Annotated in this window: 59 protein-coding genes and 1 pseudogene (1 of these 60 running past the window's edge); 29 read left to right on the forward strand and 31 right to left on the reverse strand. The window is 68.6% G+C overall.

Annotated elements, in window-relative coordinates:
- Both CFP71_RS44270 and CFP71_RS24380 read left to right on the forward strand, forming a co-directional pair.
- Window positions 1-322: pseudogene (locus tag CFP71_RS44270) on the forward strand (hypothetical protein); the annotation flags it as partial.
- A 38-nt stretch (window positions 323-360) separates the two neighbouring features.
- Window positions 361-1,152 carry an ESX secretion-associated protein EspG gene (locus tag CFP71_RS24380; RefSeq protein WP_093936266.1) on the forward strand — a complete coding sequence of 264 codons (792 nt, stop codon included), beginning with the start codon at window positions 361-363 and terminating at the stop codon, window positions 1,150-1,152.
- A gap of 66 nt (window positions 1,153-1,218) precedes the next feature.
- On the opposite strand, the gene CFP71_RS24385 is transcribed toward CFP71_RS24380, so the two are convergent.
- The 6 genes from CFP71_RS24385 to CFP71_RS24410 are packed head-to-tail and all read right to left on the reverse strand — an operon-like array spanning window position 1,219 to window position 6,372.
- A complete protein-coding gene (locus CFP71_RS24385) occupies window positions 1,219-2,325 on the reverse strand; it encodes a cytochrome P450 family protein (protein ID WP_093936331.1) in 1,107 nt (368 codons plus the stop codon).
- A complete protein-coding gene (locus CFP71_RS24390) occupies window positions 2,307-3,686 on the reverse strand; it encodes a cytochrome P450 (RefSeq protein WP_093936267.1) in 1,380 nt (459 codons plus the stop codon). The genes CFP71_RS24385 and CFP71_RS24390 overlap by 19 nt, the downstream gene beginning before the upstream one ends.
- The gene (locus CFP71_RS24395; RefSeq protein WP_093936268.1) at window positions 3,683-4,279 is read right to left on the reverse strand and encodes a GTP-binding protein; all 597 of its coding nucleotides are present in this window, start codon (window positions 4,277-4,279) and stop codon (window positions 3,683-3,685) included. The genes CFP71_RS24390 and CFP71_RS24395 overlap by 4 nt, the downstream gene beginning before the upstream one ends.
- Window positions 4,257-4,610 (reverse strand): DUF742 domain-containing protein, encoded by a 354-nt coding sequence (locus tag CFP71_RS24400; RefSeq protein WP_093936269.1) that lies wholly within the window; start codon window positions 4,608-4,610, stop codon window positions 4,257-4,259. The genes CFP71_RS24395 and CFP71_RS24400 overlap by 23 nt, the downstream gene beginning before the upstream one ends.
- Window positions 4,607-5,035, reverse strand: coding sequence for a roadblock/LC7 domain-containing protein (locus tag CFP71_RS24405; RefSeq protein ID WP_093936270.1), 429 nt, complete (start codon window positions 5,033-5,035; stop codon window positions 4,607-4,609). The genes CFP71_RS24400 and CFP71_RS24405 overlap by 4 nt, the downstream gene beginning before the upstream one ends.
- A complete protein-coding gene (locus CFP71_RS24410; protein WP_093936271.1) occupies window positions 5,032-6,372 on the reverse strand; it encodes an ATP-binding protein in 1,341 nt (446 codons plus the stop codon). Before CFP71_RS24410 ends, CFP71_RS24405 begins: the two co-directional genes overlap by 4 nt.
- A gap of 158 nt (window positions 6,373-6,530) precedes the next feature.
- On the opposite strand from CFP71_RS24410, the gene CFP71_RS24415 reads away from it, so the two are divergent.
- From CFP71_RS24415 to CFP71_RS24425, 3 genes are all read left to right on the forward strand, one after another.
- On the forward strand, window positions 6,531-6,941 hold the full coding sequence (locus tag CFP71_RS24415) for a hypothetical protein (RefSeq protein ID WP_244199810.1): 411 nt from the start codon (window positions 6,531-6,533) through the stop codon (window positions 6,939-6,941).
- A 423-nt stretch (window positions 6,942-7,364) separates the two neighbouring features.
- Window positions 7,365-8,186, forward strand: a complete 822-nt coding sequence (locus CFP71_RS24420) for a S1 family peptidase (protein WP_093936272.1) — start codon at window positions 7,365-7,367, stop codon at window positions 8,184-8,186.
- Window positions 8,187-8,568: 382 nt separating this feature from the next.
- Window positions 8,569-8,976 (forward strand): hypothetical protein, encoded by a 408-nt coding sequence (locus tag CFP71_RS24425; RefSeq protein WP_093936273.1) that lies wholly within the window; start codon window positions 8,569-8,571, stop codon window positions 8,974-8,976.
- A 70-nt stretch (window positions 8,977-9,046) separates the two neighbouring features.
- Here CFP71_RS24425 and CFP71_RS24430 read toward each other — a convergent pair whose 3' ends face one another.
- Window positions 9,047-9,796: a trypsin-like serine protease gene (locus CFP71_RS24430; RefSeq protein ID WP_093936274.1), complete on the reverse strand. Its 750-nt coding sequence runs from the start codon at window positions 9,794-9,796 to the stop codon at window positions 9,047-9,049.
- A 273-nt stretch (window positions 9,797-10,069) separates the two neighbouring features.
- Between CFP71_RS24430 and CFP71_RS24435 the strand changes: the two genes are divergently transcribed.
- A complete protein-coding gene (locus tag CFP71_RS24435) occupies window positions 10,070-16,711 on the forward strand; it encodes a LamG domain-containing protein (RefSeq protein ID WP_167406257.1) in 6,642 nt (2,213 codons plus the stop codon).
- Between the two features lie 51 nt (window positions 16,712-16,762).
- Here CFP71_RS24435 and CFP71_RS24440 read toward each other — a convergent pair whose 3' ends face one another.
- Entirely contained in the window at window positions 16,763-17,131 is a 369-nt protein-coding gene (locus CFP71_RS24440) for an HPF/RaiA family ribosome-associated protein (RefSeq protein ID WP_093936332.1), read from the reverse strand.
- Between the two features lie 212 nt (window positions 17,132-17,343).
- Between CFP71_RS24440 and CFP71_RS44275 the strand changes: the two genes are divergently transcribed.
- Together CFP71_RS44275 and CFP71_RS24445 are read left to right on the forward strand one after the other, a co-directional pair.
- A complete protein-coding gene (locus tag CFP71_RS44275) occupies window positions 17,344-17,499 on the forward strand; it encodes a hypothetical protein (protein ID WP_167406258.1) in 156 nt (51 codons plus the stop codon).
- A 107-nt stretch (window positions 17,500-17,606) separates the two neighbouring features.
- Window positions 17,607-18,002 (forward strand): STAS domain-containing protein, encoded by a 396-nt coding sequence (locus tag CFP71_RS24445; RefSeq protein WP_167406259.1) that lies wholly within the window; start codon window positions 17,607-17,609, stop codon window positions 18,000-18,002.
- Here CFP71_RS24445 and CFP71_RS24450 read toward each other — a convergent pair.
- The 3 genes from CFP71_RS24450 to CFP71_RS24460 all read right to left on the reverse strand — a co-directional run bounded on the left by CFP71_RS24450 (window position 17,983) and on the right by CFP71_RS24460 (window position 19,890).
- Window positions 17,983-18,705 (reverse strand): anti-sigma factor, encoded by a 723-nt coding sequence (locus CFP71_RS24450; protein WP_093936277.1) that lies wholly within the window; start codon window positions 18,703-18,705, stop codon window positions 17,983-17,985. The two genes, CFP71_RS24445 and CFP71_RS24450, sit on opposite strands and share 20 nt — an antisense overlap.
- Entirely contained in the window at window positions 18,702-19,298 is a 597-nt protein-coding gene (gene sigK / locus CFP71_RS24455) for an ECF RNA polymerase sigma factor SigK (protein ID WP_093936278.1), read from the reverse strand. The genes CFP71_RS24450 and sigK overlap by 4 nt, the downstream gene beginning before the upstream one ends.
- A 124-nt stretch (window positions 19,299-19,422) precedes the next feature.
- On the reverse strand, window positions 19,423-19,890 hold the full coding sequence (locus CFP71_RS24460; RefSeq protein WP_093936279.1) for a MarR family winged helix-turn-helix transcriptional regulator: 468 nt from the start codon (window positions 19,888-19,890) through the stop codon (window positions 19,423-19,425).
- Between the two features lie 86 nt (window positions 19,891-19,976).
- On the opposite strand from CFP71_RS24460, the gene CFP71_RS24465 reads away from it, so the two are divergent.
- Window positions 19,977-21,089 carry a cytochrome P450 family protein gene (locus CFP71_RS24465; protein WP_093936280.1) on the forward strand — a complete coding sequence of 371 codons (1,113 nt, stop codon included), beginning with the start codon at window positions 19,977-19,979 and terminating at the stop codon, window positions 21,087-21,089.
- 48 nt (window positions 21,090-21,137) lie between these two features.
- Here the strand turns inward: CFP71_RS24465 and CFP71_RS24470 are convergent, their stop codons facing one another.
- The 4 genes from CFP71_RS24470 to CFP71_RS24485 all read right to left on the reverse strand — a co-directional run bounded on the left by CFP71_RS24470 (window position 21,138) and on the right by CFP71_RS24485 (window position 23,292).
- A complete protein-coding gene (locus CFP71_RS24470; RefSeq protein WP_005155015.1) occupies window positions 21,138-21,344 on the reverse strand; it encodes a CsbD family protein in 207 nt (68 codons plus the stop codon).
- Window positions 21,345-21,441: 97 nt separating this feature from the next.
- Entirely contained in the window at window positions 21,442-21,858 is a 417-nt protein-coding gene (locus CFP71_RS24475) for a VOC family protein (RefSeq protein WP_093936281.1), read from the reverse strand.
- A gap of 27 nt (window positions 21,859-21,885) precedes the next feature.
- Window positions 21,886-22,770: an alpha/beta fold hydrolase gene (locus tag CFP71_RS24480; RefSeq protein WP_093936282.1), complete on the reverse strand. Its 885-nt coding sequence runs from the start codon at window positions 22,768-22,770 to the stop codon at window positions 21,886-21,888.
- A gap of 21 nt (window positions 22,771-22,791) precedes the next feature.
- Window positions 22,792-23,292 carry a histidine kinase gene (locus CFP71_RS24485; protein ID WP_093936333.1) on the reverse strand — a complete coding sequence of 167 codons (501 nt, stop codon included), beginning with the start codon at window positions 23,290-23,292 and terminating at the stop codon, window positions 22,792-22,794.
- 149 nt (window positions 23,293-23,441) lie between these two features.
- On the opposite strand from CFP71_RS24485, the gene CFP71_RS24490 reads away from it, so the two are divergent.
- Entirely contained in the window at window positions 23,442-24,053 is a 612-nt protein-coding gene (locus CFP71_RS24490; protein ID WP_093936334.1) for a LysE family translocator, read from the forward strand.
- 11 nt (window positions 24,054-24,064) lie between these two features.
- Entirely contained in the window at window positions 24,065-24,694 is a 630-nt protein-coding gene (locus CFP71_RS24495) for a B3/B4 domain-containing protein (RefSeq protein ID WP_093936283.1), read from the forward strand.
- Here the strand turns inward: CFP71_RS24495 and ku are convergent.
- Entirely contained in the window at window positions 24,681-25,625 is a 945-nt protein-coding gene (gene ku, locus CFP71_RS24500; RefSeq protein WP_093936284.1) for a non-homologous end joining protein Ku, read from the reverse strand. The two genes, CFP71_RS24495 and ku, sit on opposite strands and share 14 nt — an antisense overlap.
- A gap of 57 nt (window positions 25,626-25,682) precedes the next feature.
- Entirely contained in the window at window positions 25,683-25,961 is a 279-nt protein-coding gene (locus CFP71_RS24505; RefSeq protein ID WP_093936285.1) for a YggT family protein, read from the reverse strand.
- Between the two features lie 432 nt (window positions 25,962-26,393).
- Between CFP71_RS24505 and CFP71_RS24510 the strand changes: the two genes are divergently transcribed.
- The 3 genes from CFP71_RS24510 (at window position 26,394) to CFP71_RS24515 (ending at window position 30,655) form a co-directional block, all read left to right on the forward strand.
- Complete coding sequence (locus CFP71_RS24510; RefSeq protein WP_093936286.1) at window positions 26,394-29,324, forward strand: AfsR/SARP family transcriptional regulator; 2,931 nt, start codon at window positions 26,394-26,396, stop codon at window positions 29,322-29,324.
- 81 nt (window positions 29,325-29,405) lie between these two features.
- Window positions 29,406-29,528, forward strand: coding sequence for a hypothetical protein (locus CFP71_RS45400; protein WP_279629237.1), 123 nt, complete (start codon window positions 29,406-29,408; stop codon window positions 29,526-29,528).
- A gap of 416 nt (window positions 29,529-29,944) precedes the next feature.
- Window positions 29,945-30,655: a SagB/ThcOx family dehydrogenase gene (locus CFP71_RS24515; RefSeq protein WP_244199811.1), complete on the forward strand. Its 711-nt coding sequence runs from the start codon at window positions 29,945-29,947 to the stop codon at window positions 30,653-30,655.
- A 41-nt stretch (window positions 30,656-30,696) separates the two neighbouring features.
- Here CFP71_RS24515 and CFP71_RS24520 read toward each other — a convergent pair whose 3' ends face one another.
- Window positions 30,697-31,920: an HNH endonuclease signature motif containing protein gene (locus tag CFP71_RS24520; protein WP_093936288.1), complete on the reverse strand. Its 1,224-nt coding sequence runs from the start codon at window positions 31,918-31,920 to the stop codon at window positions 30,697-30,699.
- Window positions 31,921-32,062: 142 nt separating this feature from the next.
- Window positions 32,063-32,686 (reverse strand): methyltransferase domain-containing protein, encoded by a 624-nt coding sequence (locus CFP71_RS24525; protein ID WP_244199812.1) that lies wholly within the window; start codon window positions 32,684-32,686, stop codon window positions 32,063-32,065.
- Between the two features lie 43 nt (window positions 32,687-32,729).
- On the opposite strand from CFP71_RS24525, the gene CFP71_RS24530 reads away from it, so the two are divergent.
- Window positions 32,730-33,095 carry a MerR family transcriptional regulator gene (locus tag CFP71_RS24530; RefSeq protein WP_244199813.1) on the forward strand — a complete coding sequence of 122 codons (366 nt, stop codon included), beginning with the start codon at window positions 32,730-32,732 and terminating at the stop codon, window positions 33,093-33,095.
- A gap of 24 nt (window positions 33,096-33,119) precedes the next feature.
- Here CFP71_RS24530 and CFP71_RS24535 read toward each other — a convergent pair whose 3' ends face one another.
- The 3 genes from CFP71_RS24535 to CFP71_RS24545 are packed head-to-tail and all read right to left on the reverse strand — an operon-like array spanning window position 33,120 to window position 34,523.
- Window positions 33,120-33,707 carry a DUF305 domain-containing protein gene (locus CFP71_RS24535; RefSeq protein ID WP_093936290.1) on the reverse strand — a complete coding sequence of 196 codons (588 nt, stop codon included), beginning with the start codon at window positions 33,705-33,707 and terminating at the stop codon, window positions 33,120-33,122.
- Between the two features lie 47 nt (window positions 33,708-33,754).
- Window positions 33,755-34,132: a DUF6153 family protein gene (locus CFP71_RS24540; RefSeq protein WP_093936291.1), complete on the reverse strand. Its 378-nt coding sequence runs from the start codon at window positions 34,130-34,132 to the stop codon at window positions 33,755-33,757.
- 19 nt (window positions 34,133-34,151) lie between these two features.
- Complete coding sequence (locus tag CFP71_RS24545; RefSeq protein ID WP_093936292.1) at window positions 34,152-34,523, reverse strand: ArsR/SmtB family transcription factor; 372 nt, start codon at window positions 34,521-34,523, stop codon at window positions 34,152-34,154.
- A 75-nt stretch (window positions 34,524-34,598) separates the two neighbouring features.
- Here CFP71_RS24545 and CFP71_RS24550 point away from each other — a divergent pair, with 75 nt between their 5' ends.
- Together CFP71_RS24550 and CFP71_RS24555 are read left to right on the forward strand one after the other, a co-directional pair.
- Window positions 34,599-35,591, forward strand: a complete 993-nt coding sequence (locus CFP71_RS24550; protein ID WP_208636029.1) for a cation diffusion facilitator family transporter — start codon at window positions 34,599-34,601, stop codon at window positions 35,589-35,591.
- The gene (locus tag CFP71_RS24555; RefSeq protein WP_093936293.1) at window positions 35,588-36,634 is read left to right on the forward strand and encodes a winged helix DNA-binding domain-containing protein; all 1,047 of its coding nucleotides are present in this window, start codon (window positions 35,588-35,590) and stop codon (window positions 36,632-36,634) included. Before CFP71_RS24550 ends, CFP71_RS24555 begins: the two co-directional genes overlap by 4 nt.
- Here CFP71_RS24555 and CFP71_RS24560 read toward each other — a convergent pair.
- Window positions 36,627-37,784, reverse strand: coding sequence for an epoxide hydrolase family protein (locus CFP71_RS24560; RefSeq protein WP_093936294.1), 1,158 nt, complete (start codon window positions 37,782-37,784; stop codon window positions 36,627-36,629). The two genes, CFP71_RS24555 and CFP71_RS24560, sit on opposite strands and share 8 nt — an antisense overlap.
- A gap of 78 nt (window positions 37,785-37,862) precedes the next feature.
- Here CFP71_RS24560 and CFP71_RS24565 point away from each other — a divergent pair, with 78 nt between their 5' ends.
- Entirely contained in the window at window positions 37,863-38,255 is a 393-nt protein-coding gene (locus CFP71_RS24565) for an NUDIX hydrolase (protein WP_093936295.1), read from the forward strand.
- 41 nt (window positions 38,256-38,296) lie between these two features.
- Window positions 38,297-38,704: a hypothetical protein gene (locus CFP71_RS24570; protein ID WP_093936296.1), complete on the forward strand. Its 408-nt coding sequence runs from the start codon at window positions 38,297-38,299 to the stop codon at window positions 38,702-38,704.
- Here the strand turns inward: CFP71_RS24570 and CFP71_RS24575 are convergent.
- A complete protein-coding gene (locus tag CFP71_RS24575; protein ID WP_093936297.1) occupies window positions 38,609-39,877 on the reverse strand; it encodes an MFS transporter in 1,269 nt (422 codons plus the stop codon). The two genes, CFP71_RS24570 and CFP71_RS24575, sit on opposite strands and share 96 nt — an antisense overlap.
- A gap of 80 nt (window positions 39,878-39,957) precedes the next feature.
- Between CFP71_RS24575 and pdxR the strand changes: the two genes are divergently transcribed.
- The 4 genes from pdxR to CFP71_RS24595 all read left to right on the forward strand — a co-directional run bounded on the left by pdxR (window position 39,958) and on the right by CFP71_RS24595 (window position 43,046).
- Window positions 39,958-41,385, forward strand: a complete 1,428-nt coding sequence (pdxR, locus tag CFP71_RS24580) for a MocR-like pyridoxine biosynthesis transcription factor PdxR (RefSeq protein ID WP_093936298.1) — start codon at window positions 39,958-39,960, stop codon at window positions 41,383-41,385.
- 152 nt (window positions 41,386-41,537) lie between these two features.
- Window positions 41,538-41,981: a single-stranded DNA-binding protein gene (locus tag CFP71_RS24585; protein WP_093936299.1), complete on the forward strand. Its 444-nt coding sequence runs from the start codon at window positions 41,538-41,540 to the stop codon at window positions 41,979-41,981.
- A gap of 36 nt (window positions 41,982-42,017) precedes the next feature.
- A complete protein-coding gene (locus CFP71_RS24590; RefSeq protein ID WP_093936300.1) occupies window positions 42,018-42,326 on the forward strand; it encodes a cupin domain-containing protein in 309 nt (102 codons plus the stop codon).
- A 93-nt stretch (window positions 42,327-42,419) separates the two neighbouring features.
- Window positions 42,420-43,046, forward strand: coding sequence for a TetR/AcrR family transcriptional regulator (locus CFP71_RS24595; protein ID WP_093936301.1), 627 nt, complete (start codon window positions 42,420-42,422; stop codon window positions 43,044-43,046).
- On the opposite strand, the gene CFP71_RS24600 is transcribed toward CFP71_RS24595, so the two are convergent.
- Window positions 43,036-43,986 carry a hypothetical protein gene (locus CFP71_RS24600; RefSeq protein ID WP_093936302.1) on the reverse strand — a complete coding sequence of 317 codons (951 nt, stop codon included), beginning with the start codon at window positions 43,984-43,986 and terminating at the stop codon, window positions 43,036-43,038. The genes CFP71_RS24595 and CFP71_RS24600 overlap by 11 nt on opposite strands.
- 1,144 nt (window positions 43,987-45,130) lie before the next feature.
- Between CFP71_RS24600 and CFP71_RS24610 the strand changes: the two genes are divergently transcribed.
- The gene (locus CFP71_RS24610) at window positions 45,131-46,003 is read left to right on the forward strand and encodes a hypothetical protein (protein ID WP_093936303.1); all 873 of its coding nucleotides are present in this window, start codon (window positions 45,131-45,133) and stop codon (window positions 46,001-46,003) included.
- Here CFP71_RS24610 and CFP71_RS24615 read toward each other — a convergent pair.
- Window positions 46,000-46,563, reverse strand: coding sequence for a hypothetical protein (locus tag CFP71_RS24615; RefSeq protein WP_244199814.1), 564 nt, complete (start codon window positions 46,561-46,563; stop codon window positions 46,000-46,002). The genes CFP71_RS24610 and CFP71_RS24615 overlap by 4 nt on opposite strands.
- A 57-nt stretch (window positions 46,564-46,620) precedes the next feature.
- Complete coding sequence (locus CFP71_RS24620) at window positions 46,621-47,133, reverse strand: mycothiol transferase (RefSeq protein ID WP_093936304.1); 513 nt, start codon at window positions 47,131-47,133, stop codon at window positions 46,621-46,623.
- 99 nt (window positions 47,134-47,232) lie between these two features.
- Between CFP71_RS24620 and CFP71_RS24625 the strand changes: the two genes are divergently transcribed.
- The 3 genes from CFP71_RS24625 to recQ are packed head-to-tail and all read left to right on the forward strand — an operon-like array spanning window position 47,233 to window position 50,310.
- Window positions 47,233-47,589, forward strand: coding sequence for an ArsR/SmtB family transcription factor (locus CFP71_RS24625; RefSeq protein WP_093936305.1), 357 nt, complete (start codon window positions 47,233-47,235; stop codon window positions 47,587-47,589).
- Window positions 47,590-47,598: 9 nt separating this feature from the next.
- On the forward strand, window positions 47,599-48,429 hold the full coding sequence (locus CFP71_RS24630) for an SMI1/KNR4 family protein (RefSeq protein WP_093936306.1): 831 nt from the start codon (window positions 47,599-47,601) through the stop codon (window positions 48,427-48,429).
- Between the two features lie 48 nt (window positions 48,430-48,477).
- Window positions 48,478-50,310 (forward strand): DNA helicase RecQ, encoded by a 1,833-nt coding sequence (recQ, locus tag CFP71_RS24635; protein ID WP_093936307.1) that lies wholly within the window; start codon window positions 48,478-48,480, stop codon window positions 50,308-50,310.
- A 12-nt stretch (window positions 50,311-50,322) separates the two neighbouring features.
- On the opposite strand, the gene CFP71_RS24640 is transcribed toward recQ, so the two are convergent.
- Window positions 50,323-50,541, reverse strand: a complete 219-nt coding sequence (locus tag CFP71_RS24640; RefSeq protein ID WP_093936308.1) for an antitoxin — start codon at window positions 50,539-50,541, stop codon at window positions 50,323-50,325.
- 152 nt (window positions 50,542-50,693) lie between these two features.
- Here CFP71_RS24640 and add point away from each other — a divergent pair, with 152 nt between their 5' ends.
- Together add and CFP71_RS24650 are read left to right on the forward strand one after the other, a co-directional pair.
- Window positions 50,694-51,668, forward strand: coding sequence for an adenosine deaminase (gene add / locus CFP71_RS24645; protein WP_093936309.1), 975 nt, complete (start codon window positions 50,694-50,696; stop codon window positions 51,666-51,668).
- Window positions 51,669-51,800: 132 nt separating this feature from the next.
- On the forward strand, window positions 51,801-52,646 hold the full coding sequence (locus CFP71_RS24650) for a lytic transglycosylase domain-containing protein (protein WP_093936310.1): 846 nt from the start codon (window positions 51,801-51,803) through the stop codon (window positions 52,644-52,646).
- A 19-nt stretch (window positions 52,647-52,665) separates the two neighbouring features.
- On the opposite strand, the gene CFP71_RS24655 is transcribed toward CFP71_RS24650, so the two are convergent.
- The 3 genes in view from CFP71_RS24655 to CFP71_RS24665 are tightly spaced (at most 21 nt apart) and all read right to left on the reverse strand, a layout consistent with a single transcriptional unit that may run on beyond the window.
- Entirely contained in the window at window positions 52,666-54,015 is a 1,350-nt protein-coding gene (locus CFP71_RS24655; RefSeq protein WP_093936311.1) for a vWA domain-containing protein, read from the reverse strand.
- Window positions 54,012-54,893 (reverse strand): AAA family ATPase, encoded by an 882-nt coding sequence (locus CFP71_RS24660; protein WP_005155088.1) that lies wholly within the window; start codon window positions 54,891-54,893, stop codon window positions 54,012-54,014. The genes CFP71_RS24655 and CFP71_RS24660 overlap by 4 nt, the downstream gene beginning before the upstream one ends.
- Window positions 54,894-54,914: 21 nt before the next feature.
- Window positions 54,915-55,214 carry the end of an MFS transporter gene (locus CFP71_RS24665; RefSeq protein ID WP_093936312.1) on the reverse strand. Its footprint extends 1,146 nt past the window's final position, so 300 of the gene's 1,446 nt are visible here — the last part of the coding sequence; its start codon lies beyond the right edge, outside the window; its stop codon occupies window positions 54,915-54,917.

Raw genomic sequence — 55,214 nt, forward strand, 5'->3', positions numbered from 1 at the left:
GGTCTTTCGCGGCGCGCCCGGTTCCGCGGGGGGTGGGCCTGGTGGAGGCGCGGGCGGGGGTGTGCCGGGTGCGGGTCGGGGCAGCGGCGCGGGCGTCCTTGGCGGCCCGAGCGCGGGCGAGACCGGTCGGGCGGGTTCCCGGTTGGCCGGGGCGGGTGCCCCGGGCGCGCCCGGTGGCGCGATGGCACCCGGCGCGCGCGGCAACAAGAGCGAGGACAGCGAGCACGCCCGTAAGTACGGGGTGGATGAGGAACCGATCACCATCGCCGATATCGATCCCGAGACCGGATATCCGGTCGTGCCGCCGACCATCGGCACGTAACCACTTTCCCTTGACACGGCAAGGAAAACACACGCGCTATGGCTCTCATCGACGCGCCGCTGGTGCTACCCAAACTCGCACTCTTGACCGTGTGGCAGTGGCACGCGAACGACCTTGGAGATCTCCACCCGGTCTTGGGCACGAACGGCGCGTACTACATGCCCGAGGGGGCTACGGAGCGGATCGAAGCGGGCACCTGGGAACTACTCGGGCAGCATCGGTTGGCGCGGGGGCAGCGGGTGAACCCGCTCCTCCTCGACACGTTGCGCGTGTTGGGTTCAGCTGATCGGGAGTTTTACGGGTGGACCGCCTATCCCAGCACGAGCGACCGTGCCGGGGACGGGGGCGGGTTCTTCACTGGTGCCCGTGACCGTGACGCGGTGCGGGTGTTGGTCGATGACGACGCGGTGATCCTGCAACCCCTCCCAGACCACCGGTACCTGGCGGCTGATCTGGTGGAGGTGCTGCCCCCGGTCGAGTCGGCAGAGATACGGGATCTCGCCGTGCCACGCACACCACCCGCACGGCCGGTGACGGTCGCGGCGGGCCGTAGCCCGCTCGCCCATCCTGGCCCCGAGCCCGGCGACCCGGACCGGGATCTGATCACCGATCTCATGCACGCCCCACGCGACGCCACCCACCAGCTGTATACGGCGGTCACCGGGCCGCGCGGACGCTCGCGAAGTGTGCCGATCACCGCTGTGGACCTGAGCGAGCACGGCCGGGTGATCACCTATACCAACATTGACGAGGACGGCACCGACTACCTCCACTTGGCCGGGAGCGGTGGGCTGGTGTGGCTGCTGGAAAACACCAACCGCACCCTCTAACCCCGATGAATCCGGTGGGTGTGGCTTTCACCGCGGATCCGCGGTGAAAGCCACACCTCACCGGATTCACTTGAGGCGTACCGGAAGACTCGTGTGCCCGTTCGAAATGAACGACGGCATCTTCTCCAGTTCGGCAACCTCCGCCGCCAGGGCCAGATCGGGGAACCGTTCGAACAGCGCCGGCAGCGCGAGTTCCGCTTCCAGTCGCGCCAAGGGCGCACCGAGGCAGTAGTGCACCCCGTGCCCGAACGACAGGTGCTGACTCTTCGACTCCCGCGAAAGCCGGAACTCGTCCGCGTCGGAACCGTGTGTCTCGGGCGAGCGGCCCGCTGCCGCGTACGAAGCCAGGATCGCTTCGCCCGCCTTGATGTGCAGCCCGTCGATCTCGATGTCTTCCACCGCGTACCGCAGCGGAAGGTTCGCGATCGGCGCCTGCCACCGCATGGTCTCGTCGATCACCTCGGCCCAGGTGTGCTCACCGGAGCGCACCTTCGCCAGCTCCTCCGGATGCGTCAGCAGCGCCAGGATCGCGTGGTGCAGCAGATTCACCGTGGTCTCGTGCCCGGCCGAGATCATCAGGATCAGCGTGTCGATCAGCTCGGCCTCCTCCAGCACCGAACCGTCCTCGTCCCGCGCGGCGATCAGGCCGCTGGCGAGGTCGTCTCCGGGGTTCTCCCGCCCGTTCGCCACCAGCTGCCCGAGAATCCCGTACATCAGCACGCCGTTCGCCTGCGCCTCCTCGGCGCTGAGCGAGGTGTTGAACACCCCGTCCACCGCGCGCCGCAGCTCCGGCCGGTGCTCCTCGGGCACGCCGAACAGCTGGCAGATCACCTCGATCGGCAACGGATAGGCGAAATTCTCCCTCAGGTCCACCGAGTCCGGCCCGGCGGCGAGCCGGTCCAGCAGGCCTGTGGTCAGCTGCTCGACCCACGGCCGTAGCGCTTCCACGCGGCGCGGGGTGAACGCCTTCGACACCAGCGAACGCAGCCGCCGGTGGTCGCCACCGTAGGCGGTGAACATGTTCTGCACCGAGACCCAGATCCGCAGCGGCCAGTCCTCGGGGATCTCACCGTCGCGGTAGGCCGCCCAGTGCAGGTTCGGGTTCTTCGACACCCGCGGGTCGGACAGCAGTTTCCGCAGCAGCTCCGGCTGGGTTACTGACCACGCCACCACTTCGCCAGGGAGTTCCACCAGCGTCGCGGCTCCCCGGGCGCGGAGTTCGGCGCCTTCGGTGTGGATGTCACGGCCGTTGGGATCGAGGACGAACGGGCGGGCTGGTGCCATGGGTGCTCTCCTGTCAGGTCGGGAACGGGGGTGACCGGTGCGACGACGGGGGTGAACAGGACCGGGAGACCGGCCAGCGCGCGGTGGAACGGGCCCGGCCGCCAGCGCAATTCGGCGTCCGGCACAGCCAGGCGCAGATCCGGCAGCGCGTCGAGCAGGGTCTCGATGGCGGTGGTCGCGATCAGCCGCGCCGGGCCCTGCGCCGGGCAGGAGTGCACCCCGGCGCTCCAGGCGATGTGCGCCCGGTTACCGGCCCGCTGGGCCTCGCCCAGCTCGGGATCGGTGTTGGCGGCGGCGAAACTGATCACCACGGGCTCGTCGGCCGGCAGCCGCGTGCCCATCAGGTCGGCCGCCGGATAGGGGTAACCGGCGGAATAGTTGGCCATCGGCGGGTCGCTCCAGAGGATCTCCTCCAGCGCGTCCTCCACGTGCATGCTGCCGCCGGCCAGGTCCCCGGCGAAGCGCTCGTCCACCAGTAGCAGCCGCAACCCGTTGGCGATCAGGTTCTGCTGCGGTTCGGTGCCCGCGCCCATCAGCAGCACCAGCTGGTGCAGCATCTCCTCGTCGGTCAGCCTCGAGGGATGCGCCATCATCCACGAAGGCACGTCCTGGCCCGGCTGCCGCCGCTTGAGCGCCAGCAGGTCCAGCATGGCCGCGGTCAGCTCGGCGTTGGCGCGCTCCGGGTCCACCATGTCGAAGATCCCGCGCATCCCCGCGGTGAGCCGGTCACCCAGTTCCGGCGGGCAGCCGAAGAGGTGGTTGAACACCTGGAGGGAAAGGGTTCCGGCGTACTCGGTGAGCAGGTCCGCCCGGCCGTTCGAGGAGAACTTCGCGATCAGCTCCCGCGCGGCCTTCTCCACGTAGCCCAGAAGGGCGTGCGGGTTCACTCGCGAGATGCTGTCGGTGACCGCGCTGCGGTAGCGCGCGTGCACCGCGCCGTCGGTGAACAGGCAGTTCGGCCGGTAGCCCATCATCGGCATCACCGGGTTGTCCGCCGGCTGACCGGCCTGCCAGCGGCGCGGGTCCCGCGGGTAGGTCTGCGGGGAGCGCAGCACGTCCAGCGCGGCCTCGTAGCTCAGCACCAGGCTCGCGTTCACCCCCGGCGCCAGCTCGACCGGCGCGACGTGGCCGTGTTCCTTGCGCATCCGCGCGTAGACCCCCGCCGGGTTCGCGGCGAACTCCTCGTCGTAGAGCGAGGTGCGCGTGGCGTGAACGGGACAACCGGGGGGCGGGGTGGTGGGAACGGTCACGAATGCTCCTGGCGGACGGGAGTGAACAGGTAGTCGACCAGGCTGATCAGCGCCGAGGCGGCGGACGCGCGATCTCGGGCGTCACAGGTGACGAGCCGGGTCTGGGGTAGCAGATCGAGCGCCTCGCGCAGCTCGGCCTCGGGGAAACGCGGCGCGCCGTCGAACTGGTTGACCGCCACCGCGTAGGGCAGGTCCAGTTCCTCCAGCAGTCCCATCACGTCGAAGGAGTCCTGCAGGCGGCTGGGATCGACCAGCACCAGCGCGCCGAGCGCACCGTGGGCCAGGTCCTTCCACATCTGCGTGAACCGCTGCTGCCCCGGGGCGCCGAAGAGGTAGAGCACCACCTCGTCGCTCAGTGTCAGGCGTCCGAAGTCCATGGCCACCGTGGTGGTGTCCTTGCCCCGCACGCCGGACAGGTCGTCGACCAGCGCGCCCGCCTGGGTCATCCGCTCCTCGGTGCGCAGCGGGCGGATCTCCGAGAGTGTGCCGACAAAGGTGGTCTTCCCCACCGCGAACGGGCCGACGATGAGGATCTTCACCGAGGTCCGGACCGAGGCGGAGACGTATCGGTCAGGTGAGAGCACGGAGGCCATCGAGTACCTTCTGCAGGAGTTGCTGATCGGGGAATTCGGTCTCGCGCACCGCGGCCCGTGATTCGATGTGCCCGCTGTCGAGCAGGTCCGACAACAGCACCTTGGTGACGCTGGTGGGCAGCTTGAGATGCGCCGCCACCTCCGCGACGGCCAGTGCGCCGCCCCGGCACAGCTCCATCACCCGTCGTTTTTCCGGGCTCAGCCCGGTCACCGGCGCCCAGGTGGCCAGCACCACGGTGGCCACGTCCAGGGTGTTGCGGGTCGGATGTGCCCGGCCCTCGGTGACCACATGCGGCCGGACCAGCGCCCGTTCCCGCCGCTGCCCGCTCATGCCGGGTTGCCAGGTCCCTCGGCCGGAAAGCGCGGTGGCGCGGTGAGTTCCTGGCCGAGCCTTTGCACCAGCTCTTGCAGTCGCGAGGAAACTCCCTCGATGTCCACCCGGCCGGTGGTGGACACCGCGACGTAGGCGCCCTGTCCGGCGGCGGTCAGGAAAACGAACCCGCCGTCGAATTCGATCAGCGTCTGCCGCCACTGCTCCGGCGGCTGACGGCAGAATTCGCCGGTGGCGCGGGCGAGCGACTGGAGCCCGGAGACCGCGGCGGCGGTGCGCTCGGCGTCCTCCACGGTGATTCCCTGCGAATGGGCCATCAGCAGGCCGTCGGCCGAGAGCAGCACCGCTGAGATGGTCTCCGGCATCTGCAGGGCCTGGTCGAGCATCCAGCCCAACCGGTTGGTGGTGGTGACGGAGCTGCTCACTGGAAATCCCTTTCGACATCGGTGGAAGAAGCGCGGCCCTGGCGGGTGCCGCGCTGCCAGGCCGTGGCCGTGGCGACCGGACTGTGGTTCACCGGGGACTCGGTCGCTTCCGGCGCGGCGGGCGGCGACACCGGAACCGACAACGTGGTGGAAGCCGCCCCGGCCACCGGGGCGCGTCGACGACGGCGGGGCAGGCCGTGCTCGGTGGTGCCCAGTTCCTCGGCCGGTTCGGCCGGCTTCGGTTCCGGCGCGGGAACGCGCACTTGCGGGGCCGGGCTGGGGGTGATCGCGGCCGGGCTGGCCGGCGCGGCCAGCGACGGGATTTCCTGCGGTGCCGGCTCCGGGACGGCGGCGCGAGTGAGCAGCTCACTCGGCAGGAACAGCACCGCGCGCACCCCGCCGAAGGGCGAGCGCATGTCGACCGAGACGCGGAAGCCGTAGCGGCGGGAAAGCACGCCGATGACGGCGAACCCGATACGCGGCGGCACACCGAGCGCGGCGATGTCCTGACCACCGTGGCCTTCCAGCAGCCATCCCGCGCGCTGCACCGCCTCCACCGTCATGCCCACCCCGGCGTCGTCGATGACGATCGCCAGGCCGTTGTGTGCCTGCTGGAAGCTGACCTGCACGGGCGAACCGGGCTGCGAGTGACGGGCGCCGTTGTCCAGCAGCTCGGCCACCGCGAGCACCACCGGTTCCACGGCCTGGCTGACCACCGCGGTGTCCAAAGGCGCCGGGATCTGCACGCGCTCGTAGTCACGGATGCGGCCGGTGGCCCCGCGCACCACGTCGGTCAGGGTCGCGGCGGAACGCTGCAGGCCCGGCCACGAACCGCACAGCACGGCGGTCGCCTGGGCGCGGCGGCCCAGCTGCGAGTTCGCGTGGTCCAGGCCGAGCAGACCATCGAGCACGTCGGGGTTGTCGTGTTGCTCCTCCATCGCCGAGATCAGCACCTGCTGCTCCCCCGCGAGGTTCTGCACCGTGCGCATCATCGCGCGCAGGGTGGCGGCGGCGGATTCGGCGGCGTTGCGTCGGGTCTGACCGGTCAGCTCGCTGACCGCCACCAGCAGTTCGCGGTGCGGGTCCTCGCCGTTGACGGCACGCAAGGGGCCGGGCACGGTCACGGCCTGGTTGGTCTGCGCCTCGACGATCGCGGGCAACCGCCGGTGCAGCAGGTGCCTTTCCTCCTCCTCACGGGCGCGGAGTTCGGCCAGCAGCTGCTCACCACGACGGCCGGTGTTGACGGCGACCCGGCGCTGGCGCACCAGCAACACCGCGAGGGCCGCGGCGAGCAGCGAGACGCAGACCAGCACTGCCGTCAGCAGGGGGTACTCCATGAAATCCTCACGATCGACAGGACAAGGACGCCTGGGCCGAGCCGGGGGATCATGCGGCAGCTCCACGGCAGCGGGGATCGAAGGACGTCATCAGCAGCGAGTACCGTAGCGCAAACACGCCGTGAGCGGCAGCCGCTTCCCGTGACAAAAATGGTTCTGTGCAGGGCAAGCCGATCGGCACTGCCCGGACCGGCGGGGAATTCCGCTACCTCGCCAGCAAGGAAGAGGGGCTGTTGCGAGCTCTGAGCCAGGTCACCGCCACCAGCGACGAGATGGTCAGTCCCCTGGCGGCCTTACGACTCCGAATGATCCAGGCCGTGCCCGCCGCCCGCGGCCGCGCGCTCCAAGAGCAACTCCGCGCACAACGCGAGATCGCGAAACATCTTGCGGCCGCCTTCCCCGGCCAACTCGACCCGGTAGGCGCGGCGGCCCTGACCGTAGCGTTCGTCGGCGCGGTCACCGGCGCGCTCCAAGCCTTGCTCGACAACGCCGACGGAACCGACCCCGCCGCCCTGCGGACCGCGATGAGGACCGCGACCGAAGTGGCACTCGCGCCCTGGCGGCGTTGACCCGCGAGGCCGTGCAGGCGAACCTTCCTGCCGCAGACGAGCGCGCAGATCTCCCGCCGGACCGGGGAGTGAAGATCGTCGCGTGCACGATCTTCGGTATCAGCACTGCCGGAACTTCCCATCGCGGAGCATCCACAGCCGCAAGAAACTCTTCTCCTGATCCAGGATCGACATCTGGCTCCAACTGTCCAACGTGGGCGATCGTGTCGAGGTCGGCATGACCGAGCAGGCCGCCAAGAAAGGCACGGCCACGGGCGAGGGTGAACGCCCTGACCAGGCCTCGATCTGCTTGGTGGTGCCAGCGCTACCAGTCGGCGTCCGGCCGCCACCACCGCGGTTCGGGGGGTGCGCACGATGGTCTCGCGCACGGAGAACGACGAGGCTTGACTCGATCGATCCGAAGTCCTCGAACAAAGGAAAAGCATGTCGAGAGTGGGTTCCTTGCGCCGCAACCTGATCCGTGCCACCGGCGTCGCGCTGATAGGTGCCGCCTGCGCGCTAGCGGTGCCCGGGAGCGCCGGTGCCGTGGTGAACGGGAGGGACTCCACCGAGCGCTACGAGTTCATGGCCTCGATCCCGGAGGTCGTGCCCGAGATGAACAACGCCAAGGGCGTCTGCGGAGCCGTGCTGGTCCATCCGCAGTGGGTGGTGACCGCGGCGCACTGCGTCGACCCGGGTCGCAACCCGGCCAGGCCGGAAGGGACGGTGCGCATCGGCAGCCAGGGGCGGACCTCCGGCGGCACGGTCCGCAAGATCGACCGCTGGGTGCGCCACCCGGGCTACGAACCGGGCGCGCCGAACAAGAACGACATCGCCCTGGTGCGCCTGGACCGCCCGGTCTCCCAGCAGCCGATCCGGATCGCCGACCGCCCCGGCCCGCCTGGCACGCCGACCCGTTTGATGGGCTTCGGCACCACGGTCGACACCGGCGACCTGACCAAGGTGGTGTTCCCCGAACGACTGCAGGAACTCGACACCCGCCGCGGGAGCGTGTCCGAATGCTCGCCCGGCTACGCGGACCGGACCCGGCTGTGCACGATCAGCCGCAAGCCTGACGCGATGGCGTGCATGGGCGACTCCGGCGGCCCCCAGGTCCAGCGCGGGAAGAGCGGCCGGTGGGAACTGATCGGCGTCACCTCCGGCCCCGGCGACGACGACGTCCCCTGCGCCAACGGACCCGGCCTCTACACCAGCGTGCCCGCCTACGCCGGCTGGATCCACCGCACGATCCACAGGCACGGCTAGCTCACCGTCGCGGCCGCAGGTGTGACCGCGGGCGGCCGGTTTCTTCGCCGGGCAGAGGCCCGCTCGATTCCGGAGAAGAAACCGGCCGCCGTCCACGACGAGGCACAAAACCGTTTACCCGGTGCCGTGCGGCGGATATCGTCTGGTTCATGAGGAGTGACCCTGAACTCCGGGCCTCGCTCTGCTGTCTGCCGCTGAACCGCTAGAACGGAACACGCTCGTTTACGACCACATCCCGCCGAGCGACGAATCCTCGCCCTCCGCCGTCTCGCCCGACGACAACGACTTCGCCCTCGCCCCGGGCGAACGTCTGCTCTGGGAAGGCGCACCGAAACACGTCCGGATCGCCAGAAAGCAAGACCTCGTCATCGTCCCGTTCCTGATGTTGCCGCTCTACTCCCTCTACCCCACCTTCGACAAACCTGGCGCGTGGTTCATTTTCGGCCTGCTCGCCGCGCTCGTCGTGGTCCAAGGAGTGCATCGTTACCTGGCCATACGAGCGAGCGCGTACATGGTGACCGACAGACGCGTGGTCGCCTGGGCCCGGGGCCAACAGACCATCTCACGTTTTCTGAACGAACTCGCACCACCACAGGTGACAGAACACAAGAACGGCACCGGAACCATCACCTTCGGCGGACCGGGCGCACCACTCGTCACCGTCGACGACGACCCACCGGCCGGCGCTCCGAAACCACCGCCCTCGCCCGAACTCAACGGCATCGACCACCCGCGTCAGGTCTTCGAACTCATCGTCAAGGCGCAGCGCCAGTCACGACGGCATCGCTGACGACATCCGCGATCCCGGTGGCCACCATCGCCTCGCTCGAGCGATCGCGACCTGCGCCGCGCGGCCCGGATCAGGTGCCGATCACCTGGTGGATCTCGTCCAGTACGAGGGAAACGTTGCCTGCCCCCGCTGTGTGATCCCGGTCCGAATCGTTCTCCACCGCGACGATGATGTCCCGCTCCCCCGGACCGGTGGCCATGACCGGCCCGCCGGAGTCGCCGCCACCGGGAACGCCGGTGACCCGGCCGAGGCACAGGTCCCGGCCGTCCCCACCGCCGGGCGGGGTGAACCGTTCGCAACGCGGCTGGTCCGGAGCCAGCACCCGCTGGTCGGCTTCCTTGAGCACATCGGACTGGCAGGTGGTCTCGTCCTCCTGACAGGTCGCACCCCAGCCGTACTGCCGCACGATCTGCCCGGGACGGACGGAGTCCCTGGCGGGCAGCCGGGCAGGCTCGACGTCCATCGGTGGCACCTTGATCAGCATCATGTCCGCGATCCCGACGCCGTGAGTGCTGCCGGGCACCGGACGCACGACCGTGCCCTTCCGCTGATCCAGGGCGCCCACCCGGAACCGGATACGGGAATCGTCGATCCGCTCTCCCGCCTCGAAAAAGCAGTGTGAGGCGCTGAGAATCCACTCACGGCCGATCGCGGTCGCGGTACAGAACGGCGTGTCGTCGACCACCATCCGGACCGCCCATGGGGCATACGTGCTGACCGAGCCGCCGATCACCGCGGAAGCACCGGGAGCCTGCACGACAGTGCCGAGCGCCACCAGCGCGGGCACCACGAATAGCCTGCTCGAAGTACGAAGTTTCATCGTGCGTCCTCCTCGTTCTCAGCGCTGAAGTCCGTTGTGGAAAACCGGGTGTCCCCAGTGGACTCCTTCCATTCTTACCCGTTCGGCCGTCCTCGGGCCTCCTCACGAAGGTCCACAAAAAAAACACACTGATGCCGAGCCGTTTCCTCGAATAGGTTGAATAGCCTCATTTGGGAAACGTTGCGTGACCCCTTGTTCATCAGTGCGGGGAGCTGTTTCTCGGTTTCGAGCGCAATAACATGATGGGCCGCCGATAGTGACTTAGGGATGGTCATGACACCCTCGAAACAAATCTGGCCCTCGCCCGACTGCAACGGGATTCCGCTCGTCGACCCGGTCGGGCTCAGTATCGCGGGAACGCTGGTGGTCCTCGCCCGAAGACCCGCCACCGCGGTGGACACGCTGTACTACAACGTGCGTGTCTCCGGCGCGGATCCCGGCACACCGGGCGAATGGGCGGGCTGGAACGAATTGAGCCTGGACGAAAACGACCGCCCGTCGGCGGAAGACCGCCCCCTCCTGCGGATCGCCGGCATGGACCTGATCACCGTCGGCTCGGCCGCGGCCGTCCCCCGGCCCGCGAACGCGCCTTTCCGCGCCGTCACCGACGGCAGGTACATCTCGTGCTTCAGGCAATCCGCCACGGGCAGTCTCTATGTGGATCGCTTCGCCTTGGTGCAGGATCCGCAAGGGCGGACCAGCGGATCACGTGACGGCGAGAACCAGGCCGGGTGGCAGCTGCGCCGCGTGTGGGAGGTGCGGTACCGGCGCAGTGGACGCCGTGACGCACCCGCCGGCCCCGGCGACGAACTCGGCTTCCGCACCATGAACGACGAGCCGTTCCAGGAACCCACCATCGAACTGCCCTCCCTGTCCGGCATCACCCGTGGCGGGTTCGACGTCGCTCTCACGCCCACGTCGGAGGCCGACGTCAGCCGCTGGCACATCGTGGCGGTCACCGGCGACGTGCTCACCTTCGTGTCGTACCCCCAGGACAGCACCGGAGGAATAGAACTCGACCCGGCGCTCGCGCGTGAATTCACGATCACCCCCACGCTGTGGAACTCGGGCAAGAGCACCACGCTGACACCGACAGCCGGTGTCAGCGCGACCCTGTACGCCGAGCAGGAAAGGACCGGCGCGGCGCCGGACCTGCCGTCGAGCCTGCGCCGGGCCGTCCGGGTGAGTGTCACGGTTCCGGTCGCCAACGCCGGAGCAGGGCTGCCGGGAGCGCTGGCCGTCTACGACTTCGGAGTGCTGCCGGACGGCACCGTCCCGGCGTTCCCGGCGGGCATCGGCTGCGTCCTGATCGACGGCACGCTCGACCACGGCGGTTTCACTCCGGCCGCCGGCGACCACCCCGTTCCCGCCAAAGCGGTGCGCTCGGCCGGATCCGGCACGGTCAGCGCGGTTCTGCTGGGGACTCCCAGGCCGGACGCCGCTCCCGCCGTCCTCGACAGTGCCGACGGGCTCGTCCACTGCTACTTCCCGGAACGCACGGGCACACCCGGCAAGGACGCGTTCGCGGTCGCCCACTACGACCCCGCGGTCACCAGGACCCAGGTCGCCTTGCCCTGGAAGACCGACGACGACCGGACCGGCACCTTCACGGTGATCGCCCGGCGCAGTGGCAGCACCTTCGACGAGGTCGAGATGACCGTCGCGGCCTGTGCCCGCGGCGGGATCACCGCATCGGATCTCTGTGACGTGACCATCGACTACGGCGCCGCCGCCGGCCTGCCGCGGGAGAACTGGGGTGGGCTACCGCGAGACGTGGGGGCCATGGTCTCGATCCTCAACGGGTCCTTCTCCGACGACCCCACCGACAAGGCGGTCCTGTCCGGAGCCCGGCCGTTCTACGACTTCCTGGGCCACCGGCCGTCGGCACGGCTGCCCTTGACGTCGGCGGGCCGGCTGGAACTGGTCTCCCACCGCCCCGACCTGCCCTTGTCCCGGGTCGAGATCACCGCGTCGGCGAAAGGCACGGTGGATCTGACCCTGAGCTACACCGCGGCCGCCGGTTTCACCGCGACGCAGACTTGGCAAGCGGTGCCGACGGGTACGGCCAACGCGTCGCTGATCCTCGGCGGTGACGCGGACCCGGCGACCTACAGCTATCAACGGCCACCCGCCGACACCCCCGTCTACGCGCTGAGCACGACCGGCGGCAGCATCCTGCTCGTCGGCAAGACGACGGAAAACCTGTCACTGACGATCTCGCCGGCGGAGGGCGATCCGGCGCACTGCACGGTCTCCCTCGTCATCGGCGCTCGGCCCGCGGTCGAGCTCGACAACGTTCCGCGTGAGCAGGCGGGCTTCGTCGCCCGGTTGCGGTCGTGGAGCGAGGCCCAAGCCGTGTTCGGCCACATCTCCCCCGACCCGAGGCCGGGGCCGGTGGCCGACCAGACGTTCACCAGCCCGCTGAATCTGCGGGGCGGTTCAGTGCTGTTCGACGTGCTCGAGCCGGTCACCGTCGGCACCCTCGCCATCGGACAGGTCAGCGCGGCCGACTGGCGGAAGCGCTCGATCACCCCCACCCCGCCGGACGACACCACCGGCCGGGCGATGCTCGCCCTGACCGCGGTCCTGCCGGAAAGCCCGCTGTTCGGCCGGGAGCCTCGGGCGGTGGACGGCACGAGCACCAGGACGGTGACCGGCGACAACGGCAAGTGGCTGGCCGCGCACCAGCCGAAGGCGCTCGAACTCAACGGGTCCCAAGCGATGAGCGTCGCGCTGAGCAACACCCAGCTGGCGCCACGGCGGACCTGGACCATGGAGTCCTGGATTCGACCGGAGGGCGGCGACCCGGCGACGATCATCACCTACGACCACGGTCCGGCGAAGGGAGTGGGAGAGCTCTCGCCGTCGTACTACCTCGGTGTCGCAGGGCTGCCCACAGTGCGATTCGGCGCGTTCAAACACAAGAACAAGAACAAGAACTCCTACCTCGCGGTGCCGTCGAACCCGGTGTTCACCCCCGGCCCGGCCGGTTTCACCTGGGAGGCCTGGGTCAAGCCGGACACGAAGCCCTGCCCCGAGGCGAACCGGCTCGGGAGCATCGTGCAGGTCTGCGACGCCAAGAGCGGAAAGACGCCCTTGGTCAACTTCGGTCTCGACTCCGGCCGTCACCTTTCCCTTGGCTACCAACAGCAAAGCCACGATTCGAAACCGGGCTACCTCACCGCCGGGACGCCGCTTCCAGCCGGCGTTTGGACGCATGTCGCGGCGACGGGGTCCTGGCGCAACGGGATCTGGACGCTGAGGATCTACGTCAACGCCGTACTGGCCGACACCGTGCGGAACGTCCGGCTGCGACCGCCGTCGAAGTCGGCTTCGCCGTCGTTGGCCATCGGCGCGCGGATCGGCCCGCACGTCAGCATGTTCGGCAGGCTTTCGGACGTGCGCCTGTGGTCTTTACCCAGGACGGCCGAGGACCTGCGGTACACGATGGCGACCGCGCTCACCGGGACCGAACCGGGACTGGCCGGGGCCTGGTCACTGGCCGAGGGCCGCACCACCGACAAGTCGGTCTTCGCCAACCACGCGACCGCGACCGGGCCGGCCCTCGACGCGCAACTCAAGCTCTCCAAGGATCAGGCGGTCAGTTCGAGCGACGACAACCCGTTCATAGGAATCGTCGCGGGAGTCGGCGGTACGGCACCCGTCCATGCCTTCGCGCGCATGCGTCCCCACGAGTGGAACCATGTGGCCGTCACCTATCGGGCCTCCGGTGCCCTGAATCTGAATCTCGCGGGCCCAGTACCGGACAGGCCGGTCTACGGAATCTGCCCCGAACCCGGCGGTCTCACGTTCGACCGCGAGTTCGCCATCGACGGCTGGGTGCAGACGAGCGGTTCCACCGGTCTGCGGCGGACCGTCCTGTCGCACTGGGGCAAGTCCGGAAAGGACCAGTCCTTCCGGCTCGCGCTGACCGCCGACGACTACCCGTTCTGCACCGTCGGCCTCCTCAACCCGGCGACGGGCAAACGGACCCAGCTGACCGTCCAAGGCCGAGCCAGTGTTCTGAGCGGGACGCCGATGCATCTCGCGGTGACGTTGAACTCCGCTCAAGCCGTGGTGAGCGGCAAACAAGTCCTGCGATGCACCCTCACGATCTACGCCAACGGCTTCGAATGCGGAACGGCGCAGACGACCTTGAGCGGTACCAGCACGGTGACGTCCGTCGACTCCACGGCGCCACTGACGGTCGGCATCGGTACTCCTCCCGCGAACACCGGCCGGGTGGCCCCGGAAGCACAAGCGCCCTTCGTGGGCGCTTTGACCGGGCTGCGATTCTGGTCGACCGGATTGTCGGCCGCCCAGGTGCGGTCGGCGATGCGACGCAACCAAGCCGCCGACACCGATGAAGGCGTGGTCTCGGCGTGGTGGTTCACCGAAGATTCCGGTGACGTCGCCGCGGATACGGTGAACGACAACGACTTCCGGCTCACAGACACGGATCTGTGGGGCGTGATGCAGAACATCGCCCACTACCGGTGCTATCACGACGGCCGGCCGGTCGGCTCGGTGATGCCCGCTCCCGCCGACGAAATCACCGGGTACGGCGGCTACGACCAGTGCACCGTCGGCGCCTATGCGTCTGCCGCGGGCAAATTCCAGGACGGCATCGACGGCTCGTTGGCCGAAGTACGGCTCTGGGACTCCGCACGCACGCCTTCCCAGATCACGTCCACGCTGTACCGGAAGTTGAAGGGTGACGAGGCGGACCTGGTCGGTTACTGGTCCCTGGACGGCACCAGCGCGGACCTCACCGGGCGTGGCGCGAACGGACGTCTCGTCGGCTCGCCCCGCTATGTCGGCTCCACCGCGCCGGTCGCCGACGAAGGACCTCAGGTCACCAATGTCTACCAAGGTCCGCGGACCCGGTTCCAACGTCCGCTGTCCGGCAAGGCCGCCGTGGTCGAGTACCCGGAGATGGAGACGCACGGCGACGGCACACCGTACGCGGTGATGCGCCGTGCCTATTTCTACAAGGACACCGCCCTCAGATTGTCCACCGCCTACGGCATGGGCGAGACGGATCTGGTGTACCTGGGTCAGGTGCAGACCCGTCCCACGGTGATCGGCTACATGGAGGGCGCGCCACCGGTACCGAGCGAGAACCTGTCGCGCCCGCTCTACGACAGCCCCTTCGGCTACAACTCCTATCAAGACGCTTCCACGGTCACGCTGCGATCCGAAGAGAGCACATCCGTCGAATTCACTTCGTCGGACTACAGGACCCGGCTGAAGATGGAAATCGACGGGAAAGCCGGGGTCGCGGCGAAATGGGCGGACAGCGCGACGGTGTTCGCGTGGACGCATCTGCTCACCGGCGGTACCGGGAAGATCGGTGTCCGGCACAAGTCGAACCTGGAGATCGCCCACCAGCGGGACGAAACGTACCTGTCCGCCTGGACCCGCACCACGACGGACACGCTGGGATTGAGAGGGATGTGGGAGCCGGCGCGGGCGGACCGGTCGGAGTATCTCAACCCGGCTGTCGGCCGCCGGTACCAGCCGCTGAACCTCGGCTACGCGCTCGTCGAGTCGATGACGGCCGATCTCTACGCGATGCGGCTGCGCTCCACCGGCGCGATGATCGGCAAGATGATCCTGCCGAGTCTGGGCATCCCGCCGGATCGCAACATCCTCACTTTCCAGATCGACCCGAGGTACGCGAAAAACGGCACCCTGGACGGGAAAGTAGGACTGGTCAACGACCCGGACTACCCGCAGGCCGACGTCACCAGGGGCAGCTACTTCAAACCCGCCGAGGCCTACCACCTGGCCGCGAAGATAGCGGCGTCCGACAAAGCCATGCGGAGCAGGTACAACCAGTTCAACGCGGAGAAGCGCGGTGAGGCGGGCGAAACCGATCTGGACCGGGTCGGAGACAAGCAGTTCTACGACTTCGGCCAGAACATCCCGACACGCGGAATCGCCAACCGCTACGTCTGGACGGCGTCAGGCGGCTTGCACACGGAAACCGAACAGTTCTCGGCCGTCCACGAACGCGTCTACACGGGATTCGGCGACTACACACATCTGACCGGGCTGACCGGCGAAATCACTTTCACCGCCCAGGTCGGACTGTTCGGCTCGATCGACGCGTTGTTCGGCGGGCATCTCAAAGTCCAGGTCGGCAAATCGGAGAACCAGTCGCGCGGTCTTTCGCTGGTGGTGACCTGTCCGGGAGATCCGATGCTGCAGGGCTATCGCCCCGGCGACGGCTACACCCCCGGTTACTGCCCGGGCAAAGTCGAGGCCTACCGATTCATGTCGTTCTACCTGCCCCCTTCGACCGACAACAGCGACACCTTCCACAACCAGGTGATCGACAAGGAATGGCTGACCTCCAGCAGCGACCCGGACGCCGTGGCCCTGCGCAACGTCCGGTTCACCGGGCAGGGCGCGTGGCGTCTGCTGCACCGGGTCACCTACGTCAGCCGGGTCCCGCCGCACTTCGACACGAATCCCGACCAGACCGTCGCCCCCGAACCCGTGCGGCTGATCGACCTGGCCGACAACCCGTTGCTCATCGAACTGGTCCAGGACGAGGTGACCGCGAAGAACCCCTCGCCCGCCGACATCGGCACCGGGGTGGCGAACGTGCTGGCACCGTTGGACGGGCACACGGCCTCGAAGCTCGGAGACCTCGTCCCGTGGTGGGCGGCCTTCCTAGCCGCGACCCGGCAACCGAAGCCCGACCCAGCGAAGGTAGCGCTGATGAACCGCATCCTGACCGACACCATCGCCTATTTCCAAGCCGGCTACGCCTCCACCCTGCTACCCAGACAGGGATCAGATCCCGGCGGGCAGCTCGTTCCGGCGCCACGGGCTTCGGAGACGACGGGTTCACCCAACGGGTGGCATTCAGCCAGTGAAGTCGCCGAGCTCCGAAGCGCTGAATAAGTCCTTCGGAGCCTTGGCCGGTCGAGTAGGTGCGCCGATGACCCGGCGCACCTACTCGGCGACCTGCTCCGGGTTCTCCGGGGCCGCCATGTGGCGGATGCTCGGGCTTCCCTTGTGATCATGGGCACGGGAGTACTGGGAATCCAGGAGACTCCTCACTTTGTGCGCCGCGCCGGCGTACGCCTCGTCCACGGTCGCCGCGTGATGGGTGACCGCGACGGGCTGTTTGCCTCCGGGGCGCGCTTCGATCACGCACTTCTTGTCTTCGGGCTTGGCACCCCCGTCGTCGCTGAGGTGCACCTCCACCCTGGTCAACCATCCGCCGAACCTGGACAGGCTGTTCTCCAGGTCCGTCTTCACGTAGGTGGCCAGTCCCTCGCCGCCGTGGACGTTGTGGTCGGTGTTGACTTGGATCTGCACGAGCACCCTCCGCGGGAAGACGGCAATGATCTCCCTCAGTACCACGGAAAAGGGTGGCTCAAACCCGATCCGCCGAAGAGCCCGAGGCGACATCGGCCATGGACGAAGCCTTCGGCCCCGGCGTTTGATTCGGGGCAGGCCTGGGCATTGAACGCCACGATCCCCATTCGGTGGCCGGTTCGTACCGGCCGTGGCGAGAAAAGAGAACAACCATGATCGTGCTCGGAGTCATCATCCTCGTGATCGGCCTGATCACCGGCATCTCCGTGCTGACCACCATCGGTGCCGTGGTCGCCGTCGCGGGTGTCGTTCTCGCGATCCTCGGTGGCACGGGGCGCAAGGTCGGCGGCCGCGCGCACTGGTTCTGAGCCGATCCCCCGGGTCGAAACCGAGGAGACCAGGCATGGGCCCTACCAGGTCGCCTCGCCGATCGAGGCACACCACGGAATTGTGGTCCGACTACTCCCGTATCCCGATGCCTCGCGAGGGTTCCGAAGAGGCGGTCTGGCAAGGCGACGCGCTGATCGTGGTACTGCGCGGCGATTTCGACTCGACACGGAAGGCGTCGCTGCGGGCCTGTCTCGCCGCAGCGATCGCCGCCCGTCCCCGCGCTCTCCTGGTCGACGCGACCACGATGACCTTCGGGTCGGCCAGCACGCTCTGGGAGTTGCTGACCGCCCAGGCGGACGCACGCCGTGACGGGGTGCCTTTCGCCATCCACACCACCGCGTACGCGATCTTGCGGCCCTTGCGCACGTTAGGGCTCAACACCAGTTTGGCCGTCCATCGACGGCCGTCCGACGCGCGTAGATGGTTTCAGGAGGCCGGTATGCCGAGCGAGACGGAGGCGTCTAGGCGAGATTCACCATGACGACCGCCGGGACGGTGGGAGCGGGCGAACCGCCGGCGGGTTCCGCGGTGATGCCGACGCGGTCGATCCCGCCCGGCAGATCCGCGAGGACCGGTCGAGTCCGATGTGGACCGTCGTCGGCCAGCATCCCGGCGGAATGCACGCCGCTCTTCCCAATGAACCAGACCTGATACGCCTTGCCGGGCGCCAGTGGCGGGAGATCACCGGCCAGCACGACGATCTTGCCCTGGCTCCGCGAGGTCACGACCGTGGCCGTCCCGGGTTCGGCGCCCTTGGCCGTCGAGGCGTCGGGCGCGGTGAGCACCGAGTTCACCGAGGCGAGTTGCCGCTGCGCGGGGTCGGTCCCCGGCTCGGTGTTCGTGGTGACCAGGCCGAACACCAGCGCCCCGGCGGCGGCCGCGGCGGCTCCCCACAGCGCTACCCGGATCGGTGGTTTCTTCGCCGCCCGGGGCCGGCGGACGGCCGCGACCAGAGGCGGCCACTGGCGGGTCCGGGCGACCTGCGCGAGCGTCGCGTTCCGCAGTCTCGGCGGTGGAACAGCGGCGAGCGCCGACCCCAGGCGCGCCGCGGTCTCCTGGAACTCCCGGACCTCCTGGGCGCACGCGGGGCAGCCGCGCAGATGCCTCTTGAACGCCTCGGCCTCCTCCTCCGGGACGGCGTTCACGGCGTAAGCCCCGGTCAGTATGTGCAGTTCCGCGGTCATTGCCCCACCCCCAAGCAGTCACGCAACCGGATCAGGCCGTCGCGGATGCGGGTCTTCACCGTGCCGGGCGCGGTCTTGAGCACTTCCGCGACCTCCGGATAGGTGTAACCGTTGTAATAGGCCAGTACCACCGATTCCCGTTGCAGGTCGGTGAGCGCGGACAGGCACTGGCGCACCCGTTGCTGCTCCAGGTTGGTGATGGTCGATTCGGCGACCTCGTCGAACGGGCGCCGGAAGTCGAGCCTGCCCGCACGGTCGTCCCGGTCGAGCGCGGCCTGATGCGAACGCACGCGGTCCACGGCCCGCCGGTGCGCGATGGTGAGCACCCACGCCAGCGTGCTCCCCTTGCCCGGTTTGAACCGCGCCGCCGTCCGCCACACCTCCACCAGGACTTCCTGGGTCACCTCCTCGGCGAACGTGCCGTTGCGGACGACCCTGTTCACCACGCCCCACACCGGTCCCGCCACGACGTCGTACAGGTCGGCGAACGCCTGCTCGTCCCCGGCCGCGACGCGTTGCATCAGGCTCGCCTCGGCGGGCTCCGTTCCGGCGCCGCCGCTTCCGCGCGGACTCGTCCGCACACCCTCGACCATCAAGCTGCCTCCACCTCACCCGACGCCCGGCTACGCGGTTCCGAGGCGTCTGGGAGGGATTCGACGCCGAGGGCGCCGCGGACTGGTCGGAAAGGCGGGAACACCCGAACGGGGGCGGGGCGGCCTACCCCTGATCTTCGAGCACGTTGTCCATTGTGGACCTCAGATGACGCAGAAAGGCCTCGAACCGCTCGATCTCTTCCGCCGGGTACTCGGCGACCAGCGCCGTGAGCCCCGCGCTGAACGGCCCGAAGAACTCCCGCGCGGGCCCTTGGATGTCGGGGCCGCTGCGCAGGGTCACCTTCCGCCGGTCGGCACTCTCCCGGGTCCGCACCACGTAACCGAGGCTCTCCAGCCGGTTCAGCAGGTTCGTGGTCGCGCCGGAGGTCAGCGCGACGCGTTCGCCGAGCCGGGCCGGGGAAAGCGGCGCGCCGGTGTCTTCGGCGTACAGGATCTCCACGAGTGCGGCGGCGTCGGTGGCGTGCAGGCCGAGCCAGTTCGCGAAACGCCGGGTGAACTCGGTGTAGTTCGCCCCGAAGCCGCGGAGGCCGTCCAGCAGCGACGCGCTCCGCGCCGCGACATCGTCCTCCATCACCCCTCCTCGGATCCGTGCTTTGACAACCTACCGGCCGGAAATATACCTTCATGATGAAGATACTTCACAGTGAAGGAGTTGTTGTGCTCCCCGATCCCTTCGCCGCGACGACCCGCGGCATCACCGAGCCCGACCCTGTCCGCCCGGCGCTGCGGGCCGCCGGCCCTCTCGTAGAAGTGGCCGCCCCGGCGGGCGGAAGCGCGTGGATCGTGACCGAGGAGGAGCTGGCCCGCGAAGTCCTCTCCGACCCCCGCATCGCCAAAGACCCCGCGCTGGCCCCGGAAGACTGGGACCGCGCCGGGCTCGAACAGACCGCGGCGGAACAACCGTCCTTGACCACGCTGGACGGCCCCGGCCACGCGAGACTGAGGCGCGCGCACGCCCCGCTGCTGAGCGCCAAACGGATTCAGGCGCAGTCCGGCCGGATCCACGAGATCGCCCACGAACTGCTCGCCGGCCTGGGCGAGGAACCCGTCGACCTGATGGACGGGTTTTCGACCCGGTTCCCGCTGCTGGTCCTGCTCGATCTGCTCGGCATCCCGCTCGACCTGCTCGACGCCGCCGTGGACGCCTGCCGCCGCATGTCCAGTCCGGAACCGGGCGCGCAAGGCGAGGCCATCGGCGCGATCGCGGGCCTCGCGGCGGCGGGGCTGACGCCGGACCGGCACGGGCTCGCGGCGGAACTACGCGACCGTGTCCCACCAGGGACGACCGAAGACGACCTGAGGTATCACCTGTTCGCGTTGATCTTCGCCGGGCAGCTGACCACCGACGCCTCGATCGGCTTCCTGATCTCGCGGCTTCTCGACGGGGACAAGGCATCCGAGGACGACCTCGTCCGCGAGACCTTGCGGGACCATCCGCCCGCGCCGTTCACGCTCTGGCGGTTCACCACCGTCGAGCTCGACCTCGCCGGTACCAGGCTCCCCGCCCGGGCTCCCGTGCTCGTCGACATCCAGGGCATCAACACCGATCCCGGCCGTCGCCCCGGACCGGATCTGGCCTTCGGCGCGGGCTCGCACTTCTGCGTCGGCGCCCAGCTCGCGCAGCTCGAACTCCGGGCGGTGGCGACGGTTCTGCGCACGGACTTCCCCGGTGCCCGGCTCGCCGTGCCTTACGCCGGACTCCGGCAGGCGTTCCTCGGCGGCATCCAGGGCACGAGGCTCACCAGCCTGCCGGTGCTCCTGCGCGGCTGAAGAACGGGCCGGGGCACGGAAAACCGCTGCCCCGGCCCGGAACGACCGCTACTTCTTGAAGGTGTCGCGGATCTTGTCCGCCGCGTCGCCGACGGCGTCCTTCACGTTCTCGACGGCACCCTTGAGACCGGCCTTCGCCTGGTCCGTCTGGCCTTCCGCGCGCAGCTCCTCGTTGCCGGTGGCGTCACCGGCGGCCTCCTTGGCCTTACCGCCGAGCTCTTCGGCCTTGTTGCTGATCTTGTCGCCCAACGACATCGGGTCCTCCTCCGTCCGTGGCGCCCGGATCGTGCGCCGACACAGGAAGGACAAGCGAAGATCGGGATTCGTCACGCGCACGGACGGGTGATCGCCCTCACCCCACGCGCCAGGGCATGTGCTGGAGCGTCCAGGTGTTGCCGTCCGGATCGCTGAAAGCCGCGTAGAAGACGCCGCCCAAGTCCTCGACCGGCCCGACTTCGGCGCCCCTCGCGATGAGCGCGGCCCTGGCCTCCTCGATGTCCGCGACCACCAGATGAAGCCCGCGCAGGGTCCCGACCGGCATGTCGAGCGTCGCGATCCCGGTGGCCAAGGTGATCGAGCAGGCGGAACCGGGCGGGGTGAGCTGGACGATCCGGACCCCGTCGGCGGGCCGGACGTCGACGTCGACGTGGAACCCGAGCCGCTCGGTGTAGAACTCCTTCGCCCGGTCGATGTCGCTGACCGGCACCGGGACGAGTTCGAGCAGGAACGTCCCCGGTGGTACCGGGGGCGCGGGCGGGGTGTCGGTCACGGACGGTCCTTTCGTCGGAAGGGCTCTTCACCGAAGCAGCGAAGCCACCGCCGCGGCGAACGCTTCAGGGGCCTCCTGGGGAACGTTATGCCCGACCCCCGACAGAACCCGATGGTCGTACGACCCGGTGAAGTATTCGCGGTCTCCTTCGGCGCTGGGCCCGCCGACGCCGTCGTCCCCGCTTTCGAGCACGACCGTCGGCACCGTGATGGGCGGTTCCTCCGCGATCAGGTCTTCGAGCGCCTGATACCGCGGATCCCCTTCCGCCAGGCCGAAGCGGTGCCGGTACGAGTGGATGACGACGTCGACGAAGTCCGGGTTGTGGAGACTGGGGGCGCTGGCCGGGAACGCCGCGTCGGCGCCCGCCCAGGTCGGCGACCAGGTGCGCCACAGCAGGGCGCACAGCTCTTCACGATTCTCCGTCAGCCCACGGCGGCCACGTTCGGAGTGGAAGTAATACTGATACCAGTAGGTGCGTTCCCATTCGGGTGGCGCGGGTTCGCCGGCGTAGGCGAGGTTCTGGACGTTGTAGCCGTCCACCGAGACCAGCCCGCGCACGCGTTCGGGCCGGAGCGCGGCCGCGATGCACGCCGCGCGGCCGCCCCAGTCGTATCCGGCGACGACGGCTTTCTCCAGCCCCAGCGCGTCCATCAAGTCGAGAAGATCCTGTGCGAGCGCGGCCTGCTGCCCGGACCGGGGCGTGGCGTCGTCGAGGAACCGCGTCCCGCCGAACCCGCGGAGATACGGGACGTACACCGAGGCGCCACCGGCAGCGACGACCGGGGCGACCTCGTCGTAGGCCCGCACGTCGTACGGGAACCCGTGGAGCAGGATCACCGGCGGCGCGCCCGCCTCACCGGCGTGTTCGTACTCGATCTCCAGGATCGGTGTGGTGACGCGCTTCGTGGCCATCACCGGATCCTTTCACGAAGGTCAGCCGGACCAGCCGCTCAGCCGGGTCAGAAGCCGTTCCAGGACCTCGGGATCCGCGCCGACGGGATCACCGGAGACCGGCTCGTCCACCAGGGTGCGGCGATCGCCCCGCCGCGGCAGCCGGACCTGCCCCGCGGACAGGCCACCGGGCAGCGGCAGCTCGCACCAGAGGGTCACGCCGCCGGTCGCGCTCGGCGCCACCCCGGTCCGCTCGCCCGGCGCGGGGGTCGGCACGGGGAGTCCGTCCAGCTCGTGGTCGACCTCGATGACCAGCACGTCCGACCGGAGGCGCAATCTCAGCGTCAGGAACGGCGGCTCCTTCGGATCGGCCGCGTCGACCAGCGTGCCCACCAATCTGGCGGCGGCGGTCTTCGCCTGATCGAGCAACGGCCGCAAGGACCAATCCGACAAGATGAGACGGACGAAGAGCTCGGAGCACAACACCGCGTTCGGTTGTGCCACCAGCCGGAGGTCGTCCACCTGGGAAGTGCGCGCGCTCAAACCAAGGCCTTCCTCGTCGACGTGCGAGCGTGCATCATGCCACTCCATCCGGTGACGGACTCCGGCCGCCTCGATCAAGCCTTTGGTCCAGTGGAGTGAATCGACTTTGGTCCTGTCCATCGGGCCAAACGGCGCGCAGAGTGGGCGGCGTGAGCATCGCCTTCCTGATAACCACGCTGATCGTGGTCGCCACACCCGGCACCGGGGTGGTCTATACCCTCTCCGCCGGGCTGGCCCGCGGCAGGCGCGCGAGCATCATCGCCGCGATCGCCTGCACCCTCGGGATCGTCCCCCACATGGTGGCCGCGGTCACCGGCCTCGCGGCACTGCTGCACGCGAGCGCGGTGGCGTTCGAAATCATCAAGTACCTCGGCGTCGCCTACCTGCTCTACATGGCGTGGGCGACGTTGAGGGACCGTGAAGCGATCGTCGTCGAGGGCGATCCCGAACCGGCTTCGGCGCTGCGGACGATCACCTCCGGTGTGCTGATCAACGTCCTGAACCCGAAGCTGACGCTGTTCTTCTTCGCTTTCCTGCCCCAGTTCGTCCCGGCGGGCGAGCCCGGCTCCGTCCCGCGGATGCTGCTGCTCAGCGGAGTGTTCATGCTGGCGACCTTCGTGGTGTTCAGCGTGTACGGCGTCCTCGCCGCCGGCGTGCGCCACCACGTCCTTTCCCGGCCGCGCGTACTCGCCTGGACTCGGCGTGTCTTCGCCGGTTCCTTCGCAGCGCTCGGCGCCAAACTCGCGTTCACCACCCAGTAGACAGGGCTCCCATGCGACTCCAGCACCACCCCGACGTCCGCGCCGAGCACCCCACCCTCGCCGTCGGCACCTTCGAGACCGCCGGCATCTCCCCCGAAATGCCGCTGGACATCGAGAAGTTCATCGCGCGGGCGACACGACGGCTCGCGGACGGCCCGGAATCGGAGTTCCCCGAGATCCAGGCCTGGCGCCGGGCGTTCGCCAAGATGGGCCTGAAACCCACGCAGTACCGCTGCGCGTCGGAATCGCTGCTGCGCCGCCTCCGGAAAGAAGGCTCGCTCCCCCGGATCCATCCGGTGATCGACCTCTGCAACGCGGTCTCGGTCGCCTACGCCATCCCTGTCGCGGTGCTCGACGTCGCGAAGATCAGCGGTTCGCTGGAAGTCCGTCACGCGCGCGGCGACGAGAAGTACGTGACCTTCGCGGGCACGGTCGAGCATCCGAACCCGGGCGAGGTGATCTTCGCCGACGAGGACGGGCAAGCCCACGCGCGGCGGTGGACGAACCGGCAGAGCGGGCATTCCGCGGTCTCCGCCACGACATCCGACGTGCTGATCGTCTCCGAAGGGCTGCACGCGACGGCGGCAGAGGACGTCCGGCTGCTGATCGAGGCCATCGCGGGCGAACTCAGGAGGCCTTGAGCGCTTTCTCCAGCCCGGCGCGCGTCATCTTCGAACGCCCCTTGATGTCCCGTTCCCGCGCGAGCTTCTCCAGCTCCGCCTTCGACAACGAGGACAGGTCGTTCTTCTTTGACGGCTTCTTCTGCGGAGGCTTCTTCGCCCCGGACTTCTTCTTGGTCTTCCCGCTCTCGACGCTCTTCGAAAGCGCCTCGAACAGGTCGACGATCTTCGTCGGCTCGCCGACCTCGGTGGCGGGCGTGATGGTCTCGCCCTTCTTCTTGGCCTTGATCAGCTTCCGGACCCGGTCGGTGTAGGTGTCGTGGTACTCCTCGGGCCGCCAGTCGTCACTCATGGCGTCGATCAGGTTGACGGCCATGTCGAGTTCCTTGCCGCGTGCTTTGGCCTTGCCCGGCAGATCCGGCAGCTCCTCGGCGGGATCCCGCAGGTCGGCGGCGAAATGCAGGGTGTTGAGCACCATGACGCCATCGCCCGAACGGACCAGCGCCAGGTACTCGCGGCCGCGCATGACGAATTTCGCGATCCCGGCCTTGCCCGACGAACGCATCGCTTCGAGCAGCAGCGCGTACGGACGCTCGAACTCGTCTTTCGCAGGCGCCAGCCAGTACGTCTTGTCGAAGAACGCCGGGTCGATGGCGTCCAGCTCGACGAAGCTCTCGATGTCGAGCGACTTCGACCTGCCGGGCGCGATCTCGTCGAGTTCGCCGGGCTCGACGACGACGTACTCGCCGCTGTCGAGCTCGTAACCCTTGACGATGTCGTCGAAGTCGACTTCCTTGCCGGTGCGCTCGTTCACCCGCCGGTACCGGATGCGGTCCTCGGTGCCGCGCTGGAACTGGCGGAAGTGCACCGTGTGGTCCTCGACCGCGCTGTACAGCCGGACCGGCACCGTCACCAGGCCGAGTGAAAGCGAACCGCTCCAGACCGGACGCATGGGCACACTCCTCTCCTCACGCGCCTGGTACCCGCAACAGCGGCGGATCACACCTGGTCAGAGACTGAAAGCGAGAGACTGGAGGAGCACCACCGCGAGGAACACGAGCGTGAAGGCGAGATCGAACGCCACCCCACCGGCCCGCACCGGCCGGACCACGCGGCGGACCGGCGCCAGCACCGGTTCGGTCACCCGGTGGGCGAGGTCGCGCACCCGGAAAGCCCAGGAAGGCAGCCTGGTGGCGAGGTTGACGGCCCAGTCCAGCACCATCCGGACGACGAGCACGATCAGGAACAGGGTGAGCAGGACGCCCAGCAGATCGCCAAGAGCACTCATGACGGCACACTCCTCTTTGGTCCAGTGTGCCGCGCTTTGCTGGGAGCAACCTGTGACGGAAAAAGGGGCTACCAGGGCGGTTGGCCACCCCCAGTACGAAGGCCAACCGCCGCGGAGCCCCTACACACGGTTCGGCGCGCTGCCCCGTCGCGCCGTGCCCGTCAGCTGATGTCTTCAGCTTTCCAAGGCCCTGCATCGGATTTACATCGGCTCGTCACCGCCGGGCATCCGCGCAGTTCAGGGGCGGCCGGGCGTAGAATCGGACCGGTTCGAAGGCAGGCGCGCGCCCGCCCGTTAGGCCGAATGCCGCATGGCGTACCCCGCGCCGATCTGGCTGGAGGCCGAGGCGGTGGGCTAGGGTGCCGGTCAGCTGGCGAACGGACTGGAGGTAGTGCGTGAGCACGCTCACGGTCTCGGACGACATAGTCGCATATGACCGCTGAACGTTTACCCGAATCGGCGGAATCTGCCCGAACCCCCGGCGATTCGAAACATCCCGGCCAGCGATCCCAGCTCAGCTTTTCCGTTCTCGGCCCGCTCGAAGCCGAGGTCGACGGCGTACCCGTCCGGCTGGGCGGGCGGCGTGAACAGCGCCTCCTCGCCTCCCTGCTGATCAACGCGGGCAGGCTGGTCCCGGTGTCGTACCTGATCGGCACGATGTGGCCGGACAGGCCGCCGAAGACCGCTGTCCGCCAGGTCAGCAACGCGATCGCGCGGCTGCGGCACGACCTCGGCGTGGCCCGGTCCGCCGTGGTCACCACCGGCTCGGCCTACCGGGTCGTCACGAGCAGCGCCTCGGTCGACTCGGTCCGCTTCGAAGCGGACTACAACCAGGGCGCCGAGCTCCTGGCGGCCGGGCTGATCTCCCAGGCCGCCGCCAAGCTCGCGGACGCGCTCGCGCTCTGGCGCGGCCCGGCCTTCGACGGTCTCGACGGCGACGCCATCGAACAGACGGCGCGGAGACTCGACGAAGAACGCCTCGCCGCCTCCGAACTCCTGATCGGCGCCAGGCTCAGGCTCGGCGAGACCGAGGCGGCCGCACGGGAGGCCTTCGATCTGGCCGCCTGGCATCCCACCCGCGAGACCCTCCAGGTCCTCACCATGCTGGCGCTCTACCGGGCTGGCCGCGGTGCCGACGCGCTCCGGACGTTCGACCGGACCAGGATCGCGCTCGCGGACGAGCTGGGGGTCGACCCGAGTGCCGAGCTGAGCGCGCTCCACCAGCAGATCCTGCGCACCGACGCCGAGCTGATGCAGGATGACGCCCTCGTCCGGTACGGCGTCGGCGGGCTCCGGGCCGGGATGGACACCGGTGGGCGGCGCGAGGACGCGGACGCGCAGAAGTCCCTCTTCCCTCGCCCCGCGCAGCTTCCCGCGGACCTCCCGGCATTCGGCGGCCGTGCCGCGGAGCTGCGGACCGTCCTCGAAATCGGCCAGGACGACTCCTCGACCGGGCCCCGGCTGATCGCGATCGACGGGATGCCCGGTGTCGGCAAGACAGCGCTGGCGGTCCACTCCGCGCACCGGCTCGCCCCGCTGTTCCCCGACGGCCAGCTTTTCGTGAACCTCGAGGGGTTCTCGCCTGCCGGTGACCCCGTCGACCCCGGGGCCGCGCTCGAAGCGCTGCTGCGGTCACTCGGCATCCAGGGTTCGGACATCCCCGCCGGGACCGGCCAGCGCGCTGCGTTGTTCCGCAGCTGCCTCGCCGGCAAACGCGTGCTCGTGGTGCTGGACAACGCCATCGGGGCGGCGCAGGTGAGGCCGCTGCTGCCCGGTTCGGCGAGTTGCTGCGTGCTGATCACCAGCCGGACCCGGCTCGTGGACCTCGACGGCGCGGAACTGCTCTCCCTGGAACCGTTCAGCCGGGCGGACGCGGTGGACCTGCTCGGCCGGATCGTCGGGACCTCCCGGCTGAGGCGGGAATCCCCCGACGCGGCCGACCAGGTCGCGAGCCTGTGCGGCGATCTCCCGCTCGCGCTGGCCGTCACGGCGAGCAGGCTGCGGGCGCGGGCGTCCTGGACGCTCGACTTCGTCGCCCGGCAGTTGCGCGACGAGCGGAACAGGTTCGGCGAGCTCACGGCGGGGGAACGCGACGTCGCGGGCGCCTTCCGAGTGTCCTATCTGAACTTGTCCGAGACCGAGCGCCTGGTGTTCCGCCGGTTGAGCCACCATCCCGGTGCCGCGTTCGACCTCCACTCGACAGCGGCGCTGGCCGAAGTGGACCTCGGCGAGGCACGCCGCCTGGCCGAACGCCTCGTCGACGTGAACCTGCTGCGGCAGCCGACGATGGACCGGTACGAGATGCACGACCTCCTCCGCAGCTACGGTCGCGAACTCCTGCTCGCCGAGGAGCCCGAACACCAGCGCGAAGCGATGATGCGGCGGCTGTTCGACTACTACCGCAGCACCGTCGCGGCCGCGATGGACTTCATCGACCCGGACTCCGAGGAAGAACCGGGCGGCCTCGAGGTGCCGAAGAGCGAGTTCGGGCAGTCCTTCGCCGACTACGACCAGGCCGCGCACTGGATGGACGCCCAATGGCAGAACGTCCTGCCGGTGGCCGTCGCGATGAACAACCACCAGCGCTACTCGGACCTCGTGCTCTTCTGCTCGGCGGTCTGGCGCTACTTCGACAACCGCGGCTACTACCGCCAAGCCAGAGAACTGGAGACTCTCGCCCTGTCCGCCGCGCGGGTCACGGGGAACGTGGTCCTCGAGTACCAGGCCCTGCACATGTACGCGCTGACCCTGTGGCGGCTCAACGAGTTCACCGAGGCGAACCGGCTGTTCAACGAGGTGTTCGAGCTGGCCTCGACCACCGGCGACGTACGGATGCAATGCCGGGCCAGGGGCAATTCGGGTGTCACCCACTGGCTCAAAGGCGAGTCCGACCAGGCGATCGAACACCTCGGCTGGGTCCGCGAGACCGCCCATGCCCACGGCAGCGTGCTCATCGAAGCCCGCGCAAGGCACCGGATCGGGCTGATCCACACCGAGAACCAGCGCAATGCGGAAGCCGCCGCGGAACTCGACCAAGCACTGAGACTGGCCCACGAGAACGAATCTCCCGATCTCGAAGCGGAATGTCTTCTCGCTCTCGGTATCAATTCGCGTGCACTCGGCGATGGCGAACTCGCGGTCACCCAGTTCAGGACCGCGATGGAAGTGCTCGAATCGACCGGTAATCGCAGCATGCTGCCCATCGCCCACAAGGAGTTGGCATCCGCTTTCGACATTCTCGGTGAGCATGTGAATGCAGAACGTCATCGCCGGTTCGCCTTGCGCTTATACACCGATCTCGGCATCTCGGAGTCGCCTGACGTTCGCGAACTCAAACAGCACCTGAACGATTACTCGGCGTAATTCTCCGTTTCGCTCCGGTACTCTGATGGCGTAGGTATATTCGCTTGACCGGAGTAACCGCTCACGGAGAGGATCGGCGACATGCACGATGATGACGACGACGAGTTCTTGTACGAGCTTGAAGCGGAGTACAAGGCGCAGAGCACCTGGGGCGGGTTCGAGCCGCCGCCGAACGGCGGGCCTCCTTTCCGTTCGCGACACTGAACGACCTGACGTATTCGGAAAGTATTACTGGGGACTGGGGCGCAAGACTTTCCATGCTGGTAAGGGTTTCCTCTTGCGGAACGCTCTATTGGTCCGAGGGTGACGTCGTCTGGGACGATCACCTCGGACATCGCCAGCTCAAACTCGCCGAAGGAACCGAACGTGTCCTGCGATGGTTCAGTTCTTGGCGAGAACCGGAATCGATCCGTGAAGCGGACGAAAATCCCGAGACTGGGGAAAGACTCGTCCGTATCGCGCGAGCGATGATCCGGTACGACGTGCTGGTGGTCAAAGATTCTTCCCGGCACCATCGGGAAGAAGAGATCCTTCGGGATTGGGGTCCTTGGGGAACGTCCGCGCGGGCGTTTCACTTCGGCACCCGATCCTTGCGTGAGACCGAGTTCACGACCAGCGAAATGACCGCTAAAACCTTGCTGGAGAAGGCGAAGGCCAGCCCTCCGCCTTCTCCGGTGAGGCCTTCGGGCGAGTACGACTCGATAGCACTGCCCGAACCGTCACCGGAGCCGCTGAACGCGATCGGGCTCGGCGACGCGCTGAACAAGCGCAGAAGTGTCCGCGAGTTCGGCGAAGAACCCCTGCGGTTGCGCGATTTGAGCACGCTTCTCACGGTGGCCCGGCCGACGAGGCCGGAAACGCATCACGACATCCCCACCACCGGGAACGTCTTCAAGACGAGCCCGTCGGGCGGGGCGAGGCATCCGACAGAGGTGTACGTCTACGCGAGGAACGTCGAAGGCCTGGATCGGGGGATTTACCACTACGACGGCTTCCGGCACGGACTCACGCCCCTGGACGGCAAGATCGACGACGACGAACTGATCGCGCTCGCCGGCGATCAGCACTGGACCGGGAACGCCGGCGCGCTGCTGATCTACACGAGCGTCATCGAACGGAACCAGTGGAAGTACCCGGTGAGCCGGACTTATCGGGTGCTGCTGATGGACGTCGGACACCTGAGCCAGACCGTCTACCTGCTGGCGACGGCGCTCGGGCTGAACGTCACGTTCACCGCGGCGCTGCGCGACGAACTGGTCGAGGACCTTCTCGGCTGCGATCCGGCCAACGAACTGGTGCTCGGCATGTCGGTGCTCGGCACTCGCCCGTGATGAGCCACGCGCTCGTGGTCGTTTCTTCGCGGTAGCGGCCGTCAGAACTGTGGCGGTTCGTCGGCCGGGGGCGCTGCCGGGCGGGGCTCGTGGAGTGACGGGATCGTGCTGTCGTAACTCTGGCCGGTCGGGGTGGTGATCGTGAGGGTGCCGTCAGGGGCGAGGCTGTAGGTCCAGCCGGGTTCGTCTTTGAGCCGGTGGTCGCGGCGGCAGAGATCGATCAGGTCGGCGACGTCGGTATGGCCGCCGAATTGCCACGACACCGAGTGGTCCAGATCGCAGGCCTGGGCAGGACGTTGGCAGCCGGGTCTTCGGCACTCACGATCCCGCACCCGTACGAACTCGTCCACGCCCGCTGTCGGACGATATCGGTCCCGGCCGAGATCCAGCACCTGCCCCGACAACGGATCCGTGATGATCCGCCGCAGCACGGTGTCCGCGCTCGACGCGATCTTCCGCGCCAACGGCGCCGGGATGGAGCCGTGTCCCGCCAACTCCCCCGGATCCTCGTTGAGGCCGAGATAGGTCGCCAGGTCCATGTAGAGGAACACCTCCGACCGCTCACCAGCGCCGCCTTGGCCGCTCAACAGGAGGTCCAGGGCGACATCGGCACGCAACTGATCCAAGGTTCGGGTCTCACCGCCTGCCTTGAGGGCACGTGCCCCGCGGTCGATCCGGGTGTAGGCGGCGGCCACCTTCTCGACCGGGCCGTCCTCGATCTCGATCGAGGCGACCCCCGTCCCGCCGTGGCGCATCCGCAGCCGGCGACCCGCACGGTTGTGCTCGGCACGCCGGGACGCACCCTCCGGATCGACCGTCGTCGCGACGCGATTGACCGCCCGCCGGATCTGAGCCGTGTTCTTCCCCGCCAATCGGTCTTCCAGCAGGGCATCCGCCGCCAGGGCGTTGTCGTCCGACAGCCACGCGGTCGCGGCGGCGACCTTCATCGCCCCGGCACCGCTGAGCAGGCCCCGGTCCATCAACCCCAGTGTCCGGGGTAATCGGGTGGTCAGTGCCTTCGCGGAAGAGACCAGCGCACCGGCATGACCGTCCACAAGAGACAAGGCGAACGCCACCTCCTGCACGACACTGGAAGCGCCGTCACGATGACGGGCCAGCTGCGCGATCGCGCGGAACCGGACCGCCTCCAGCCGCGCGATATCCGCTGACACCGCCTGCGCGAGCGCCACGCATTCCTCGTCACCCAGCGTACGAGGATCGACATTTTCCTTGAGGGAAGCCAAAAAGGCTGTGTTTGTGTCCACGCCGCGAACCGTACAACCGACCACCGACAATTTCCGACGACAAGTCGCCGCCAGATCACCTCAAGCCGTGCCCGATGCCAAAAACTGGGGCACAGCAACATAATATTCATCATCAAGTTGTTCAGAAAGCCATATTTCCCCCTCAGCAAAGGAAATCGCCCCCAAACGAACGGCCGCCTCCACCAACCCGCGAACGAACGAATCTCCCTCGAAGAACCCGACGACCCCGTCCACCGAAACCTCGCAAAAACCCGTTTCCGGCAAGTAGTCGCCGAAAACCCCGCGCGATCCGGGGCGCGGTGATCTCCGAGGCACGAGCCCGCACGATCTCCCGCGTCAGGGCCGGATAAGAGGAATCGATGACCAGACCGTCCCAGTCATGCCCGGACAGCACGATCCGCCCGCCCGGAAGCAGCACCCGGCGCGCTTCCGCGAGAGCGCGCTCCGGCTCCGCCAGTTCATGGAACACCTTGTCCGCCCGGTAGCCCGCGAACCCGCCGTCCACCGGTAGCGCGCAGGCGTCTCCGGCCAGGAAATCCACCTCGGGCGAACGCCGCCGGGCCTCTTCGACCAGCTCGGGCGAGACATCGACGCCGACCGCGCGAAATCCCCGCGCCGACAACTCGGACACGGCCAGCCCCGCACCGCAGCCGACGTCGATCACGGAGGAACCGGGCTCGAGCCGGAGCAGCTCGTAGGTCCGGGCCCGCACTTCGGCGGCCCCCGGCAGGGCATCGGCGGCGTCGAGCCGCTGCGACATGGACATACCGGGGATCGTCCGACTTAATGACGACATGAAGTCAAGCACCTTGAGCGTCGGCGAGGTCGCGGAGCGCTTCGGCCTGGCGACGCACGTCTTGCGCCATTGGGAGTCCGTCGGCCTCCTCAAGCCGGCGCGATCAGGCGACCGGAGGCGGTACGACGATGCCGACCTGTACCGAGTCTCGGTCATCCTGCGCGCGAAGGAAGCGGGTCTCAGCCTCGACGGCATCCGCGAGATGTTCCAGAAGCCCGAAGCGCGGGACGCGGTTCTCAGGCGTCACAAGGAGGAGCTCACGCGACGCATCACGGCCGCGCAGGCTTCACTCGCGATCATCGACTGCGCCCTCGGGTGTGTGCACGACGATGTCACCCAGTGCGCGCATTTCCGCGCGGCGGTGGCGCGGGCCGGATGATCCCGGCCCGCGCCACCGTCCCACTCAGCTCAGCAGCGCGCGCATCTCGGTGATCTCGGCCTGCTGACCGTCGATCACCTTCTGTGCCAAGGCTTTCACCTCGGCGTCGCTACCCTGCTGCAACGCGGTCTTCGCCATCGCGAGCGCGCCTTCGTGATGCTTGACCATCATTTCCAGCCACCGCTTGTCGAACGCGGCGTCCTTGGCCTTGCCGAGTTCGGCGAGATCGTCCTCGGTCATCATGCCGGACATCGAGCCGTGCGCGGAGTGGCCGCCCGACGGCGCCACTCCCCAGCCCTTCAGCAAACCGGTCAGCTGCTGGATTTCCGGGTCCTGCGCCTGCTTGATCCGCGCGGCGAGGTCGACGACCTTCGCGTTGCGGGTGCGGCCGTCGACGAGCTTCGCCATCGTGAGCGCCTGCTCGTGGTGCGGGATCATCCCTTGCGCGAACGTGACGTCGGCCTGGTTGTGCCCGGCCTGCGCGGGATCCGGCGCCTTCATCGTGGTCATGTCGTGCCCGCCGGACGCGGTGTCCGAGCTCGCGCAGCCGGTGAGCACGGCGAAGGAGGCCAGGGCGGCGAGGGCCGCCCCGACCAGTTTCCTGCTGGTCATGGTTGTTCCTCAGGTCGTTTTCGGGCAGGGCGAGACGAACTCGCCTGTCACACCCGCGACACGCAGAGGAACGACAATCTCTCCGGTACCGGTCTCCAGCGCGGCGGATCACGGCCCGAAACCGCACCGCCGCCAAGCCGAGACTTCCACGGCGCCACCGTCCGTCCATTCCGGACGAGCAGCCAGGTGACGATCAGCAGCACGGCCGCGGCGAGCACCGCGAGACACAGGTGCAGTCCACTGTGTCCACCGTCGTCGTGCGAAGGCGTGTCCGCGCAACAGGGATCGGCCATCGCGACGGCGGCGGTCTCGTGTCCCGCGCCGTGACCGGATCCGGCAGTGACGTGATGCATGCCGACCAGTCCCAGCGCCACCACGCACAACAACAGCCACCGCAAGGCGGCCGGGTACGAGGACTGGGTCACGGCTCCACCGTAGCCGGATTCAGCGCGCCGCCGGCCGGTGGGGTTTCCCGGCCGAATGCAGGGCGGGGATGTCGCGATCGATGTGGTCGGCATGGAACAACGCCTGCGCGAGCAGGCCGCGGACGTGGTCGTTGGCCGCCGAGTAGTAGACGAACGTCCCTTCGCGACGGCCTTTGACCAGCCCCGCGAGCCGCAGTTTCGCGAGATGCTGACTGACCGCCGTCGGCGCCGCCCCCGCCAGGTCCGCGAGGCACGCGACCGAGGACTCGCCTTGCAGCAGCGCCCAGAGGACCTTGACCCGCGTCGGATCCGCGAGCAGCCGGAACGTCTCCGCGGCCAGGTGGACCTGCTCCTCGGTGGGCATCTCGAAATCCGGGACCGACTCGTGCATGCCGGGAGGATACCCGCTACCCTTCTGCCTGCGTATCTGCATGACTGCGCAGATAGCGAACCAACGAGGTGGGAAATGACCGGACACGGCCATGGACACAGTCACGGCCACAGGCCGGGCAAGAGCCGCCTGCGCCACCTGCTGACCCCGCACAGTCACGACAGCGCCGATCGCGTCGACACCGCGCTGGAGACCAGCAAACGCGGCGTCCGGACGCTGATCTGGTCGTTCGCCGCCCTGTTCGTCACCGCCGTCGCCCAGCTCGCGCTCGTGCTGGTCACCGGGTCGGTGGCGCTGCTCGGCGACACGATCCACAACTTCGCCGACGCGCTGACCGCGGTCCCGCTCGGCATCGCCTTCCTGCTCGGCCGCCGCGCCGCGACCCGCCGCTACACCTACGGGCTCGGGCGTGCCGAAGATCTCGCCGGCGTGCTCGTCGTGGTGCTCATCGCCGCGTCGGCCTTCCTCGCCGGGTACGAGTCGGTCGAGCGGCTGCTCGATCCGCGTCCGGTCCAGCATCTGTGGGTGGTCGCCGCGGCGGGTGTGATCGGCTTCGCGGGCAACGAACTCGTGGCCCGCTATCGGATCACCGTCGGCCGCGAAATCGGGTCCGCCGCGCTGGTGGCGGACGGCTTGCACGCGCGCACGGACGGCTTCACCTCACTCGCGGTCGTGCTCGGCGCCGTCGGCGTCGGGCTCGGTTTCCCGCTGGCCGACCCGATCATCGGCCTCGCCATCACGGTCGCGATCCTGTTCGTCCTGCGCGACGCCGCCAAGGAGGTCTTCCGCCGTCTGATGGACGCCGTCGACCCGGCCGACGTCGATCGCGCCGAACGCGCGGCCGCCGAAGTCCCCGGCGTGCTCGGTACGCGGGACCTGCGGATGCGCTGGATCGGGCACAGTCTCCGCGCGGAACTGGCCGTGTCGGTCGAGTCCGGGCTGACCGTCACCGAGGCGCATCACCTGGCCCATCGTGTCGAGGACCGGCTGCGAGAGGTCCTGCCGCGGCTCGCGGAGGCGGTCGTGCACACCGAACCCGCGCACGCTCATGAGATCGTCAGCGGGTGACGCCGTCCGACAACGACATCCGCGCCGTCCGCGCCCACGCGCAGCTGCTCGGCGCCCCGGCCACCGACGTGGTCTCCGTGACCCGGTCGGTCACCGCGATCCAGGCGCAATCGAGTCCCGCCGCCAGGCTCGCGATCCGCGCTCGCAGCCGCGGCCTGACCGCGCCGGACGTCGACGTGTCCCGGGCCGTCTCGCGCACCTGGCTGATGCGCAAGACGCTCCACCTGGTGCCGACGGCGGACCTCCGCTGGCTGAACCGGCTGTTCGGTCCGCGCAACGCCCAGGCGGGGCAAGGACGCCGCAGACAGCTGGACCTCACCGACGAACTCTGCGAGCGCGCGTTGGAGCGCCTCCAGGATCTCTTGCCCGGCAAGGCACTCACCCGCCGCGAGATCCTGGACGGCTTGGCGGCCGACGGCGTCGTCCTCGACGCGAAGTCCCAGGCGCCGGCCCATCTCCTGGCGTACGCGGCCAACCGCGGCCTGCTCTGCCGAGGCCAGGACGACGGCGCGGAACCGACGTACGTACTCCTCGACGAGTGGACCACCGGGGATCACACCCCGGACGAACCTCTCGCGGAACTCGCCCATCGGTATCTGTCCGCGTACGGCATCGCGACCGTCGAAGACTTCGCCGCCTGGTCCGGGCTCCCGCTCGGTCTGTGCCGCAAGGGTTTCGACGCGCTGGATCTCGTGCCCGCCGGCGGCGGCTTCGCTCTTTCGGAGACCGGACTGTCCGCTTCCCCGTGTCCCCCGTGCCTGCTCGGCGCCTTCGACACCTACCTGCTGGGCTACCGCGACCGCGATCTGCTCCTCGACCCGGCCGAAGCGAAGCGCGTCAACGCCGGTGGCGGGATGATCGCGCCCACCGTGCTGGTCGACGGCAGGATCGCCGGAACCTGGAACGCCAAGCGGACCGCGAAGCAGACGAAGGTCGTCGTCGAGCCCTTCGCCACGCTTTCGCGGGCCGCCATCTCCGGACTGGAGTCCGAAGTGGACGATTACGGCCGCTTCCTCGGGGAAACGGCCGTCCTCGTCATTTGAGGGACCGGAAGAACTCCCGCACGTCCGCGACCAGGATCTCGGGCTCCTCCATCGCCGCGAAGTGGCCACCGCGATCGACGTCGGTCCACCGCACGATCGTGTGCGCGTCCTCCGAATACCGCCGGATCCCGACGTCGTGCGCGAAGATCAGCGCCGCCGTCGGCACGCCGGAATTCTTCTCGACCGCTCCCCAGGTTTCCGCCTGCGCGTAGCCGACGTACGCGGACGAAGCCGCCGTGCCGGTGAGCCAGGTGAACATGACGTTGGTCAGCAACCGGTCCCTGCCGATGATCTCCTCGGGCAGCGTCGGGCGCGGATGCGTCCACTCGCGGAACTTGTCCATGATCCAGGCCAACTGCGCGATCGGAGAGTCCACGAGCCCGTAGCCCAGCGTCTGCGGCCGCGTCGACTGGATCGCGATGTACCCGAACTCCTCCCGCATGAAAGCCCCGATCCGCCGGACGCGGTCGCGTTCGAGGTCGGTCAGCGAAGCGAGTTCCTCCTCCGACAGCGACATCGGGGGCATCGGCGTCAGCCCGCCGTTGACGTGCACGCCGATCACCCTGTCCGGCGCGAACCGGCCCACCTCCGGTGACACGGAAGCACCGAGATCACCACCCTGTACGCCGTAGCGTTCGTAGCCGAGCCGCCGCATCAGCTCCGCCCAGGCGCGGCCGATCCTCGGCATGGTCCAGCCGGAATCCGAGACAGGGCCGGAGAAACCGAAGCCGGGCAGCGACGGGATCACGAGGTGGAACGCGTCAGCCGCGTCGCCCCCGTGCGCTTTCGGGTCGGTGAGCGGACCGATGACGTCCAGGAATTCCACGACCGAACCCGGCCAGCCGTGCGTGAGGATCAGCGGCGTCGCGTCGGCTTCGGGCGAGCGGACGTGCAAGAAGTGGATGTTCTGCCCGTCGATCTCGGTGGTGAACTGGGGGAAGCGGTTGATCTCGCGTTCGGCCTCGCGCCAGTCGTAGCCGTCGCGCCAGTATTCGGCGAGTCCGCGCAGCCACGCCACCGGCACTCCGGTGTCCCAGCCGTCGCCGGGCAGCGGAGCCGGCCAGCGCGCGCTGGCGAGCTTCGCGTGCAGGTCGTCCAACTGCCCCTGGGGGACGTCGACGCGGAAGGGGCGGATCTCGGTGTTTTCCATGACGCCCAAGCTACGAGTCATTGCGGACAGTTTCGGTCCTCGATCGGGAGGACTTCCCGGATACGGGAAGATGCGCTGGTGACGGACAAGTACTTGGCGTACGGCAGGCTCATCCGCGACGGGAAGTTCCTGTTCATCCGGCGGCGGCCGGGGTCCTTCCTCGGCGGGAACTGGGAACTGCCGGGCGGGACCGTCGAGCCGGGCGAGCGGCCCGCCGAGACCGTGGTCCGCGAGTTCGCCGAGGAGACCGGTCTGACCGTCCGGGCCACCGGTGAACGCGGCACCCACAGCTGGGACGACGTCGAGGGCAGGCCGATGCGGATCCATGCCACGGTGTACACGCTCACCGAAGAGGAACCGCGCGAAGTCCTGCTCGATCCCGAGGAACACGACGCCTTCATCTGGTACACCCGGGAAGAAGCCGCGGAGCTCGGCCTCGCGGCGCACTTTCGCGAAGCACTCGAAGGCTGACTCCGGGACCCGTCCCGAATGGACCGCTCTACGCTGCCCCGATGCTCCGACGCGCCTTGGCATCGCTCGCCGTTCTCGCCCTGGTGGCGGGTTGCGGTCCGGACGCGCCCGAGCCCCCGAAACCCGCGGACGGTGCCGATCTGGCCGCCTGTGCCGACGGTCTCTGCGAAGTGAGCGCGCGGGTGGGCGCCAAAGTGGCGCTTCCCGAGCGGACCAACGTCGAATCCGTCACCGTGCAGGCCGTCGACGCCGGGACCGTCATGCTGATCGCCAAGGGCATCGGGAGGAGACAGGGCGGATCCTGCTCCGGCAAATGCGAGGCCTCGGGCACGGGCAAGGACTTCAAGGCCAAGTTATGGACGGGCAGCGAGCTGACCTACAACGACCTCGCGATCAAGCTCCTCGGCGTGGGCGGCGGCGCCGCCGTCCTCAAGTTCACGCCGCAGTGACCTGGTCCGCTCCGCCCAGCGAACAGCGGGTGTGGTGAGCGTGCCCGCCAGCAGGAACAGCCCGCCCAGCACCACCCAGCCGAGCGCGCCGCCCATCAGGATCAGACCGGTCAGCAGGACCGGGCCGAGCATGCGGGCGACGGCCGTCCCGGCACCGAAAAGTCCCTGGTACTGGCCCTGTTTGCCCTCAGGAGCCAGGCCGAACCCGATCTCCCACGAGCCCGCCGCCTGCGCCATCTCCCCCACCACCTGCAACGCGGCTCCCGCGAGCAGGACCAGCGCCGCCGTCCAAGCGGAACTGCTCATGGCGGAGAAAGAGAAGATCAGGCAGGAGAAGAAGAGGAGCAGTCCCGCGTACCGGGCGTAGCGTGAGGCGCTGCGCAGACCGGTCACGCCACGCGCCACCCGCACCTGGAAGACGACCACGCTCGCCGTGTTGAGCACCAGCATCGCCGAAACCAGCCAGCCGGGGGCCGCGGTCCTGGTCGAGATCCACAGCGGCAGGACCAGGCTGAACAGCGGCATGTAGAGCAACATGACCATGTTGAGCAGCGCCAGCAAGGCGTACGGGCGGTCGCGGAGAACCGCCACGGACGGCTCTCCGGTCTTCACGGGCACCGGCGGCACCGAAGGCACCTTGCGAAGGACGAGAGCCGCGGCGGCGAACGCCAGCGCGTCGAGCACGAAGACGGTCAGGAAGGCTTCGCGTGTCCCGAGCGCCAAGGCGACCCCGCCGAGTGCCGCGCCGATCGCGATCCCCGCGTTGGACATCGCCTGCAACCGGGCACGGAACGTCGTACGTTCGGCCGGGTCGATCAGGCCGGCCAGCAACGCCTGCCTCGCCGCGCCGAGACCGCATTGGAAGCAGGCGTAGACGCAGGCCGCGATCACGAACGCGACGGCCGAGCCGACGAACAGGAACGCCGTGACCGAGGCGGCGGTGCCGAGTCCCAGGAAAACGGCCGTGCCCTTCGGCCCGCGACGGTCCGCCACGTGTCCCAGCGCGACGCCGGCCACCGAGCCGACCGCCCAGCCCACGGTGAGGCCGAGGCCCACCTGCGCGGGCGAAAGCCCGACGATCAGCGTGAAGTACAGGGCCGAGCCGACGTAGTAGGCGCCGTCACCGACGGAGCTGATCAGCTGGGCCAAGGCCAGTCTCTTCGTGGACTCCATGGACTCAAGTTAGGCGGCGGATTGGCCACATCCCAGCTCCAATATCCCGCATTCCGGTTGGGCCAATATAGACTCGGAGCGTGCCGTTCCACATCAGCCTCGACGGTCATACCGACCTGGCCGCGCGGATCTACCGCCAGCTCCGCGACGGCATCCTCGACGGTCGCCTGCGCTCCGGCGAACGTCTGCCGCCGACCAGGGAACTGGCCCGCGAGCTCGACGTCTCGCGCAACACCGTCGCGGTCGCCTACGAACGGCTCACCGCGGAGGGCTTCCTCGAAAGCCACGTCGGACGCGGGACGTTCGTCAGCGCCGATCCCGTGGCACGGACGAAGCGTGCCGCGCCGTCGGGCACCGGGGTGCGGCCGATCGCCCGCTGGCGATCGCTTCCGGCCCCGCTCGGCGACGACCGGCCCGCCCCTGACTTCGACTTCCGCGTCGGCGTTCCGGATCCCGCCCTCTTTCCGCTGCGGACCTGGCGGCGGCTGGTCAGCCAGGCACTGCGCCCTTCGTTGCTGCCGCCTTCGGGATACGCCGACCCCGCCGGACTCGAAGCGCTGCGGGTGGCGATCGCCCGGCACATCGGCGCCTCCCGGTCGGTGCGCGCCGGAGGCGAAGACGTCCTGGTCACCCAAGGGGCGCAACAGGCCCTCGACCTGATCGGTCGCGTGCTGATCGAACCCGGAACGCGGGTCGCCGTCGAGGATCCCGGCTATCCCCCGGCCGAGCGGCTCTTCACCGCTCTCGGCGCCCGGGTCGTGAAAGTGCCGGTGGACGCCGAAGGCCTCGACGTCACCGCCCTCGTCAAGGGCACCCGCCTGATCTACACGACGCCGTCGCACCAGTTCCCGCTCGGCACGCCGATGTCGCTCGCCAGGAGGACGGCGTTGCTGGCGTGGGCGGAACGGAACGACGCGGTGATCGTCGAGGACGATTACGACAGTGAGTACCGGTTTTCGGATCGGCCGCTCGAACCGCTCCAGAGCCTGGACCGCGACGGCAGGGTGCTCTACGTCGGATCGTTCTCGAAAACCCTGCTTCCGTTGCTGCGTCTGGGTTTTCTCGTCGCGCCCGCGTCGCTTCGACCGGCGCTGCGGCAGGCGAAGCAACTGATGGACTGGCACGGTGACCTCGTCACGCAGGCGGCGTTGGCGAGCTTCGTCGACGAGGGCCTGCTCGCCCGTCACGTACGCAAGGCGACCAGGGAGTATTCGGTGCGGAGAGAACGGATCCTGGCTTTCGTCCACGGCGAACTGCGGGACGTGCTGGAAGTCGTCCCGTCCAGTGCCGGGCTTCATCTGTGCGCTTTGGTCCATCCACATGCGACGGTCACTGTCGACGGTGTCGTCACGGAAGCGGCGCGGGCCGGAGTGGTGGTCGAGAGCCTGTCCGCGTACGGGGGAACGCGCGACGGACTGGTGATCGGTTACGGGCTGGTCGGTTCCGATCGGATCGACGAAGGGCTCTCCCGGCTCCGGGGCTGTTTTTCGGCCGCCGGGGTGTCCTGACAGGTGGATTCAGCGCACTTCGGGTCTTGAACGGTCCTTTCATGGGATCCGATCGCCGCAGGGCGCCGGAAACTGTCGTACCCCGGTGGTCTCCTCTTCACAGGCGACAACGGGCCCGGCCGGGCCCGAGCGCAAAGCGAGGAGGAAGTCCCATGGCCGGAGAAACGGTGCTCACGGTGATCGGCAACCTGACGACCGATCCGGAGCTGAGGTTCACCCCGTCGGGAGCGGCGGTCGCGAACTTCACGGTCGCGTCGACACCGCGCGTCCTGGACCGCGCGAGCGGGGAATGGCGCGACGGCGACCCGATGTTCCTGCGCTGCTCGCTGTGGAAACAGGCCGCGGAGAACCTGGCCGAATCACTCACCCGGGGCACCAGGGTGATCGTGCAGGGCAGGTTGAAACAGCGATCGTTCGAGACCAAGGAAGGCGAGAAACGCACGGTGGTGGAACTCGACGTCGACGAGATCGGCCCGTCCCTGCGCTATGCCAAGGCGAAGGTGAGCAAGGCGGGCCGGAGTTCGGGTGGCGCCCCGTCGGACGGCGCGTGGGAGCGAACGCCCGTGACGGCGGGGAGTCCGGAGCCTCCTTTCTGACCCCACGGCGCGCGCGGCCGGGGTTAGGGTGGCGGAATGGCCACTGAAACCCTGGAAAACGTCGAGGGCCGCGACATCGGTTCCGGCGTCTCGATCATCCGCGAACGCACCGACGTCGACGGTTCCGGACCGAGGCTGCACCAGCATCCGTACCGCGAGACGTTCGTCATCATCCACGGCCGGGCCAGGTTCACCATCGGTGACGACGAACGCGAAGGAGGAGCGGGCGAAGTCCTGGTCGTTCCCGCGGACACTCCGCACAAGTTCGCCGTGATCGGTCCGGAAACCTACGAGGCCGTCCACATCCACGAAAGCGACCGGTTCGTCACCGAGTGGCTCGAATAAATTCTGTCGGCCGCAAGAAAACCCTTTCCCGGGCTAGAATCCGACGACGTGCTCGTGGCCGGCGGGCACCCGAGGCGACGGGAACCGGGAACTGTGACCGACGTGGCGGACCGCAGCGGTGACGAAACCCGCCAGGTGGACAGGTTCGATCAGCGACGTGCGCAGCTGGCGATGTCGGCGCTGGTCACGTTGTCCGAATTGGGCTACGCGCGCACGAGCCTGCGGGAGATCGCGCAGAACTCCGAGTTCTCCCACGGAGTACTGCATTACTACTTCCGGAACAAGGCCGAGCTGATCACCTACTGCGTCAAGCAGTACAAGGCCGAATGCGTCACCCGGTACGACCGGATAGTCGAGACTTCGGAGACCGCCGAAGAACTGAAGCTGGCCTTCGGCGCCGCGACGGCGAGCACGTTGCGCGAGAGCGCCCGGCTTCATCGGCTCTGGTACGACCTGCGCAACCAGAGCCTGTTCGAAAAGCTGTTCCAGACCGATGTGCTCGCCATCGACGAGACACTCGAACTGATGATCTGGCGAGTCGTGTCCCGGTACGCGGAACTGCTGGGCAAGCCGTTGGATCTCGCCCCGTCGACGACGTACGCGCTCTTCGACGGCCTGTTCCAGCAAGGGCTGCTGAAACACCTCGCCGGCCGGGAGGACGCGGCGAGGTGCCTTCAGGACTCGGTGGGGCAGGTGCTGGCGCGGCTTTTCACCACTTGACGGTCGGATACCAGATGACGCCGGTCCGGCCGAGCACACGCAGATCCCAGTACAGCAGTGTGAACGTGCCGGCGACCAGCAGCGCGGCGCCGGTCACCACGGCGATCCTGGCGGGTTTCGCGAGCATCCACCGTTGCAACCGCCCGCCCGTGCCGTGGGTGAGCAGCAGGAACAACAACGCCATGACCAGGATGTTGCCGACCGATTGGAGGGCGAACGCGGCGGCACCGTAGAAGACATTGTGGCTTTCGGCCGCGCTGCGGAACATCATCCGGAACAGCGGGAACGGCCTGCCGATCAGGAACCCGCCGATGAGCGCGCCCATCAGGACGAGCGGCGCGTGCGGGAACCGGCGGGTGAGCCCGGCGATCGGGTTGCGGACGATACCGACGGAAGCCAGCCCCAGCACGATGAACACGATCCCGATCACGCCGTAGACGATCATCGACTGGATGTTCCGCGGGGTGAGGCCGCTCGGCGACGAAGCGGTCGAGAACTGCGGCATCCGCGTGCCGACGAGCGCGACGATCACGCCGTACACCACGGAAACCGTCAGCATCCCCGTCGCGATCCAGCCCAGCGGCTTCAAGGTGTCGACGAACTTCGGCCGCCCGGAGGTCTCTCCGCCGACAAGCGGAGCGACAGCACCGAAGGCTGCGATGTTGCACGCGGTGAAGGTTCCGGCGAGTCCCGAGACGAACGCGAAGAGCGTCCCGGCGAGGACACCGCCGATCGGGGTCTCCTTGGCGTTGTGCCCCAGGAGGGTGTTGGCGACACTGTCGCCGATCACACTGTCCACAAAGGGCGCGGACCAGATGATCGTCAGCGCGAAACCGGCGAGGACGGACCAAGCCACCACTCGCCACCGATGCTCCGGATACGGTCCGGAACCGAGGAAATTCGCTTGTGGGGTAACGGGAACGCGTTCGGTGACGGACATTCGTTCCTCCAGCGGCCGATGGTTCCCCCTGGTGCTCATCGTTGTTCCGCCGTCGAGAGGGCGCCACCTCCAAAGTGCCGATCTTTCGTTGGGCCGACCGGCTCCGGGCAATCCGGATTCACTGGTCCGGCGGGTGTCTCAGAGGGAGCCGATACGCTAGGCGCACACGGTGGCCCAGAACGGATCTTCGCCTCTCGGCATTCGCCGCCGAACTCCGCCAATCGCCGTAGTGGCGCCGGCCATGGACGTCTGAAGACCCGTCGGCGGCCTTGATCCGAACAGAGCCGTGAATCCATGAGTGGCCCGATCCCAACGCCGACGCGGTCCGGACACCGGCGACCCGGCTGCGGGCCCGGACCGGACTCGCGATCGTCGACACCGCGCTTTCACTCGGCCTGCCCGCGGAACGGCTCCCCGGCTGTCAGGAGATCGCCTCGCTCTACGCCGTCGGCGTCGGCGAGCGGCTGGTGGAGCGGTGGGACCGGATCCATGAATGGCTCTGGGCGACGCTCACGGTGATCGGTTCCGCGGTGATGGACCAGGGCTGAGCACGGAGCTGGTCAAGATCACACCGAACGCGATGTCACCGGTCGTGGCGGTGCTCATGCCCCCTCCCGGATGGGGAAGGTACCTCTCGTGGATGAACCGGAAACGGGTCCGCCTGGTCCCCACTGACTTTCACACCGCGAGATTACGGAGCGCGCTCGAATCGTCGGATGCGGTCGTGCTCACCTTCGAACAGCCGCTCGACACCACCGGCGCCACACTGCGCGCGGTGCGCGAATCGAAGAACAACCCCTCGTCGTCCGGCCGTCTCTTCCCGTAAAGAATCCCAGGCGCTTTATGACCATTTCAAGGGCATCGACTTCTTGATCGGCACCCGCCGGGAGCTTCGGAAGCCTACGACAGCTGAGCACCGAAGAACTGGCGTCCGGCTTGCGCCGCCATGAGCGCTTCGCAGTCGTCCGGCGGCGTCGCTGATTCGATACCCGACGTCCACAAAGTCGAGCGGGTCGTCGAGGCGAGAGTGGAACATGACCGGGTATCCCCGAAAAGCTGAAAGCTCCGCAGTCTCGTGGGATCATCGACGGACGTGACAGACACTTGATCCGGCACTGACCGGCTACTGCTCCTGCGGAGGACGATGGACTTCGACGAGGTCGCGGACGAGCTCTACGCCGGCGATCCGGCCGAGTTCGTACCGGTGCGCAACCAGCGGGCGAAAGAGGCCAAGGCCGCGGGTGAAGCCGCGCTGGCCGAGCGGATCCGCGCGCTCCGGAAACCCACCCTCGCGGCTACGATCCTCAATCGCCGGGCTGGCTCCCCGGAGCTGGCGGAGCTGGCCAGACTGGGTGACGACCTGCGCAAGGCGCATTCGGCGCTGGCGGGCGCGGAACTGCGCAAGCTCACCCGGCGGCGTCAGGAACTGGTGAACCGGATCCTCCAGGGCGAGCGCTCGATGAGCGAGCCTGTCACCCGCGAAGTCGAAGCGACCCTCGAAGCCGTCGTGGCCGATCCCGAAGTAGCCGCGCTGGCTTTGGCCGGTCGTCTGAGCAGCGGCGCCGACAGCACCGGCGACCAGTGGCTGACCACCGGGTTCATCCCGCGGCCGAAGCGCGAGAAACCCGCGCCGGAGCGGGAAAAGCCCGCCACCGTGTCGCATTTGGACGACCGGCGGAAAGCGAAGCGCGAAGCCGCCGAAAAGGCCGAGCAGAAGCGGATCGCCAAGGCCCGCGAAGAGGCCGAACTCGAACAGAAACGACTTGCGGAGTTCAACCGGCTCCGGCGCGAGGCGGCCGATCTCGTGAAGGCCTGCAAACAGGCCGAAATCGACCTCGCCCGCGCCGAGCGCCGCACCGAGAAAGCCACGGAGAAGGCGAACGAGCTCCGGCGGCGGCTCGCCGACGCCGAACTCGAGGAAGAGACTGCGAACGACGAGACCACCGCCGCGCAGACCGTCTTGGACGATCTGCGCGCCGAAGCGGAACGGATCGACGAGGCGCTCAAGCAGTTCTAGGCGGGCTGACGTTCGCGGGCCCGTGTCGCGGTCACCCGGCGTCCATGAGCCGTCTTCCCGCCGGGCTTGTACACCGAAAGCACGGTCATGGTCAGGTACATCGTCGAGGACACGATGATCGGATAGAACCCGTCCACCCGGCGGCCCGCCGGTACCAGCACACCATCCATAGTGGACTCGGCCGCCGCCGCCAGCTCACGCAGCCCCGGCAGCAGGGAGAACAGCGTCAACCCGGTCGCGATCAGGGTCAGCACGAGCTTGATCGCGACCCACTTGTACCGGACCAGTCCCCATTTCGTGCCGACGCTGAGCACGATCCCGCTGACCAGGGCGGTCAGGCTCACCGGCACCAGGAGGTAACCGCCGATCTGGTCCATCATCAAGATCGCCGCGTGCTGACGCCGGGCGTCTTCGGTGAACACGGAGGTGAAGGTCAGGACCGCGTTCACCAGGGTGATCCCGAGCCAGCCGAGCGACGAGACGACATGGACGACGAGGACGAACTTCCGCCACCGCGGGCTGAGCGTCATCGGCGGTCGCCGCACTGTGGAAGTACTCATGCGCCCAGTTTTCCGGCGGGCGGGGCTTCCGTCGTCCGTCGGGGAGCGGCACCTCGGCTACGTATCGCGCAGTACGAGCCCTCGGAGGTACGCGGCCTGCCCGGCGTGCTGGAGGTCGTCGGAAAGCACGCTGACCAGCCGAACGCCGAGGGTGACGGGCGGGTCCCAGGCGTCGTCGACGATCCGGTCGAGGTCGTCCTCGCCGAGGCCCGCGACCCAGGCCGCCGTCGCTTCGTGCACCGCGTCGTAGTACCCGGTCAGCAGGTCGGCGGAGTCGACCCGGACCGCGTCGACGTCCTCGGGACGGTGCCCGTAGCCGATGTCGGCCGCGGGGAACGGCAGGGCGAACCGGTCCAGCCAGCCCTGCGAGGTCCAGAGCTGCTCGGTGCCCATCAGGCCGGCGATGTGGTCGTCCTGCACCCGGGTCAGATGCCAGACCAGCCAGGCGATCGTGTTCGCGCCCGGTGCCGGGCTCCAGGCCAGCTGCCCGGCGTCGAGGTCCTCGACGGATCCGTGTACGACCTCCTGGACGCGGCCGAATCCGTCGGCCACCACTTCGGCCAGTTTCATCGATTCCCCTTCCGGTGTGTCCCGTCCACGATGCCACCGCAAGGTGACCCCTGCCTTGCACCCTTGACTTATATAAGCCCAGGCCGTGATAGTTGCCGGATGCACGCGTTCGACGTCCTGGGGGATCCGGTGCGCCGCCGGATCCTGGAGCTGCTGACGGGCGGGGAACTGAGTTCCGGTGACGTGACCACGGTGGTGCGCGCCGAATTCGGCATCTCGCAGCCCGCGGTCTCCCAGCATCTGCGTGTCCTGCGCGAAAACGGCTTCACCACGGTCCGCGCCGAGGGCGCGCGACGGCTGTACTCGGTGGATCCCGGCCCGCTCAAGGAGATCGACGGCTGGCTGGAGCAGTACCGGCGGTTCTGGACCGGTCCGCTCGACGCGCTCGCCACCGAAATCGCGCGCGGCCGTCGCGAACGCCGGAAGGCCGCCGAGGAGGACCAGGACAGCGCCTAAGCTCTCCCCATGCGCAAGCAGTGGGGGCGCGCGGTGGTGATCGCCGTCGCGAGCGTCGTCATCGTGCTGGGGCTCGTCTTCGCGGTCACGATGCGGCGCGGGAAATCCGACGGTATGGGCTGGCTCTCGGCCGAGCAGGCCCCGATCAGCACACCGAAGACGCCGTCGTACTCGACCGCCGCACCCATTCCCACGACGCGGCCGACGTTGACCGTCGACAGCGGCTGCCGTCTCGGCCAGGGCCCCGCCGAGCTCGACCCGGTTCCCGAGGCCACCACCCGCCGGGTGAACGCCGCCTGGGACCGCGTCGAACGCTGGCTCAAGGCCAAGGCGCCGACGACGGCGGCGACCCTCCGCCCGCCGGCGACGATCGCACGGATCACCGAAGCCCAACGGCGTAGCGGCGTCGCCTTCCCCGCCGAACTTGTCGCGTCTCTTCTGCGGCACGACGGCGTTTCGGGCATGGGTGACAGTTTCGCCCTTCCGCCGTTCCACCACCTCGCCTCAGCGGAAACCTTGGAAGGCCAGGCGAAGGTCATGTGCGAGGTGCTGAACTCGAGCGGGTCGGACGACAGCGTCGGTTACTGGTGGCACGGGCGGTTCGTGCCGATCGCCGTCAACGGCGGGGGCGACGGCCTGTTCCTCGACCAGCGCACCGCCACCGGGCGGCTCGGCGAGTGGGACCACGAGGGATCGGTGAGTTTCGATCACTGGCCGCCCACCCTGACCGAACTGCTGGAGCAGACCGCGACAGCGCTCGAAACCGGGGGGCCGGTCATCCACGGCTACCGGCCGGTCGTCACCGAAAACCGGGCGCTGGACTGGGACATCCCGCGCTGAGGTGCGCGGCCGTGTCGACTGTCGGACCCCGCCCCTAGAATCGTCCGGGTGGCAGCCCCCGACATCGGTACCTCGGAAGCCCTCGAAACGCTGAACCGCGTCTTCGGCTATGACGACTTCCGCGGTGACCAGCACGCGATCGTCGAACACGTCATCGCAGGCGGTGACGCGCTCGTCCTCATGCCCACCGGCGGCGGGAAGTCGTTGTGCTACCAGATCCCCGCGCTGGTGCGGCCCGGGGTCGGCGTGGTCATCTCACCGCTGATCGCGCTGATGCAGGACCAGGTCGACGCCCTGCGCAACCTCGGCGTGCGCGCGGGATTCCTCAACTCGACCCAGGACTACACCGAGCGGAACAAGGTCGAGGCCGCGTTCCTCGCCGGTGAGCTGGACCTGCTGTACCTCGCCCCGGAACGGCTTTCGGTCGAGTCCACGGTGCGGCTGCTCGACCGCGGCAAGATCTCGCTGTTCGCGATCGACGAGGCGCACTGCGTCTCCCAGTGGGGTCACGACTTCCGGCCCGACTACCTGATGCTGTCCGCGGTGCACGAGCGCTGGCCGGACGTGCCGAGGATCGCGCTCACCGCCACGGCCACCAAGACGACGCACGCCGAGATCGCGTCCCGGCTCAACCTCGAAGACGCGCGGCATTTCGTCGCGAGCTTCGACCGGCCGAACATCCAGTACCGGATCGTCGGCAAGAACTCGCCGCAGCGCCAGCTGCTGGAGCTGCTGCGCACCGAGCACAAGGGCGACGCCGGGATCGTCTACTGCCTGTCCCGGAATTCGGTGGAGAAGACCGCGGACTTCCTGGTGGAAAACGGGATCCCGGCGGTTCCCTATCACGCCGGGCTGGACGCGCGGACGCGCGCGAAGCACCAGTCGCGATTCCTGCGCGAGGACGGGCTGACAGTGGTCGCGACGATCGCGTTCGGCATGGGCATCGACAAACCGGACGTACGGTTCGTCGCGCATCTGGACCTGCCGAAGTCCGTCGAGGGCTACTACCAGGAGACAGGTCGTGCGGGCCGGGACGGCCTGCCGTCGACGGCGTGGCTGGCGTACGGCCTCCAGGACGTCGTCCAGCAGCGCAAGATGATCGACATGTCGGAGGGATCCGACGCGCACAAGCGGCAGCAGAGCGCCCATCTCAACGCGATGCTGGCGCTGTGCGAGACGGTCGAATGCCGCCGGGTGCAGGTGCTGACCTACTTCGGGCAGCGGAGTGAGCCCTGCGGCAACTGCGACACCTGCCTGGCGCCGCCGGAGACATGGGACGGCACGATCCCGGCGCAGAAGCTCCTCTCCACCATCGTCCGGCTCCAGAACGAGCGGCGGCAGAAGTTCGGCGCGGGACAGATCATCGACATCCTGCTCGGCAAGTCGACGCCGAAGGTGACCCAGCACCGGCACGACTCGCTGAAGGTCTTCGGGATCGGCACGGAGCTGAAGGAGCCCGAGTGGCGGGCCGTGGTCCGGCAGCTGCTGGCGCAGGGGCTCGCCGCCGTCGAGGGCGACTACGGCTCGCTCGTGCTGACCGAGGGCAGCGCCGAGGTGCTGAACGGGCAGCGGAAGGTCCAGCTGCGCCGGGAGCCGGAGCGGGCGGCCAAGGCCGCGGCCCGGTCCAGCGCGAAGAAGGCCGCGGCCGCCGACATGCCCGCCGAAGCGGCGCCGGTGTTCGAACTGCTGCGTTCGTGGCGAGCCGCGGCGGCGAAGGAGCAGGGAGTGCCCGCGTACGTGATCTTCCACGACGCGACCCTGCGCCAGATCGCCACCAAACGGCCCGCCACGCTGCAGGAGCTGGGTACGGTCAGCGGCGTCGGTGAGAACAAGCTCGCGAAGTACGGCGAGCAGATCCTCGAGACGCTCGCCGACGCCTAGTCCCTAGATGACTCAGTGCTCGTAGGGGCGACGGGGCGGCCGTCCGGTCATCCCGTCGACCTTGCGCACCGCGCCGTCGATCTGGCTGTGGTACTTGCCCTTGGTCTTGTGGTCGACGAAGGTCGCGGCCTTGTTCACGGCCTTGGACACCTTCTCGGGGTTCTTGCGCACGTAGGCGCGCACGGCCCCGGCGGTGCCGGCCAGGGCGGTCAACTTCCGCAGTAGAGCCACGATGGTCCCTTTCCTCGGGGTCGTCTGGTTGCCTGCACAACGACCGGTGATGGCCCCTGGGTTCCCCGCAGCGTGCCAAATCACTCATTTCGGATACCAGGTGCCGGAAAACGGGGCGCGCGGCGAGGACGGCGGCCGCTAAGTTCGGGCTCATGCGGGATCTTTCGCTGTTGCCCAAGGCGCATCTGCACGTCCACCTCGAAAGCACGATCCGACCGGACACGCTCCGTGACCTCGGGGAGTCGAACGGCGTCGACGTCCCCGCGGAACAACCCGTGTTCGATGGATTCCGCGCGTTCGGTGACTACAACGGGCTCCTTCGATCGTGTCTCCAGCGGCCGGAGGACTTCGAACGGGTGGCGCGTGAGTTCTGCGAGGACCAGGTCGCCGAAGGTGTCCGCTACGCCGAGGTCACCTTCACCGCGGCGTCGCACGGCGAACGGCTGGGCGAGCCGGACATGCCGCTGGCGTCCGTCCTCAAAGGACTTTCGGCGGGGGCGGCCGAGCACGGACTCCACTGGCGGGTGATCCTGGACCATTCGCGCCGCCGGTCGGTCGAACGCGCGCGGCTCACGCTCGACCTGGCCCGCCGGTACGCCGGGGACGGGGTGTTCGCGATCGGCCTCGCCGGGGAGGAGAAGTACCCGCTCGCGCCTTTCGCCGGGATCTGCGACGAAGCCGGGGAGGCGGGGTTGCGCCTGATCCACCACGCCGGGGAGGACGCCGGCCCCGACAGTATCCGCGAGGCCCTCGACGTCGGACGCGCCGAACGGATCGGCCACGGCATCCGGATCCTGGAGGACGTCGCCCTGGTCGCCGAGGTGCGGGAACGCGGTATCGCGCTGGAGGTCTGCCCGTCGTCGAACGTGACGCTCGGGCTCGTGCCGTCGTTCGAGGAGCACCCGCTCCCCCGGTTGGTCGACGCCGGGCTCGTGGTCACCCTCAGCACCGATGTCCCATCGATCACCGGGACGACGCTGGCCGACGAATTCCTGCGTACGCGGGAGGCGTTCGCCTACGACGACCTCGCGCTCGCCGGTCTCGCCCGGGCATCCGTCGACGCGTCTTTCGCGCCCGCCGAACTGAAGCGTTCGATCCACGCGGAGATCGACACCTGGCTCGCCTGACGCGTTTCGTCCTCTGAATGCGGTAGTTGCGTACGCAAGTACCGCATTCAGAGGACGAAACGCGGGGTGGTCCGGCTCACCCGGGCAGCGCGCCACACAGGATCTCCACAAACGTCCCGTACGGTGGGTCCGGTGACCGCTTCGTCCCGTTCGACGCTGGACCTCATGGACCAGTGGCAGCAGCCTCCGTCCAGGAAACGCGGCCCGCGCGGCTGCGTGATGCTCTCACTGCTGGTCGTGGGCGCCTTGATGGCCGGTGCCGTCTGGGTCGGGGTCAGTCTCAACGGCCGCGACCCGGTACCGGTCAAACCGGTGTTCACCGTGCCCGCGCTCACTCCCGAGCCGCGTTCGGCGATCCCCGGCGACGCCGGACCGCTGCCTGCGGAGGCCTCGAAGGAAGCCTGGATCGCGAAGGTGTCGGAGAACACGGACATCCCTTCGCGCACGCTGCGGGCGTACGTGAACGCGGCCGAGAAGACCGCGAAGACCACCCCGCGCTGCAAGATCACCTGGGCGACCATCGCCGGGATCGGCCGCACCGAATCCCAGCACGCCCGGCACGACGGTTCCCGCGCCGGCGAGGACGGCGTCGTGACGCCGCCGATCATCGGCATCCCGCTCGACGGCTCCCCCGGCGTGCTGGCGGTCGTCGACACCGACAAGGGCGCCCTCGACGGCGACGCGAAATGGGACCGGGCTGTCGGGCCGATGCAGTTCCTGCCCGCCACCTGGAAGCGGTACGGCGTCCGCGCGAGCGGTGACGGCGCCGCGCCGGACCCGCAGAACATCGACGACGCCGCGCTGACGACAGCGCGGTACATGTGCGCGCGGGGCGGCGACCTCGCCAAGCCCACCGGCTGGTGGACCGCGGTGCTGACCTACAACAACTCCACCCAGTACGGGCAGGAAGTGTTCAGCAACGCCGACGCGTACGGGAAGGCGGCACTGAAGCCGGACCCCGCGCCGGCGCCGCGCTGAAGCCTTACAAGACGAAGCCTCAGGCGGGCAGAAGCCGGGTGACCAGCTTCGTCAGCTGGTGCACGTTCCGGCATTCGTGCATCTCGACGACCTCCGCGTAGGCGTGCGCCTCGGAATCGCCGGTGGACCAGAGCGCGGTCCGCTCGGGGTTGAGCCAGTACGTATGCCTCGCCGCGGCGGCGATCCCGCGCACCGCGGCCAGGTTCGGGTCGCCGCCGTTGGTCCTGGCGTCGCCGAGGATGAGCACAGATGTCCTGGGACCCACAGCATCCGAGTACCGCTCGGCGAATTCGCCGAGCGCGTGCCCGTAGTCGCTGTGCCCGTCCCAGCGCGTCAGCTCGGCGTCGGCGAGGATGCGCGCGCCGAGGTCCTCCGGGTCGGCCGCGCCGGTGTCGACGAGGTGGGTGATCTCGTCGCAGGCGTCGATGAACGCGAACACCCGCACCTTGCCGAACTGGTCCCGCAGGGCCTGCACCAGCAGCATGGTGAAATTCGCGAACCCGGCCACGGACCCCGACATGTCGCACAGCAGCACGATTTCCGGCCTTCCCGGCCGGTGCCGCCGGTACGACGGCCGCATCGGGACGCCGCCGGTGGACAGCGAACGCCGCAACGTCCGGCGCAGGTCGATCTGCCCGCGAGCGTGCCGCCGTCGCCGGGCTGCCAGCCGGGTGGCGAGCTTGCGCGACAACGGCTGCACGACCCGGCGGAGTTCGGCGAGTTGCGCGCGACTGGCGAGCAGGAAGTCGACACGGTCGGCGGCGGGCGGGACGGCGTGCCGCGAAACCCTTTCCCGGCCACGGACTTCGGCCACTCGCCGCCGCGCTTCGGTGCGCACCAGCCCGCGAAAACCTTCGACACGACGGCGGACGTCGTCGCGGTCCAGCCTGTCGGTGAAATCGTCCGAAGCGCCCGCGCGGATCGCTTCGAGGACACGGACCACGAGCGTCTGCGGCTGGAGCCGTTCCAGCGTCTGGTGCGCCGACCAGCCGCCGGTCCCCGCCGTGCCGCCGTACTCCCCCAGCATGTCGACGGCGAGCCCGGCCAGTTGTGTCAGGTCCGTCTGGTCGTTCGCGGCGAGCGCGGCGGCGAGCCGGTCGCGCAGCGCGGCCAGGTCGTCGACGGGATCGTGCGATGGCGCGCCGACGCCGAGCGGGAAGTAGATGTCGAAGGTCGCGTCGAAAACCGCTCGCTGGCCGCCGCGCCTGACGAGCGCGGCCGCGAGCCCTTCCCGCATCTGCTCGCGAGAGGCCAGGCCCAGCACTTCGAGTGCCGCGGCAGCGTCGACAGTTTCGCTGGGGCCACAGGGGATCCCGTGTTCCCGCAACGCTTCCACGAATTCGACGAGCCTGCCCGGCACGCCGCTCACGAGTCGAGAACCTTGCCGAGTTCCAGCCTCGCGTCCGCCTTCACGACGTCGTCCTGATGTTTGAGGATGACGCCGAGGCTCGCGCGGACGACGTCCTCGCCGAGGCTGTCCGCGCCGAGCGCCAGCAGGGTCCGGGCCCAGTCGATGGTCTCGGCGACCGACGGCGCCTTCCGCAGTTCCATCGCCCGCAGCGCGGTGATCACCTTGACCACGGACGCCGCGAGCGCGTCGTCGACACCCGGGACCTTGAGCCGCACGATGCGCTGTTCCAGCGCGGCGTCGGGGAAATCGATGTGCAGGAAGAGACAACGCCGTCGCAGCGCCTCGGAGAGTTCCCGCGTCGCGTTCGACGTCAGCACCACGAACGGCTTGCGCCCGGCGGTGATGGTGCCGAGTTCCGGGACGGTGATCTGGAAGTCGCCGAGCACCTCCAGCAGGAGACCCTCGATCTCGACGTCGGCCTTGTCGGTCTCGTCGATGAGCAGCACGGTCGGCTCGTCGCCCTTGATGGCGGTCAGCAGCGGCCGGGCCAGCAGGAACTCTTCACCGAAGATGTCGTTGCGGGCTTCGTCCCACGTCTCGTCCTTGCCCGCGGTGATCCGGAGAAGCTGTTTCGCGTGGTTCCACTCGTACAGGGCACGCGACTCGTCGACGCCTTCGTAGCACTGCAACCGCACGAGCCGGGAGCCGCTCGCCTGCGCGACGGCCTTCGCCAGCTCGGTCTTGCCGACCCCCGCGGGGCCCTCGATCAGCAACGGCTTACCGAGGGCGTCCGCGAGGAACACCGTGGTGGCGACGGCCGCCGAAGCCAGGTAACCGGTGTCGGCGAGCTTCGCCGTCACGTCTTCGACGGATGTGAAGTACCCGGTCCCAGCCACACGGCCTCCCAGCTCGATCGCCTACCCGGCCGACTCTACGTCGCGGATCCGCTTGGGCAGCAGGAACCCGACCGCGAAGGTGAGCATCACCATCACCGCGACCACCCAGAACGTCCGCTGGGCGGCGTCGGTCGGGTCGGCGGTCCCGGCGTCGAAGAACACCGTGCCCAGCAGCGCCATCCCCAGCGCGCCGCCGACCTGCTGGAGCGAGGTCAGCGCGCCCGACGCCGATCCGGCCTCCGACGGCTCCACCGCGGACAACGCGATCTCGAAGTACGGCCCCATGATCAGTCCGGACCCGATCCCGACCACCACCAGCGC

Source organism: Amycolatopsis thailandensis (assembly GCF_002234405.1).
GTDB classification, from domain to species: domain Bacteria; phylum Actinomycetota; class Actinomycetes; order Mycobacteriales; family Pseudonocardiaceae; genus Amycolatopsis; species Amycolatopsis thailandensis.

Excerpts from the sequence above, each read along its gene's own strand:
- CFP71_RS24515 (WP_244199811.1), top strand. The coding sequence starts at position 29,945 with ATGACCGCTAAAACCTTGCTGGAGAAGGCGAAGGCCAGCCCTCCGCCT.
- CFP71_RS24400 (WP_093936269.1), bottom strand. The coding sequence starts at position 4,610 with ATGAGCGGGCAGCGGCGGGAACGGGCGCTGGTCCGGCCGCATGTGGTC.
- CFP71_RS24505 (WP_093936285.1), bottom strand. The coding sequence starts at position 25,961 with ATGAGTGCTCTTGGCGATCTGCTGGGCGTCCTGCTCACCCTGTTCCTG.
- CFP71_RS24495 (WP_093936283.1), top strand. The coding sequence starts at position 24,065 with ATGCGACTCCAGCACCACCCCGACGTCCGCGCCGAGCACCCCACCCTC.
- CFP71_RS24585 (WP_093936299.1), top strand. The coding sequence starts at position 41,538 with ATGGCCGGAGAAACGGTGCTCACGGTGATCGGCAACCTGACGACCGAT.
- CFP71_RS24480 (WP_093936282.1), bottom strand. The coding sequence starts at position 22,770 with ATGGCCACGAAGCGCGTCACCACACCGATCCTGGAGATCGAGTACGAA.
- CFP71_RS24450 (WP_093936277.1), bottom strand. The coding sequence starts at position 18,705 with ATGACCGCGGAACTGCACATACTGACCGGGGCTTACGCCGTGAACGCC.
- sigK (WP_093936278.1), bottom strand. The coding sequence starts at position 19,298 with ATGGTCGAGGGTGTGCGGACGAGTCCGCGCGGAAGCGGCGGCGCCGGA.
- CFP71_RS24560 (WP_093936294.1), bottom strand. The coding sequence starts at position 37,784 with ATGGAAAACACCGAGATCCGCCCCTTCCGCGTCGACGTCCCCCAGGGG.
- CFP71_RS24575 (WP_093936297.1), bottom strand. The coding sequence starts at position 39,877 with ATGGAGTCCACGAAGAGACTGGCCTTGGCCCAGCTGATCAGCTCCGTC.
- CFP71_RS24395 (WP_093936268.1), bottom strand. The coding sequence starts at position 4,279 with ATGGCCTCCGTGCTCTCACCTGACCGATACGTCTCCGCCTCGGTCCGG.
- CFP71_RS24460 (WP_093936279.1), bottom strand. The coding sequence starts at position 19,890 with ATGGAGGACGATGTCGCGGCGCGGAGCGCGTCGCTGCTGGACGGCCTC.
- CFP71_RS24630 (WP_093936306.1), top strand. The coding sequence starts at position 47,599 with ATGCGCAAGCAGTGGGGGCGCGCGGTGGTGATCGCCGTCGCGAGCGTC.
- CFP71_RS24550 (WP_208636029.1), top strand. The coding sequence starts at position 34,599 with ATGACCGGACACGGCCATGGACACAGTCACGGCCACAGGCCGGGCAAG.
- ku (WP_093936284.1), bottom strand. The coding sequence starts at position 25,625 with ATGCGTCCGGTCTGGAGCGGTTCGCTTTCACTCGGCCTGGTGACGGTG.
- CFP71_RS24430 (WP_093936274.1), bottom strand. The coding sequence starts at position 9,796 with ATGAAACTTCGTACTTCGAGCAGGCTATTCGTGGTGCCCGCGCTGGTG.
- CFP71_RS44275 (WP_167406258.1), top strand. The coding sequence starts at position 17,344 with ATGATCGTGCTCGGAGTCATCATCCTCGTGATCGGCCTGATCACCGGC.
- CFP71_RS24525 (WP_244199812.1), bottom strand. The coding sequence starts at position 32,686 with ATGTCCATGTCGCAGCGGCTCGACGCCGCCGATGCCCTGCCGGGGGCC.
- CFP71_RS24445 (WP_167406259.1), top strand. The coding sequence starts at position 17,607 with ATGCCTCGCGAGGGTTCCGAAGAGGCGGTCTGGCAAGGCGACGCGCTG.
- CFP71_RS24470 (WP_005155015.1), bottom strand. The coding sequence starts at position 21,344 with ATGTCGTTGGGCGACAAGATCAGCAACAAGGCCGAAGAGCTCGGCGGT.
- CFP71_RS24420 (WP_093936272.1), top strand. The coding sequence starts at position 7,365 with ATGTCGAGAGTGGGTTCCTTGCGCCGCAACCTGATCCGTGCCACCGGC.
- CFP71_RS45400 (WP_279629237.1), top strand. The coding sequence starts at position 29,406 with ATGCACGATGATGACGACGACGAGTTCTTGTACGAGCTTGAAGCGGAG.
- CFP71_RS24620 (WP_093936304.1), bottom strand. The coding sequence starts at position 47,133 with ATGAAACTGGCCGAAGTGGTGGCCGACGGATTCGGCCGCGTCCAGGAG.
- CFP71_RS24510 (WP_093936286.1), top strand. The coding sequence starts at position 26,394 with ATGACCGCTGAACGTTTACCCGAATCGGCGGAATCTGCCCGAACCCCC.
- add (WP_093936309.1), top strand. The coding sequence starts at position 50,694 with ATGCGGGATCTTTCGCTGTTGCCCAAGGCGCATCTGCACGTCCACCTC.
- CFP71_RS24625 (WP_093936305.1), top strand. The coding sequence starts at position 47,233 with ATGCACGCGTTCGACGTCCTGGGGGATCCGGTGCGCCGCCGGATCCTG.
- CFP71_RS24615 (WP_244199814.1), bottom strand. The coding sequence starts at position 46,563 with ATGAGTACTTCCACAGTGCGGCGACCGCCGATGACGCTCAGCCCGCGG.
- CFP71_RS24380 (WP_093936266.1), top strand. The coding sequence starts at position 361 with ATGGCTCTCATCGACGCGCCGCTGGTGCTACCCAAACTCGCACTCTTG.
- CFP71_RS24535 (WP_093936290.1), bottom strand. The coding sequence starts at position 33,707 with ATGACCAGCAGGAAACTGGTCGGGGCGGCCCTCGCCGCCCTGGCCTCC.
- CFP71_RS24425 (WP_093936273.1), top strand. The coding sequence starts at position 8,569 with ATGTTGCCGCTCTACTCCCTCTACCCCACCTTCGACAAACCTGGCGCG.
- CFP71_RS24590 (WP_093936300.1), top strand. The coding sequence starts at position 42,018 with ATGGCCACTGAAACCCTGGAAAACGTCGAGGGCCGCGACATCGGTTCC.
- CFP71_RS24545 (WP_093936292.1), bottom strand. The coding sequence starts at position 34,523 with ATGCACGAGTCGGTCCCGGATTTCGAGATGCCCACCGAGGAGCAGGTC.
- CFP71_RS24570 (WP_093936296.1), top strand. The coding sequence starts at position 38,297 with ATGCTCCGACGCGCCTTGGCATCGCTCGCCGTTCTCGCCCTGGTGGCG.
- CFP71_RS24600 (WP_093936302.1), bottom strand. The coding sequence starts at position 43,986 with ATGTCCGTCACCGAACGCGTTCCCGTTACCCCACAAGCGAATTTCCTC.
- CFP71_RS24410 (WP_093936271.1), bottom strand. The coding sequence starts at position 6,372 with ATGGAGTACCCCCTGCTGACGGCAGTGCTGGTCTGCGTCTCGCTGCTC.
- CFP71_RS24435 (WP_167406257.1), top strand. The coding sequence starts at position 10,070 with ATGACACCCTCGAAACAAATCTGGCCCTCGCCCGACTGCAACGGGATT.
- CFP71_RS24610 (WP_093936303.1), top strand. The coding sequence starts at position 45,131 with ATGGACTTCGACGAGGTCGCGGACGAGCTCTACGCCGGCGATCCGGCC.